Source organism: Streptomyces colonosanans (assembly GCF_001866645.1).
GTDB lineage: Bacteria > Actinomycetota > Actinomycetes > Streptomycetales > Streptomycetaceae > Streptomyces > Streptomyces colonosanans.
On sequence record NZ_MLYP01000058.1, the window covers coordinates 229,142 to 286,812 of the forward strand.

The 57,671-nt window shown below is 69.1% G+C and carries 42 protein-coding genes and 2 pseudogenes (2 of these 44 running past the window's edge); 30 read left to right on the forward strand and 14 right to left on the reverse strand.

The window, feature by feature from the left end:
* From BIV24_RS22555 to BIV24_RS22595, 9 genes are all read left to right on the forward strand, one after another.
* Positions 1 to 560: the 3' portion of a helix-turn-helix domain-containing protein gene (locus BIV24_RS22555; RefSeq protein WP_071368216.1), read on the forward strand. It extends 469 nt beyond the left edge of the window; the window shows 560 of its 1,029 coding nt (coding positions 470–1,029); its start codon lies off the left edge, out of view; the stop codon is at positions 558 to 560.
* A gap of 537 nt (positions 561 to 1,097) precedes the next feature.
* On the forward strand, positions 1,098 to 4,487 hold the full coding sequence (locus BIV24_RS22560; protein WP_071368217.1) for a S8 family peptidase: 3,390 nt from the start codon (positions 1,098 to 1,100) through the stop codon (positions 4,485 to 4,487).
* A gap of 799 nt (positions 4,488 to 5,286) precedes the next feature.
* Entirely contained in the window at positions 5,287 to 6,717 is a 1,431-nt protein-coding gene (locus tag BIV24_RS22565) for an MFS transporter (protein ID WP_071368218.1), read from the forward strand.
* A gap of 108 nt (positions 6,718 to 6,825) precedes the next feature.
* Entirely contained in the window at positions 6,826 to 8,403 is a 1,578-nt protein-coding gene (locus BIV24_RS22570; RefSeq protein ID WP_071368219.1) for an FGGY family carbohydrate kinase, read from the forward strand.
* 75 nt (positions 8,404 to 8,478) lie between these two features.
* Positions 8,479 to 10,152, forward strand: coding sequence for a glycerol-3-phosphate dehydrogenase/oxidase (locus BIV24_RS22575; protein ID WP_071368220.1), 1,674 nt, complete (start codon positions 8,479 to 8,481; stop codon positions 10,150 to 10,152).
* Positions 10,149 to 11,702 carry an FAD-binding oxidoreductase gene (locus tag BIV24_RS22580; protein WP_071368221.1) on the forward strand — a complete coding sequence of 518 codons (1,554 nt, stop codon included), beginning with the start codon at positions 10,149 to 10,151 and terminating at the stop codon, positions 11,700 to 11,702. Before BIV24_RS22575 ends, BIV24_RS22580 begins: the two co-directional genes overlap by 4 nt.
* 43 nt (positions 11,703 to 11,745) lie before the next feature.
* Complete coding sequence (locus BIV24_RS22585; protein ID WP_071368222.1) at positions 11,746 to 12,408, forward strand: glycerol-3-phosphate responsive antiterminator; 663 nt, start codon at positions 11,746 to 11,748, stop codon at positions 12,406 to 12,408.
* Positions 12,409 to 12,414: 6 nt separating this feature from the next.
* On the forward strand, positions 12,415 to 12,717 hold the full coding sequence (locus tag BIV24_RS22590; protein ID WP_071368223.1) for a putative quinol monooxygenase: 303 nt from the start codon (positions 12,415 to 12,417) through the stop codon (positions 12,715 to 12,717).
* Positions 12,714 to 13,853 (forward strand): zinc-binding dehydrogenase, encoded by a 1,140-nt coding sequence (locus BIV24_RS22595; RefSeq protein WP_071368224.1) that lies wholly within the window; start codon positions 12,714 to 12,716, stop codon positions 13,851 to 13,853. Before BIV24_RS22590 ends, BIV24_RS22595 begins: the two co-directional genes overlap by 4 nt.
* Positions 13,854 to 13,941: 88 nt before the next feature.
* Here BIV24_RS22595 and BIV24_RS22600 read toward each other — a convergent pair whose 3' ends face one another.
* The 3 genes from BIV24_RS22600 to BIV24_RS22610 all read right to left on the reverse strand — a co-directional run bounded on the left by BIV24_RS22600 (position 13,942) and on the right by BIV24_RS22610 (position 17,384).
* Positions 13,942 to 14,130 carry a hypothetical protein gene (locus BIV24_RS22600; protein WP_143064645.1) on the reverse strand — a complete coding sequence of 63 codons (189 nt, stop codon included), beginning with the start codon at positions 14,128 to 14,130 and terminating at the stop codon, positions 13,942 to 13,944.
* 85 nt (positions 14,131 to 14,215) lie between these two features.
* Positions 14,216 to 15,469, reverse strand: a complete 1,254-nt coding sequence (locus BIV24_RS22605; protein ID WP_071368226.1) for a cytochrome P450 family protein — start codon at positions 15,467 to 15,469, stop codon at positions 14,216 to 14,218.
* A gap of 562 nt (positions 15,470 to 16,031) precedes the next feature.
* Positions 16,032 to 17,384: a S28 family serine protease gene (locus BIV24_RS22610; protein ID WP_071368227.1), complete on the reverse strand. Its 1,353-nt coding sequence runs from the start codon at positions 17,382 to 17,384 to the stop codon at positions 16,032 to 16,034.
* 121 nt (positions 17,385 to 17,505) lie between these two features.
* Here BIV24_RS22610 and BIV24_RS22615 point away from each other — a divergent pair, with 121 nt between their 5' ends.
* Together BIV24_RS22615 and BIV24_RS22620 are read left to right on the forward strand one after the other, a co-directional pair.
* Positions 17,506 to 18,429: a LysR family transcriptional regulator gene (locus BIV24_RS22615; protein ID WP_071368228.1), complete on the forward strand. Its 924-nt coding sequence runs from the start codon at positions 17,506 to 17,508 to the stop codon at positions 18,427 to 18,429.
* 457 nt (positions 18,430 to 18,886) lie between these two features.
* Entirely contained in the window at positions 18,887 to 20,431 is a 1,545-nt protein-coding gene (locus BIV24_RS22620) for an FMN-binding glutamate synthase family protein (RefSeq protein ID WP_071368229.1), read from the forward strand.
* A 231-nt stretch (positions 20,432 to 20,662) separates the two neighbouring features.
* On the opposite strand, the gene BIV24_RS22625 is transcribed toward BIV24_RS22620, so the two are convergent.
* Positions 20,663 to 21,874, reverse strand: coding sequence for an MFS transporter (locus BIV24_RS22625; RefSeq protein ID WP_071368230.1), 1,212 nt, complete (start codon positions 21,872 to 21,874; stop codon positions 20,663 to 20,665).
* A gap of 152 nt (positions 21,875 to 22,026) precedes the next feature.
* Positions 22,027 to 22,338: an ArsR/SmtB family transcription factor gene (locus BIV24_RS22630; RefSeq protein WP_071368231.1), complete on the reverse strand. Its 312-nt coding sequence runs from the start codon at positions 22,336 to 22,338 to the stop codon at positions 22,027 to 22,029.
* Between the two features lie 998 nt (positions 22,339 to 23,336).
* On the opposite strand from BIV24_RS22630, the gene BIV24_RS36535 reads away from it, so the two are divergent.
* The 13 genes from BIV24_RS36535 (at position 23,337) to BIV24_RS22695 (ending at position 37,494) form a co-directional block, all read left to right on the forward strand.
* Positions 23,337 to 24,032 carry a PucR family transcriptional regulator gene (locus BIV24_RS36535; protein ID WP_425442585.1) on the forward strand — a complete coding sequence of 232 codons (696 nt, stop codon included), beginning with the start codon at positions 23,337 to 23,339 and terminating at the stop codon, positions 24,030 to 24,032.
* 942 nt (positions 24,033 to 24,974) lie between these two features.
* A complete protein-coding gene (locus BIV24_RS22640) occupies positions 24,975 to 26,006 on the forward strand; it encodes a 2,5-dihydroxypyridine 5,6-dioxygenase NicX family protein (RefSeq protein ID WP_071368233.1) in 1,032 nt (343 codons plus the stop codon).
* Positions 26,007 to 26,039: 33 nt separating this feature from the next.
* Positions 26,040 to 27,311: an FAD-dependent oxidoreductase gene (locus BIV24_RS22645; protein ID WP_071368234.1), complete on the forward strand. Its 1,272-nt coding sequence runs from the start codon at positions 26,040 to 26,042 to the stop codon at positions 27,309 to 27,311.
* Positions 27,312 to 27,411: 100 nt separating this feature from the next.
* Positions 27,412 to 28,815 carry an MFS transporter gene (locus BIV24_RS22650; protein WP_071368307.1) on the forward strand — a complete coding sequence of 468 codons (1,404 nt, stop codon included), beginning with the start codon at positions 27,412 to 27,414 and terminating at the stop codon, positions 28,813 to 28,815.
* 59 nt (positions 28,816 to 28,874) lie between these two features.
* Entirely contained in the window at positions 28,875 to 29,723 is an 849-nt protein-coding gene (locus BIV24_RS22655) for an FAD binding domain-containing protein (RefSeq protein WP_071368235.1), read from the forward strand.
* Positions 29,720 to 32,092, forward strand: coding sequence for a xanthine dehydrogenase family protein molybdopterin-binding subunit (locus BIV24_RS22660; RefSeq protein WP_071368236.1), 2,373 nt, complete (start codon positions 29,720 to 29,722; stop codon positions 32,090 to 32,092). Before BIV24_RS22655 ends, BIV24_RS22660 begins: the two co-directional genes overlap by 4 nt.
* The gene (locus BIV24_RS22665) at positions 32,089 to 32,628 is read left to right on the forward strand and encodes a (2Fe-2S)-binding protein (protein WP_071368237.1); all 540 of its coding nucleotides are present in this window, start codon (positions 32,089 to 32,091) and stop codon (positions 32,626 to 32,628) included. Before BIV24_RS22660 ends, BIV24_RS22665 begins: the two co-directional genes overlap by 4 nt.
* Positions 32,619 to 33,287 carry an SRPBCC family protein gene (locus tag BIV24_RS22670; protein ID WP_071368238.1) on the forward strand — a complete coding sequence of 223 codons (669 nt, stop codon included), beginning with the start codon at positions 32,619 to 32,621 and terminating at the stop codon, positions 33,285 to 33,287. Before BIV24_RS22665 ends, BIV24_RS22670 begins: the two co-directional genes overlap by 10 nt.
* On the forward strand, positions 33,284 to 33,976 hold the full coding sequence (locus BIV24_RS22675) for an isochorismatase family protein (protein ID WP_071368239.1): 693 nt from the start codon (positions 33,284 to 33,286) through the stop codon (positions 33,974 to 33,976). The genes BIV24_RS22670 and BIV24_RS22675 overlap by 4 nt, the downstream gene beginning before the upstream one ends.
* 11 nt (positions 33,977 to 33,987) lie before the next feature.
* Positions 33,988 to 34,848, forward strand: coding sequence for an alpha/beta fold hydrolase (locus BIV24_RS22680; protein ID WP_071368240.1), 861 nt, complete (start codon positions 33,988 to 33,990; stop codon positions 34,846 to 34,848).
* Positions 34,849 to 34,963: 115 nt separating this feature from the next.
* Positions 34,964 to 35,734 carry a maleate cis-trans isomerase family protein gene (locus tag BIV24_RS22685; RefSeq protein WP_071368241.1) on the forward strand — a complete coding sequence of 257 codons (771 nt, stop codon included), beginning with the start codon at positions 34,964 to 34,966 and terminating at the stop codon, positions 35,732 to 35,734.
* A 48-nt stretch (positions 35,735 to 35,782) separates the two neighbouring features.
* The gene (locus BIV24_RS22690) at positions 35,783 to 36,937 is read left to right on the forward strand and encodes an XdhC family protein (RefSeq protein ID WP_071368242.1); all 1,155 of its coding nucleotides are present in this window, start codon (positions 35,783 to 35,785) and stop codon (positions 36,935 to 36,937) included.
* 77 nt (positions 36,938 to 37,014) lie between these two features.
* Complete coding sequence (locus BIV24_RS22695; RefSeq protein ID WP_071368243.1) at positions 37,015 to 37,494, forward strand: MarR family winged helix-turn-helix transcriptional regulator; 480 nt, start codon at positions 37,015 to 37,017, stop codon at positions 37,492 to 37,494.
* 340 nt (positions 37,495 to 37,834) lie between these two features.
* Here BIV24_RS22695 and BIV24_RS22700 read toward each other — a convergent pair whose 3' ends face one another.
* Entirely contained in the window at positions 37,835 to 38,791 is a 957-nt protein-coding gene (locus BIV24_RS22700) for an NADP-dependent oxidoreductase (RefSeq protein WP_079168445.1), read from the reverse strand.
* Positions 38,792 to 38,929: 138 nt separating this feature from the next.
* On the opposite strand from BIV24_RS22700, the gene BIV24_RS22705 reads away from it, so the two are divergent.
* From BIV24_RS22705 to BIV24_RS22720, 4 genes and pseudogenes are all read left to right on the forward strand, one after another.
* The gene (locus tag BIV24_RS22705) at positions 38,930 to 41,251 is read left to right on the forward strand and encodes a discoidin domain-containing protein (RefSeq protein ID WP_245766897.1); all 2,322 of its coding nucleotides are present in this window, start codon (positions 38,930 to 38,932) and stop codon (positions 41,249 to 41,251) included.
* Between the two features lie 437 nt (positions 41,252 to 41,688).
* Entirely contained in the window at positions 41,689 to 44,088 is a 2,400-nt protein-coding gene (locus tag BIV24_RS22710; protein ID WP_071368309.1) for a glycoside hydrolase family 84 protein, read from the forward strand.
* A 483-nt stretch (positions 44,089 to 44,571) separates the two neighbouring features.
* Positions 44,572 to 45,117: pseudogene (locus BIV24_RS22715) on the forward strand (integrase core domain-containing protein); the annotation flags it as partial.
* A gap of 499 nt (positions 45,118 to 45,616) precedes the next feature.
* Entirely contained in the window at positions 45,617 to 47,704 is a 2,088-nt protein-coding gene (locus tag BIV24_RS22720) for a family 20 glycosylhydrolase (RefSeq protein WP_483883276.1), read from the forward strand.
* Positions 47,705 to 48,055: 351 nt separating this feature from the next.
* On the opposite strand, the gene BIV24_RS22730 is transcribed toward BIV24_RS22720, so the two are convergent.
* Both BIV24_RS22730 and BIV24_RS22735 read right to left on the reverse strand, forming a co-directional pair.
* Positions 48,056 to 49,036, reverse strand: a complete 981-nt coding sequence (locus BIV24_RS22730; RefSeq protein WP_143064647.1) for a DUF4190 domain-containing protein — start codon at positions 49,034 to 49,036, stop codon at positions 48,056 to 48,058.
* Positions 49,037 to 49,608: 572 nt separating this feature from the next.
* Complete coding sequence (locus BIV24_RS22735) at positions 49,609 to 49,980, reverse strand: hypothetical protein (RefSeq protein WP_143064648.1); 372 nt, start codon at positions 49,978 to 49,980, stop codon at positions 49,609 to 49,611.
* Between the two features lie 272 nt (positions 49,981 to 50,252).
* Here BIV24_RS22735 and BIV24_RS22740 point away from each other — a divergent pair, with 272 nt between their 5' ends.
* Positions 50,253 to 50,819, forward strand: a complete 567-nt coding sequence (locus BIV24_RS22740) for a hypothetical protein (protein WP_143064649.1) — start codon at positions 50,253 to 50,255, stop codon at positions 50,817 to 50,819.
* A 619-nt stretch (positions 50,820 to 51,438) separates the two neighbouring features.
* Positions 51,439 to 52,791: a VanZ family protein gene (locus BIV24_RS22745; protein WP_245766899.1), complete on the forward strand. Its 1,353-nt coding sequence runs from the start codon at positions 51,439 to 51,441 to the stop codon at positions 52,789 to 52,791.
* Between the two features lie 128 nt (positions 52,792 to 52,919).
* Here the strand turns inward: BIV24_RS22745 and BIV24_RS32325 are convergent, their stop codons facing one another.
* From BIV24_RS32325 to BIV24_RS22770, 6 genes and pseudogenes are all read right to left on the reverse strand, one after another.
* The gene (locus BIV24_RS32325) at positions 52,920 to 53,783 is read right to left on the reverse strand and encodes a hypothetical protein (RefSeq protein ID WP_079168448.1); all 864 of its coding nucleotides are present in this window, start codon (positions 53,781 to 53,783) and stop codon (positions 52,920 to 52,922) included.
* Between the two features lie 107 nt (positions 53,784 to 53,890).
* A complete protein-coding gene (locus BIV24_RS22755) occupies positions 53,891 to 54,415 on the reverse strand; it encodes a hypothetical protein (RefSeq protein WP_071368250.1) in 525 nt (174 codons plus the stop codon).
* Between the two features lie 348 nt (positions 54,416 to 54,763).
* Positions 54,764 to 54,967 carry a hypothetical protein gene (locus BIV24_RS22760; protein ID WP_071368251.1) on the reverse strand — a complete coding sequence of 68 codons (204 nt, stop codon included), beginning with the start codon at positions 54,965 to 54,967 and terminating at the stop codon, positions 54,764 to 54,766.
* Between the two features lie 126 nt (positions 54,968 to 55,093).
* Complete coding sequence (locus tag BIV24_RS22765; RefSeq protein ID WP_071368252.1) at positions 55,094 to 55,798, reverse strand: hypothetical protein; 705 nt, start codon at positions 55,796 to 55,798, stop codon at positions 55,094 to 55,096.
* Positions 55,799 to 56,064: 266 nt separating this feature from the next.
* Positions 56,065 to 56,193: pseudogene (locus BIV24_RS36125) on the reverse strand (amino acid--tRNA ligase-related protein); the annotation flags it as partial.
* Between the two features lie 590 nt (positions 56,194 to 56,783).
* Positions 56,784 to 57,671: the 3' portion of a GMC oxidoreductase gene (locus BIV24_RS22770; protein ID WP_071368253.1), read on the reverse strand. 735 nt of this gene lie beyond the right edge of the window; only the last 888 of its 1,623 coding nucleotides appear in the window; its start codon lies off the right edge, out of view; its stop codon occupies positions 56,784 to 56,786.

Genomic DNA, 57,671 nt, shown 5'->3' on the forward strand with positions numbered 1-57,671 from the left:
TCGCGGTGCCGCGCGAGGACGCCGACATGTCGGAGAGTCTCGCGCTGGATCGCGGAGTCGACTTCCGGGTCGTGGCGGCCAAGGACTACCTCGACGGCCGCGACATACAGCGGGATGTGTGGGCGTCCATCACGGCAGGCGTCGAGATTCGCCTGGTCGACTCGCTGCCGCTGAAGATGGTCGTCTCGGACCGGGAACGCGCCATGGTGCCACTGGACATGGCGGACTCCGGCGGTGAACCGAGCGCGCTCGTGGTGCACCGCAGCGGCCTGCTGACGGCCCTGGTCCATCTCTTCGAGAGGGAATGGGACCAGGCCCGGCCGCTGTACACCACCACAGCGGGTGTGCACGCGGAACCGACAGGTGATCAGCAGCCAACCGAGGGCGAACTGGAAGTCCTCGCCTTGCTGCTGGCAGGATTCTCCGACCGCCGGGCGGCCTCCCAACTCGGTCTCTCCATACGCACCGTGGAGCGCAGGACACGCCGTCTGATGGACCTTGCCGGAGCGGATTCGCGCCTCCAACTCGGGTGGCACGCCGCACGTGCGGGCTGGCTTTGACCTCCTCGGCTTGAGGGCCGAGGAGCCTTCGTCCCTGGTGGTCGCCCTGCGAGGGTCGCCGCCAACTCCTGCCGGTTCCTGCTGCGCCGCGCGCGGGCCCGTGATCCGAGATGGAGGCATCCCCTTGCCCGCAACCTCAGCCTCCCAGCGGGCCGCGGCCGATGTGCGATCCGACCGCAACTCGCTCATGAGCCCCGGGCCTGACCCGCGGCGGCGGCTGGGAGCCCGCCCGGATCCGGCGAAATCGGCGTGACCGCAGGGGGTTGAGGAAGGCTGGGCCTGCTGCTGGCCAAGAAGTGGGCAATGCGCCCACGCCCCCTCCGGCGCGATCACCTGGGCAGACGTCGGGCCGACGGAGTATACCCCCACCGGCCAGGTCCGAAGCCTCACCGAGTCGACGTACCAACTGATGTGACCGCGTGACGGAAAACCGTCATGCGGGAAACCCGCCACGCGCGGCGTCCCCACGCCATGCGCATGTCTGCCAGGCTGCGGCCCCGGAATGGCATGTTCACAGCGTCGTTAACTAGGAGATTCATGCGCTCCATATCCCGTATGGCCTTGGGTGCGGCGACCGCCGCCGTCCTGGCCGTCACCGCAGTCGCACCTTCAGGGGCGGCGGAAACGCCGCCTGACGGGGCCTCGGGGAAGAGACCCGTCATCGGCAGCGGGACCCCGGCAACGGGCGGCAAGCAGGTGACGGTCACGCTCGTCACCGGCGACAAGGTGCTGGTGACCACGGACAGGTCGGGCCGCAGTTCGGCGGCGGTGCTGCCCCGCGTGGACGGTACGCAACCGATGGCCCAGACCTATCAGGTGGGCAAGGACCTCTACGTCTACCCGGAGGATGCGGCCCAGGCGATCGCCGAGGGCAAGGTCGACGAGCAGCTGTTCAACGTCACTGGGCTCATCCGCCAGGGATACGACGACACACACACCGACACGCTGCCGCTCATCGCCACCTACCGGAACAGTGTGAACGTTGCCGAAAGCGCGCCGGCGGCCCCTCGCGGGTCCGAGCGGGGCCTGAGCCTCCCCGCTGTGGACGGCGTCGCGCTCACGGCGGGCAAGGACACCGCCGCCGCCTTCTGGCAGGACATCACCAACACCCGCTCACGTTCTGGCTCCACGCTGAAGAAGCTGTGGCTGGACGGCAAGGTCAAGGCCACGCTGGACCGGTCCACCGCGCAGGTGCACGCGCCGGAGGCCTGGGCGGCCGGCTACGACGGCAAGGGCACCAAGGTCGCCGTGCTGGACACGGGCGTGGATGCCGAGCACCCGGACCTGGCGGGCCGGGTCACCGCGTCGCAGAACTTCACGGACTCCAAGACCACCGACGACCGGGTGGGCCACGGCACTCACACCGCCTCCACGGTCGGTGGGTCCGGAGCGGCCAGTGACGGCCGGAAGAAGGGCGTCGCCCCCGGTTCCTCCCTGCTCATCGGCAAGGTCCTCAACGACGCAGGCTACGGCCAGGACTCCTGGATCATCGCGGGTATGCAGTGGGCCGTCGACCAGCAGGCCGACGTCGTCTCCATGAGCCTGGGCAACCCCACCATCCGCGACTGCACCGACCCGATGGCCCAGGCCACGAAGCAGCTCTCGCAGAACACCCACACCCTGTTCGTCGTCGCCGCCGGCAACGCCGGCCCGGGCATCGAGACCGTTTCCTCGCCCGGCTGCGTGCCCAGCGTGCTGACCGTCGGTGCCGTCGACCGCGACGACACCACCGCGCAGTTCTCCAGCCGCGGTCCGGTGGCCGTCACCCACACCCTCAAGCCCGAGATCGCCGCCCCCGGCGTCGACATCTCGGCGGCCAGTGCGGGCGGCCGCGGCGTCTATGCCTACCGGACGATGTCGGGTACCTCCATGGCCACCCCGCATGTCGCGGGCGCCGCGGCCGTCGTGCGTCAGGCCCACCCGGACTGGACCGCGCAGCAGATCAAGGCCGCCCTGGTCTCCTCAGCCCGCACCGGCGGCAAGGTCGCCGGCGCCGACCAGACCGGCGGTGGGGTGCTCGACGTGTTCGGCGCGGTGAACCAGAAGGCGCTCTCCGCGCCGGCTGTCCAGGCCGGCAGCTACAACTGGCCGCAGGACCCGTCGGACCGCACCACCGTGCAGGTGCCCTTCACCAACACCGGCGACAGTGACCTGACGCTCCATCTGAAGGTCAGCGGTGTGCACGGCAACGACGGCAGCGACGTCACCGCCGGAATCATCAAGCCGGCGGAGAACAAGGTGACGGTCCCGGCGGGGGCCACCGCTCAGGTGCCGCTGCAGATCGACCCCACCGCCCGTCTGAAGGACGCCCAGTACGGTGCGGTCACCGGCCGGATCCTGGCCACCGACGGCGATGTGCACGTCTCCGTGCCCGTCACCCTCTACGTCCAGCCGGAGACGGTCACCCTGCGGGTCAAGGTCGTCGACCGCAACGGCAAGCCCGCGACCGGCCCCTCCTCCCTGGACCTCGCCAGCCTCGACACCGACAAGGGCGAGCGCCGCACCAACGCGGGTGCGCCCGAGCAGACCTACCGTGTGCGCCCGGGCGACTACGCCCTCAGCAGCTTCGTGACGACGCCCGACGCGAGCAACACGCCCGAATCGGTCAGCTACCTCGCCCATCCGCAGCTGCGGATCACCAAGGACACCACCGTTGTCCTCGACGCCCGCAAGGCCCACCAGCTGAGCCTGCACACCGACCGCCCCTCGACGCTGCAGGGCACCACGTTGAGCTACGCCCGCACGTGGGACGACACCTGGAAGCTCAGCGGAACACTCGCGGCCGGCGGCGCCGTGCAGAAGTTCTACGCAGACATCGACGGGCGCGCTCAGAAGGGCACCTTCGAGTTCCGGCCCACCTGGCGCGCGACCGGCTCCGAGGACGGCTCGTCCTACGTCTACAACCTGTCGTTCCCGACCGAGGGCCCGCTGCACTCCGACCAGGCCTACCAGCCGAATGACTCCCGGCTGGCCCAGGTCACCGAGACGTGGCATGCCCTGGGCAAGGAGGCCGACTACATCGACGCGCTGTTCCTCCGTCCCTCCGGGAGCAGCGACACCCAGATCCCCGTGAGCCTGTACCAGACGGTCCACGTGCCTGGTACCCGCACCGCCTACTACACGACCGGCGACGACGCCTGGTACCACGGCGCGATGACCAGCTTCCCGTTTGCCGCGTTCATGTCGGACCACGATCGCACCTACCGGGCTGGACAGCGGAGCGCCGAGGAGTGGTACCGCGGCCCCCTGCGGCCCGCCGCGGCGCGCGACGCCGACGGCAACCTGATGCTGGCCGCCGAGCGGCAGGGCAACCTGATCGGCATCCAGAACGCGCTCTGGGTCGACGGCTCCGGCGACCACTGGACCTACGGCGGTTCCTTCGGCGACATCGGCAAGCTGACGCTGAAGCGCAATGGTGAGGAGATCGGCCGGCTCATCTACCCCTACGGCGTGTTCAAGGTACCGGACGAGGACTCCGCGTACGAGCTCACCCAGCACCTGGAGAAGATCTACTCCGGTGACCGCAACTGGCTGCGTTCCACCGCTGTCGACACCACCTGGAGCTTCCGCTCCCACCTGGAGTCCGACGTCTACTCCCGCGGCCTGCCGCTCCTCTCCCCGGCGTACGACCTGCCGGTGGACGGCCTGAACACCCTGCCCGCGCAGAGCGGCATCAGGGTCGGCCTGTCGGTCGAGGGCCACGCGGGGTACACCCCGGGCGCCATCAAGGAAGCCTCGCTGTCCTACTCCTACGACGACGGCGCCACCTGGACCCAGGCGCCGACCGAGCAGCAGGACGGCAACTGGACGGCCGTCCTCGACCACACCGGCGCCTCCGGCAAGCAGGTAACGATGAAGGTCACCTTCACCGACGCCAACGGCAACGCGGTCTCCCAGACCATCAAGCGCGCCTACGACGTGCGGTAACCACACAGCCCGGCCGGGCGCGCCTCCCACAACAGGCGGTCCGCTCGGCCGGTCGGTGTGCCCTTGGGGTGTGTCCGGGACTTGTGCAAGTGCTCCGGCTTCACGTGGTGTTGAGCCGGCCGGATTCGCGGCGGGACCGGAGCGAGGAGTAGCCGAACACAGCGGAACCGGGCTGGTTCCCACGAGAGTTGGGGACTCGAGCGCGCGGGTCTCCCACACCAAGTGGACAACGGCGGGGAGGACGCGGGCTTCTGTGTCGGACTGGCTGCGTGCGCGTGGGCGCGGTGTCGGTGACCACCGCTATGTGACGGGTGGCTGAGGGAATCCCGCCCCGGGCTCCTACAGATCCCGGCGTAACAACCTCCCGCCACCGGGCTCTTGTCAGTCGGTTCCGCCCAGGCCCGGTGAGCGAAGTGCCGGGGCCGACGAGCGACCGCGGCACGCACCGCCGGCTGAGCCTTCTTCCAGGCCCTCGGCCTCTTGTGCCTGTTCGTGATCCATCCCTCGCCCATCGTCACATCCGCGCCGGCGGCGTCCGCGAACTCGTTGCCGCCACCCACCTGCGTCCCCCGCTGGACACCCGTCACGTTTCGGTAACCTGGCTGAAACCCTTGACGTTTCTCCCGGCTCGTTCATAACCTCACTGCACCGCGTAATCAGCAGTTCCAGCAGTTCACGTGCTGCGGCGCTTTCCGCAGTGTTTTGACAGGCACAGACACAGACCACCTGTCGGTGGCTTTGTCGTGCCTTTTTTCTGTGCTCCCCATGCCGCCGGTAGGTCTTCCTCGAAGGCGGATTCATGGCACAACGTCCGAGCGTCAGAGGCGTCGCAGACGTCGTTGCGCTCATCGATGGGCTGGGAAAGATCACCGGCCGGGCTCAGACCATCTGGTTCCTCGTGTTCGGCGGGCTGTTCCTCGACGCCTACTCGAACGCCGCACTGAGCGCCGGTCTTGGGCCGATGACGACCCAGATGGAGCTCACCAGCACCCAAGTCTCGATCCTCACGGCCACTGCTCCGGCCTTGGCGATCATCTTCAACCCCTTCGGTGGCTGGCTCGCCACCCGCATCGGCCGCGTTCCCCCGCTGCTCATCGCGAAGGTGTTCGCGATCGCGGGTGCCCTGCTCGCCGCGTTCGCCGGTGACTTCACCGTCGTGTGGCTCGGCCGGGTTCTGGTGGGTGTCGCGTACGGCATCGACTTTGCGGTCGCCATGGCGCTGCTCGCCGAGTACACGCCCGCGAAGCTGGGCGGCCGGCTCAACCTGTGGCAAGCCGTCTGGTACGTCGCCACCACCAGCAACCTGGCCCTGGCTCTGGTCTTCTTCAACCTGGACGTCGGCGCCGACATCTGGCGCTGGTCGGTCGGCTCGGCCGCGGTCGTCGCCATCGCGCTGCTGCTGAGCCAGGCGCTGATGCTCAAGGAGAGCCCCACCTGGCTGGCCAGCAAGGGCCGGCTGGAGGAGTCCGTCGCCAACCTGGACCGGATCTACGGGATCAAGGCCGTCGCCGGTACGCCCGACGCGGTGACCCGCACCGCAGCCGAGGCACCCGTCATCGGTTTCCGCCAGGCCGGGCTCCTGTTCAAGGGCGAGTACCTGCCGCGCACGATCCTCTCCTCGGCGATCTCGCTCGGGCAGTCGATGCAGTACTTCGCGGTCGGCTGGTACCTCCCGTTGATCAGTCTGACGATCTTCGGCGAGAGCTTCGAGAAGGCCACCATCGGCTCGATGGTGTTCAATGCCTTCGGTATTGCGGGCGGGCTGCTGTCCGCGTACTTCGGTCGCCGCCTCGGGCTGCGGCTCAGCTCCGCCGCCGGTTTTGCCGGGGTCTTCGTGGCCCTGGTGGCGATGGGGCTGACCTTCGAGAAGGTGCCCACGGCCGTGGCATTCCTGCTGCCGGTGCTGTTCATCCTCTGCCACTCGGCGGGCCCCGGCGCCAACGGCAAGTCCATCGCCGCGCTTTCCTACAGCAGTGACGTCCGAGCCCTGGGCACTGGTGTCACCGGGATGGTCGGTAGTTTCGGCAGTGTCGCCGGCCTGTACGTGTTTCCGCAGATCAAGGACTCACTCGGACTCGCCGACACCTTCCTGGTGCTGTCTGTCGTGCCGCTGATCGGACTGATCATCTGCCTGATGATCAAGTGGGACCCGACGAAGGCCGCCTCGCCCGACGAGGTCGCCGGACAGGACCGCGACACCGCTGCGGCGCCCTCCGTGACTGCGCCCTGACCCGCCGCCGGACCTGGCGCACCACGCTTTGGTCCCTTCCCCTCCACATCCGTCCTCTCCGTATCCCTCCGCACGGCTCGCGCGCGATGCTCGATTGAAAGGGCTGCCATGACGCAGACGTTCCCCGGCGCCTCCCCACGGCGCGGTGTGCTGTCCATCGACGAGGGCACCACGGGCACCCGGGCCGGAGTCGTGCTCGACTCGGGCGCCACCCACGAGGTGTTCTACCGGTCGATCAAGGTCAGCCATCCGAACGACCTCTCGGTCGAGCAGGACCCGATGGAGATCTGGACCGCCACCGTCGAAGTGGCACGCCGAGCCGTCGGCCGGGCACGCGAAGAGGGCATCGAGATCACCTCGGTCGCGCTGTCGACACAGCGGGCCACGGCGATGCTGTGGGACCGGGTCACCGGGCGACCGCTGCTGCCCGCGGTGGTGTGGCAGGACCGGCGGTATGCGCACGAGCTCACCGCCCACGAGGCGGACTGGGACGCTGTCCTGCTGGCCCGGCAGGGCCGGCCGGTCGGCGCCCGCTCCCCGTTCCTCTGGGCCGCCCGCCAGATCGCCGCGCACCCGGAGACGGCCGAGGCGCACCGGACGGGACGGCTGCTCTTCGGCACCGTCGACACCTGGCTGATCTGGCGCCTCACCGGTGGCGCTGTGCACGCCACCACCCCGACCAACGCCGCGTCCACCGGTGGCTACCTGCTGGAGCGGCACGCCTGGGACGAGGAATGGATCGGCCACCTCGGCTTCCCACTCGACCTGCTGCCCGAGCTCCGCTCCGACGACACCGGTTTCGGCACGACCGACCCGGCCGCTCTCGGCATCGCCGTCCCGCTGACCGCCTCCATGGGCGACCAGCACGCCGCACTCGTCGCGCTCGGCGGTCTCGCCGCCGGGCAGGGCATGTGCATGTACGGGACGGGCGCGTTCGTCGACGCGGCGACCGGCACCACGCCCGCCCTGCCCCGGCCGGACATCTCCGGGGTGCTCGCCCAGCCCGGCCGACGGCAGGGCGACATCAGCCACTACAGCCTGGAGGCGTACACCTCTACCGCGGGTTCGGCGCTGCGCTGGCTCTGTGACGATCTGGGGCTGTTCGCGTCGCCGAAGGAGCTCGGTGAGGAAGCGGGCCGGGTCACCAACCGGCCTGGCCGCACCCCGCGTTTCGTCCCGGCGCTCGCCGGTGTCCGTACGCCGGTCTGGCACCCGGAGGCCACCGCGTCCCTCACCGGGCTCACACTGGCCACCACTCGCGCCGACCTCGCCCGCGCCGTGCTCGACGGGATCGCGCACTCGGTGTGCGACTTGATCGACGGGGTCGCCGACACCATGGGCACCCCGTTCACCCGGCTACGCGTCGGCGGTGGCGTCTCCGGTAGCGACCCGCTGATGCAGATCCAGGCCGACCTGACCGGCCTGCCGCTGGAACGGGTCTCCGACTCCGCCACCGCGAGCCTGCGCGGCACCGCGTATCTGGCCGGGGTCGCCCAAGGCCTGTGGTCCTCGCTCGAAGAGGTCGTCGAAGCACAGCCGCAGGGCCAGGTCTTTGAGCCGTCGATCACGGCAGCCGAGCGCACCGAGCTGCGAGCCGCCTGGCGCGACGTGCTGATCGCCCATCTGAACGACCCCGAGCTGCTCCCCCTGCGGGAGGACACGCCCGAACCTCACACCCCCCACTGACGGCCCCCGGCCGTCGCACCGGCAGCCCGCACACGATGACAGGGCCGCCGAACCGAAACACCAGGAGTTGATGTTGTGATCACCATGCCCGCCCGGAAACCACGGCGCAACGCCGCGGCGACCCGCCGGACGCCTCTGCTGCTCGACCGGGCGGCCCTCAAGCGCCGACTGGCCGACGACATGTACGACGTGCTCGTCATCGGTGGTGGCATCACCGGGGCGTACGCCGTGCTCGACGCCGCCTCGCGCGGTCTGCGCGCAGCCCTGGTCGAGAAGGACGACTTCGCCTCCGGCACCTCGTCGAAGTCGTCGAAGATGGTGCACGGCGGTCTGCGCTACATCGAGCAGGGCAACGTCAATCTGGTCCGCCACTCGCTCCTGGAGCGTCACCGCTTCCGGAAGAACGCCCCACACCTGGTGCACCGGCTGCCGTTCCTCTTCCCGATCCTGGAGAAAGAGGGTGTCTTCGACGCCCGCCTCGCCAAGGGCTTCGAGGGCCTGCTGTGGACATACGACCTGGTCGGCGGATGGCGGATCGGCAAGCTCCACCAGCGGCTCACCGTTCCCGAGGTGCTCGCCCAGGCGCCGACGCTGCGCGCCGAGAACCTCAAGGGCGGGCTGATGTACTTCGACGCCCGTACCGACGACGCCCGCCTCGTCCTCACCATCGTCCGCACCGCCGCCGCGCTCGGAGCGACGGTCCTCAACGGGGCCAAGGCAGAAAGCCTGCTGATGCAGCTGGGGAAGGTGTCCGGCGCCCGGGTCACGGCTGACGGCGACACCATCGACATCCGCGCGCGGGCCGTCGTCAACGCCACCGGGGTGTGGACCGACGAGCTGGACGCAAAGGCGGACGAAGGTCACAAGCCTCAGGTCCGGCCCGCCAAGGGCGTCCACATCGTGGTGCCGTGGGACAAGGTGCGCATCAACTGCACGGTCACCGTGCCGATCCCCGGCCGGGCCCGCCGCGCGACCTGCACCCGCTGGGGCAACAACGTCGTGCTGGGCACCACAGACGAGGACTACCAGGGCTCCCCTGACGACGTGCACTGCACCCGCGAGGAGATGGACTTCCTGCTGGAGGGCGCCAACACCGCCTTCGAGGGGAAGCTCACCCCGGACGACGTGGTCGGCTCCATCGGCGGTCTGCGCCCGCTGGTCGGCGGCAAGGAGGGCGCCACCCTCGACATGCGCCGCGACCACCGCGTCACCGTCGGCCGCACCGGCATGGTGACGGTGACCGGCGGGAAGCTCACCACCAGCCGGCACATGGGCGAGCTCGTCATCGACAAGGTGATGACGGTCCTCGGCCGCAGGGGGAAGAGCCGCACCACCGACCTCCCGCTCCTCGGCGGCGCCGGTTACGACTCCGAGGCCGTCGCCGCGTCCGGCGGCATCGCCGCACACCTGGGCGAGCGCTTCGGCACCGAGGCCCGCTTCGTCGGCGACCTCATCCAGGACGACCCGTCCCTGGCCGAACCGATCGTCTCGGGCCTCCCGTACACGAAGGCGGAGGTCGTGTACGCGGCCCGCGCCGAGTTGGCCCGGTCGGTCGACGACGTCCTCTCCCGTCGCACGCGCGCCCGGCTGTTCGCCCGGGACGCCTCCGTCGACGCCGCCGAGGCCGTCGGCGCGATCCTCGGCCGGGAACTGAACCTCCCGGAGGCGGAGGTCGAGCGCTCGGTCGCCGAGTACGTCGCAGCCGTCCACCACGAAAAGTCCGTACTCCTCGAAGGGGCCGCAGCATGATCAGCCGTCAGACCATCACCCACCCGTTCAACCGGGGCAACTACACCATCGGCGCCCCCAGCTTCTCCAAGTGGGCGCAGAACACCCCGATCGGCGACGGCGAGGCCGCGCTCCAGGTGAACCCGGTCGAGGTCCCCGAGTCCGTGGTCGCGGCGCTGCGCGAGGCCGCGCACGCGGTGCACACCTCCCGCGAGGAGGTCGTCACCCGGACTCGTGACTGGTGGGCCGGTTCGATGATCGGCGAGACCGAGGGCCGTCCCGCGACCCCGAATGCCGTGATCGTCGAGGCCGCCGACGCCGACCAGGTCGCGGCCGTGCTGCGGATCTGCCACGAGGCCGGCATCCCGGTAACCCCGTCCGCGGGCCGCTCCAATGTCACCGGCGCTGCGCTCCCCGTCTTCGGCGGCGTCGTCCTGGACGTGTGCGGGCTGAACAGCATCGTCGGCTTCGACGCCGAGTCGAACATCGTGGACGTCCAGGCCGGCATGTTCGGCGACCTCTTCGAGAAGCAGCTCCAGGAGGAGTACGGCGTCACCACCGGCCACTGGCCGTCCGCGTTCGCCGTCTCCACCGTCGGCGGCTGGATCGCCTGCCGCGGCGCCGGTCAGCTCTCCACCCGGTACGGCAAGATCGAGGACATGGTCGTCGGCGTCGACGTCGTGCATGCGGACGGCACCCGAGTCACGTACGGCGACTACGCCCGCGCCGCGGTCGGCCCGGACCTGCGCCAGCTGTTCGTCGGCTCCGAGGGCACCCTCGGCGTCATCGTCTCGGCCCGGCTGCGGGTCCACCCGCTGCCGGAGTACGCGAGTGCCGCCGCGTACGGCTTCAAGACGTTCGCGGAGGGCCTGCATGCCTGCCGCAGGATCATGCAGCGTGGTGCCACCCCGGCCGTCCTGCGCCTGTACGACACCCTGGAGTCGGGCACCCACTTCGGCCACCCGGAGACCAACCTCCTGCTCATCGCCGACGAGGGCGACCCGGCCATCGTCGACACCTCGATCAAGGTGGCGAAGGAGGTCTGCGAGGAGTACGGCCCCGAGCTGGACAGCCAGGCCGTCTTCGAGCGCTGGCTGGACGAGCGGATGTTGGTCGGCAAGTCCGCCGACGGCTTCAAGCCGGGTCCGGGCTTCGTCGCCGACACCCTGGAGATGGCCGCGTCCTGGACCGACCTCCCGGTGATCTACGACGAGGTCGTCGCCGCGATCCAGGCGGTGGACGGCACCCTGGCCGCCTCGGCCCACCAGTCCCACGCGTACACCGACGGCGCCTGCGTCTACTTCTCGCTCCGCGGAAACGTGGCGCCCGAGTCGCGCCGCGACTGGTACCGCGCGGTGTGGGACGCGGCCAACGCCGTGCTCATCAAGCACGCCGCGGCGCTCAGCCACCACCATGGCTGCGGGCTGCTGCGCGGCCCCTACCTGGAGGAATCCCTCGGGGCGGGCTTCGCGACGTTCGTCGCGGTGAAGCAGGCCCTGGACCCGGCCGGCATCCTCAACCCTGGCAAGCTGGGCCTTCCCAGCCGCTTCGGTACGTCTCCGCTGAGCTGACCTCAGCAGCCACGGACCCTTGATCCCCAGGTAGGCCCTTGCCATGACTCCTTTCCCGTCCCGGTCCAGTGCCGCACTCGACGCCCGGCTGGTCTCCGCGCTGGCCGAGGTCCCGGTCATCGCGTCGGTCGTCGGCACCCAGCCGCTACGGCAGTTCCTGACCGCACCGGCCAAGGCGTGCATCGCCGCGTCGCTCACGGTGGGGCAGCTGCCCCAGGTCGTGCCGACGCTGGTCCGGGCGGGGAAGACCGTGTTCGTGAACGTGGACAGCAGCCCCGGTCTGGCCCAGGACCGGGGCGCGCTGGAGTTCATCAAGAACATGGGCGCGCACGGCGTGGTCAGTACCCGGCTCTCGCTGATAGAGAAGGGCCGGCCGCTCGGCCTGCTGACGATGATGAAGGTGTTCGTCACCGACCGGTCCAACCTGCGCCGCTCCACGGACGCGATCTCGCGCGGGGCGCCGGACCTGGTCGAGATCATGCCCGCCCCGATCGTCGCCCGGATGAGCGAGCAGGCACTGCGCGCGATGTCCCCGTCGGTCGCCGCGGGCTTCGTGGAGACCCCCGCGGACGTGGCGCTCGCACTGGCCCTCGGGTCCGTTGCTGCCGCCACGTCCGACCCCCGCCTCTGGCACCTGCACCGGGACCAACTGCCGCCGGTTCCGTCCGCCGCTCTGAAGAGGCCTGCCGCACCATCCCAGGAGTAAGCCCCCATGTCATACGTAGTCGTCGCCCGCTACCACACCAAGGAGGGGAAGGAGAACACCGTCCTCCCCTTGCTCGACACGATGGCCGCCGCGTCCCGCCAGGAGCCGGGCAACCTCGCCTACCGCGTCCACCAGGGCACCGAGGACCCGCGGGCGATCGTGCTGTACGAGGAGTACGGCTCCGAAGCCGACTTCACCGCGCACTGTGCCACCGCGCACTTCCAGGAGATCGTGCTCGGCAAGGTCGTCCCACTGCTGGAGAGCCGTGACGTGCTGCGCTGCGCCCCGCGCCCGGAGGTGCGGGCATGAAGACCCGTGCGGTGGTGCTGCGCGGCGTGTCGACTGCCCGCCCCTACTGCGAGAGCCGCCCGGTCGAGGTGGAGGAGCTGGAGCTGGGCGCCCCGCGAGAGGGCGAGGTGCTGGTCCGGATCGCGGCCGCCTCGCTCTGCCACTCGGACCTGTCGGTGGTCAACGGCGACCGGGTCCGCCCGCTGCCCATGGCGCTGGGGCACGAGGCGGTGGGCGTCGTGCAGGAGACCGGACCGGGCGTCAGCCGGGTCCGTCCCGGTGACCACGTGGCCCTGGTCTTCGTGCCGAGCTGCGGCTTCTGCGCCGACTGCGCGGCCGGCCGGCCCGCCCTGTGCGCACAGGCTGCCGCGGCGAACGGGTCAGGGGCGCTGCTGCACGGCCCGTCGCTGTTGACCGACGCCTCCGGCGCCCCGGTCCACCACCAGCTGGGCGTCTCCGCGTTCTCCGAACACGCGGTGCTGGCCCAGGAGTCGGTGGTGCCGATCCCGGAGGACATCCCGTTCACGGTGGCCTCGATGTTCGGCTGCGCGGTTCTGACCGGTGCCGGAGCCGTCATCAACACGGCTGCCCTGCGCCCCGGCCAGTCGACGGTGGTCTATGGCCTGGGCGGCGTGGGCCTGTCCGCAGTGCTGGGTGCCCGCGCGGCGGGGGCGTACCCGGTCATCGCGGTCGACCCGGTGCCGGAGAAGCGCGAGCTGGCCCTCCAGCTGGGCGCGACCCACATGTACGCCCCCGGCGAGGCGGTCGAGGCGATTCGTGAACTCACCTTTGGTGGTGTCGAGCTGGCGGTCGAGGCAGTGGGCAGCCCGAAGGTGATGGCCGAGTGCCTGACGGCCGTGGCCCGCGGCGGCACGGTCGTCTCGGTGGGCTTGCCCGCCCCCGACAGGGTGCTGGAAGTCCCGGCACTGGCGTTCGCCGGCGAGGGCAAGTCCCTGTTGGGTTCGTACATGGGCGACGCGGTACCGCGCCGCGACATTCCCCGGTTCCTGGACCTGTGGCGGGCAGGCCTGATGCCGGTGGAGCGGATGCACACCGGCACCCTGCCTCTGACCGGCATCAACACCGCGATCGAGGAGCTGGCCTCGGGCCGGGCGATCCGTCAGATCATCGACACCTCGGGGATGCTGAACGTCTGACCCAGCCCGGCGCACCGTCAGGGCGTCCGACGGTGCCCCTTCCAGTTGCGGAAGGGGCACCGTTGCCGGCCCGGGGGATCCACCGACGTCACTCGGGCCGCCGGTCCGCACCGGAAAGGCGCCGTGCGGTGACCTCGCTGCGGCCGATGCACCACCCTTGCTCGCCGCGCACGACCATGTCTCCATACGTCACGCTGCCACAGCTGCCGTCCGCCCCGAACCCGATCTTCTTGGACCGGGCCCGCACCTGGCCGCCGCTCACCTGCTGTACGAGCAAGAAGCGTCCGGGAAGGCTCGCCTTCACGCCGTCTCGGTGATGGGACCGGCGACGATGCCACGAGGGGCGCTCTCGGGTGTCCACATCAGGCCGGAGCGGCCGGGCCCGTAACGTCGGGCATGGAACTGGGGGTGAACACGACGGGCAGGTGTTCGGGACCGCGCAGGACGCTTGGCCTCCAGCGCAGTTCGCCCGGCGGCACGGCCAAGGCGAGATCGGGAAGGCGGCGCAGGGCGGTCCCGATGGCGACCTGACCCTCCAGCCGGGCCAGCGGCGCGCCCAGGCAGTAATGGATGCCATGGCCGAACGCGAGGTGAGGGTTGTTCCGACGGGTGATGTCCAGACGATCGGGGTCCGGGAACCGTGCCGGATCGCGGTCGGCGATGGCGGAGGCCACCAGCACGGTGGCGCCGCGCGGGATCGTCACGCCCGCGATCTCGAGAGTCTCCCGCGCGAAGCGGGCGATGCCGGGGTTTACCGGTCCGTCGTAGCGCAGGAACTCCTCGACCGCGTCCGGCAGCAGCGCCGGATCGTCCCGCAGCAGCTCGAGCTGGTCGGGGTGGGCGAGCAGTGCTGCGATGCCGCCGCTGATCAGGTTGACCGTGGTGATGTATCCGGCCACCAGCAGCAGGAACGCCATGGCGATCAATTCGTCCTCGTCCAGACGCTGCTCCTCGTCACGAGCGGTGATCAGAGCGCTGAGCAGGTCGTCTGCGGTGTTGGCTCGTTTGGCTTCCAGAAGTTTGGTCAGGTACGCGCGCATCTGTTGCCAGGCAGCGTCGGCCACGGCCGGGTCCGGCGGCTCGGGTCCCCGGAGGATCATGTCGTCGGTCCACCGCTGGAATTCGTATCGGTCGGTCGTGGGCACTCCGAGCAGCTCGCTGATCACGGTGACTGGAAGCGGCAGCGCGAAGTCCGCGACGAGGTCCGCGCGGCCGGCCTGCACGATCGCGTCGAGCAGCCCGTCGGTGATGGCCTGGACGCGGGGCCGCAGCTCGGCCACCCGGCGCGCGGTGAACGCCTTCGAGACCAGGCGGCGCAGGCGGGTGTGGTCGGGCGGGTCCGCCCGGAGCATGTTGCGCAGCATGGACTCGCGTTCCGTCGCGGCCAGTTGTTGCAAGAGCCGGGGGTCCGACGAGTCGCGGATGTCGCTGCTCAGCCGCGGGTCGGAGAGCGCGGCGAGTCCGTCCTCGTACCGCGTGACCAGCCAGGCATCCAGGCCGCCGGCGATGACCACGCGCCGCATCGGGCCCTTCTCGCGCAGCTGTCGGTACAACGGGAACGGGTTTGCCACGAAGGCCGGGTCGGCATAGGGGAGAAGGACCGGCTGCTCGCTCATCGTGGTCTCCTGAAGTGCTCGACGTGCGTCGCAGTGCATCTGGGTACGCACCGGACCGTGCGGCGGACTTAACAGGTCTTGATGGTATATGTCACCGTATGGCCAATTCCGCGATTTACGCTGAGGGGAAGGCCTGCCGTGCACCGAATCAGTCAAGCAGTGCGGTCGCGCCGAGCCCCGCGCCGACATGAAAGGAGCGCTGCGGCCGACGCCCGCCGGCCGCAGCACGCGCGGGTCTTCCGCGAGCCGCGGCTGCTGAGCGACGGACCGGGGCGGCGGGCGCAGGGGGCGCCCGCCGCCCCGGTCCGTGCAGGACCGCAGCACCGGCCGGTGGGTGTCGGGGCACACCCCGGGCAGCCTCGGCGCGGAACCGGTCGGCCCCGCCCCGCCGGAGGCCACCCAGGAGCGCCCCGTGTCGTGCACCGGCGGCTGGACTGGCGGCTTCGACCGGCCGCACCTACCGGGCCGCGGCCCGGCGGATGCGCGCCGTCCGCAACGAACTCACCGCCCGTCAGGCCTGCGGGCCGCGGGAACGCATGTCAGCCGCCCATCGGGAGAACTCTCACTCTCCGGCCCAGCGCTTGATCGTGGCGATGGCCGCGTCCCGCTGGTCGGCGGGCAGAGCGGAGATACGGGCGCCGTGGTTGGAGCCGGGGACGATGTACTTGTACGAGTCGTGGGAGCTCGGCTCGAACTGCTCGGCGCTCCAAGGGTCGTTCTGCCCGTAGACGAACATCATGCGCTCGGAGTCGCTCCGCACCCACTTGTCGACGTCGGAGATAGCCTTGCCGTTGTAGTCGGTGCGCATGTCGGCAGGCAGCACCGAGTTGGGCTGGTAGATGTCCGGGAAGTGGCGGACGCCTTTGAGGTGCTTGAACTTCAGGTCGGCCCAACCCAGTTGAGCGGCGGCCTGCCGGTAGTACGGGCCGGAGCCGTTGGCGCCGAGTGAGCTGTCCTCGTAGACGGACAGGCCGTGGCCGAGCGACCAGGTGTAGAGGTCGTCGTCGGACACGGTCTGGGCGTCGGGCACGGTCGGGCAGTCGGCGGCGGTGCCGGTCTGCCAGAAGTTCCAGACCTGGTCCAGCACGGCGAACTCATAGGCGCGATCGGTGGTGCCGAGGGTGTTGGTGAAGGTGTAGCCCTTCTCCTTCGCCGTCGCCTCGAACTTGGGCAGCAGGGTGTCGCGGCGTTCGAGCATCGCACGCTGGACCGCGTTCAGCGCATCACGGCACTCCTTGGTGCCGACGGTCTCGAAGAACCGCTCGTAGCCCTTGTCGTCATGGTTGTTGGCGTCGTTGGGAGCGACGTAGGCGATGACCGCGTCAACGTCCTCGGGGTAGTAGCGGCGGTGGTACGTCTGCGTCATGCCGCCCTTGCTGCCGCCGGTGCTGAGCCACTTGGAACTCTTGTCGTACAGCGGGCGGATCGCCTCGACGATGGCGTGCTCGTCGCTCGCCTCCTGCCAGACGGTCATCTTCGACCAGTCGACGTCGGCCGGGCGGGAGGGACCGAAGAAGCGGTGCTCGACGCTGAGCTGGTTGGCGTCGAGGATGGTGGTGGGCTCACGGGTGGCGCTGGAGAGGCCGTAGCCACCGGTGTAGAAGACGACCGGCTTGGTCACCGACTTGTGCCAGAGGGTGAAGCGCTGCCCGAAGGTGCCGAGTTCGGGCTTGCTGTGGTCGATCGGCTGCGTGATGGTGAGCGAGTAGAGCGGGTAGCCGTCCTTGTCGGTGACGCCGGTGACGGTCACGCCGGGTATCGCGCGCAGTTGGTCCGCGAAGGACGCCTCGGCGGTGGCGGCCGTGTCCGCGGTGGCGGCCGTGACCACGGCGGCGGCGGGCGCCGCGGTCGTGGCGAGGACGCCCGCGGTGAGGGCGGCGGACAGCAGCAGGGTCGGAATGGTGCGGGTATGCACTCTGGCCTCCGGTTTTTCTGGGCAGCGCGGGGGGTCCGGCTGACCTTGCCTCACCACGTGGCCCCTGAGTAATCCCAAACCGTCATAACACCAAGCGGTTATGGGAAGTTAGGGTTCATCCGTGCAACTCGAAATACGACACCTTCGGGCACTCAGCACCATCGCCGAACACGGCAGCGTCACCCGGGCTGCAGCGGCGCTGGGCGTCTCACAACCTGCCCTCAGCGCCCAACTCCGGCGTATCGAGAAACTCTTGGGCGGAGAGGTGTTCACGCGGGGACGGCACGGGGTGAGGCCGACGCCGTTCGGCGAGTTCGTGATGTCGCGCACGCGTGCGGCTCTCGGCAACATCGACGACCTGCTGGACCGCGCCCTGGGGCGGGCCGTGCCGCAGTCGGTGGTGCGCTTCGGCGCCTACGAGAGCCCGCTGGCGCTGGAGGTCGTGGAGCGAGTGGCGACGCTGCTGCCCGGGGCCCGCACCGAGCTCCAGGTCGCCTACTACACCGGGCTGCTGCTCGACTGTATCGCCACCGGCCGGCTCGACGGCGCGCTGCTCGCCGACTACCCGGGCTTCGAGGTGCGCCCGCAGCCGGCCGTACGGTACGCCGAGGTGGCCACGGAGCCCGTCCATGTGGCGCTGCCCGCCGGGCATGCGGCGGCCGCCCGGGAGGAGGTGCGGCTGGCGGATCTCGCCGACGAGGACTGGGCGCTGTCGCCTTCGGACGGCACCGGCTGGCCCGAGCACCTGCTGGACGAGTGCGAACGCGCGGGCTTCCGTCCGCGCGTGCGCTACCGGCTGGAGCAGACCGGCATGCGGACGGAGCTGGTTGCGGCCGGCCGCGCGGTCTCCGCCTGCCAGGCCTCGTACAGGGGCGGCGAGGGCATAGCGGTGCGGCCCATCGCCGGCGGGTCCGTGCGGATGCGGTTGCTGCTGGCATGGCACCGCGACAGCGCGCTCGCACCGCGCGCCCCAGTGCTGGTGGAGGCCGTACGGGAAGTGCACCGGCGGGCGACGCAGCCGCCGGGAACGGCCGCGCGGGGCTGAGGCGGTCGGCCGTGATCGTCACCGGGGCGGTGAGGCCGCTTTGAGCGAAATCGCCCGTAATGCCACAAAACGGCCTCGCCGTCGACGCGCTCGCCGCTGCTGAGCGCACCCGCGCGGGCCTCGCCAGGTCGATCACACCCACCGATTACGTGGCGCAATCAACCTCGCGGGCCGAGCGGGACCGGGCCGTGGGGGCGCGGGTCCCTCCCCGTTGAGCGGCGGTTCGCCCCCGCTCAGATGCCTCACGGACGTATCCGTGAGGCTCTTCGATCTGCTGGGACGAACGCCGGAACCGCAGACCCTGACCATACGCTTATCCGCGCGGCCTCTAATATCGTCTGACATTCTTCGGCGGACGCTGACGCCCGCTTGGCCATGCCCGCCGCCCAACGCCCAACACGATACGACGACGTCCACCGCATGGCGATGGAGTCGAGCATCGAGGAGAGGAACGTTTATGCGTGCCCGGAGCATCGGCGCGGCCGCCGCAACAGCATTGGCGCTGGTGGCCGCCCGCGACCTCATACAGAAGAAGCACGCGCTGCTCCGGAACTTCCCGGTGATCGGGCACGCCCGGTACCTGCTGGAGATGATCGGGCCGGAGCTGCGGCAGTATGTCGTGACCTCCAACGAGGAGGAGCGCCCGTTCAGTCGTGACCAGCGCACCTGGATCTATGCGTCGGCGAAGGAGGAGAACAACTACTTCGGGTTCGGAACAGACGTCGACGTCGAGCACGTGCAGGGGCACGCATACCTGAAGCAGCGCACGTTCGCCGACACGCTGCCCGACGCGCAGGACCCGCAGGCCCCGCTGCCCTCGGCCAAGGTGCTGGGCGGGCCGCGCGGGCGCGCCAAGGCGTTCCGACCGGCGAGCGTGGTGAACATCTCGGCGATGAGCTTCGGATCACTCTCCGGCGCGGCGATCACGGCGCTCAACAAAGGGGCGGCGCTGGCGGGCACGATGCACAATACGGGCGAGGGTGGCCTCTCGCCGTACCACCGCAACGGCGGCGACCTCGTCCTTCAGATCGGTACGGCGTACTTCGGCTGCCGCAACGAGGACGGCAGCTTCAACCTCGACAAGCTCAAGGATGTGGTCGCCAGCGCCCCGGTCAAGGCGCTGGAGATCAAGCTCTCCCAGGGCGCCAAGCCAGGGCTGGGCGGGATGCTGCCGGGCGCGAAGGTGACCCCGGAGATCGCCAAGATCCGCGGCATCCCGCCGGGCAAGGACTGCGCCTCCCCGTCGAGGCACACCGCGTTCAGCGACGTCGACTCGATGCTCGACTTCGTCGAGCTGCTCGCCACCGAGACCGGTCTGCCGGTGGGGGTCAAGAGCGCGGTGGGAGAGATGGATTTCTGGCAGGAGCTGGCCACGCTGATGGCGCGTGGTGACCGTGGTGTCGACTTCGTGACCATCGACGGCGGCGAGGGCGGTACCGGGGCGGCGCCGCTGATCTTCAGCGACTCGGTGTCGCTGCCGTTCCGGATGGGCTTCTCCCGGGTCTACGGCACCTTCGCCGAGCGGGGGCTGACCGACGACCTGACCTTCATCGGCTCCGGCAAGCTCGGCCTGCCCGAGAACGCCGCGGTCGCCTTCGCTCTGGGGGCTGACATGGTCAACGTGGCCCGTGAGGCGATGCTGTCGATCGGCTGCATCCAGTCGCAGAAGTGCCACACCGACAAGTGCCCCACCGGCGTCGCCACCCAGAACCCGTGGCTGGCCCGCGGCCTCGACCCGACCTCGAAGGCCACCCGGGCCGCTGTCTACCTGCGCACCCTGCGCAAGGAGCTGATGAAGGTCTCGGCGGCCGTCGGCGTCGCCCACCCGGCACTCATCACAGCCACCGACATCGAGATCATGAACGGCGACTACGACGCCCGCACTTTGGCCGGCGTCTACGGCTACAAGGACGGCTGGGGCGAACTCGGCCCGCATCTTGCCGATGAGATCACTGCACTGCTCGCCACCAAGCCGACCTCCTTCCAGAAGCCAGCCGTCTGACGCACCGACAGCGGCAAGCGCCGCGCTCGCTGCTCTCCCGCTCGGAGCACGCGCGCGGCACCAGCCGGTGGTGCGTTCAACACCCGCCACCGCTGCTGGGCGGACTCGGCGAGTTTGAAGACCATGGCCAGGGCGGCGGTGCGGGAGCCAGCACCACGGGCGCCCTTGGTCCGCAGCCGACCTCCCGCACGATCCGCACCTGCGGCTCGACCGAGGCTGCGGCAGCCGTCGTCAGCTGGCTTCACTCCGCTCCTGAAGCGGGGCCGTCACCGAAGCCCGTGCTCCGTCCTGCTGTGGGCGCCTGTCCAGCGTCAGCCGCAGCAGCACGGTTGCCAGGGCGGCGAGGGCGAAGCCGATTCCGGTCCAGGGCAGCGAGCGGGTACTCAAGGAGGTCAGCGCCCAGCCGGCGGCCGTCGTGCCCAGGGTGATGCCCAAGTTGGAGAAGGAGACGAACAGGCTGTTGCCGAACTCGGGCGCCTGCTGGGTGTCGCGGCCCAGCCAGTGCTGGCACACGATGAGACCGCCCGAATGCACGGCCGCCCAGAGCGGGACGACGGCCACCATCGGCGCGACGCGCCTGCCAAAGGCGAACACCAGCACGTAGACGAGACAGCACAGGACGGGAAAGAGGACCACGGTGCGCGTGGCACCGGTGCGCAGCAACGTGGCGAAGGCGAAGTTACCGAAGATCATCACGACGCCGAAAGCCATCAGCATGGCGCTGATCCACGACCCGTTCATCCCGGTGACGGTCCCGAGGTACTCGGCGAAGTAGCCGTACACGGAGAACAACGCCGCGAAGACGAGGACGACGGACAGCAGCGTCAGCCATGTGCGGCCGCTGCGCAGCACGCCCAACTGGCTGCTGTAGGAGAGCCGTTCGTCCACGGGCATCGCGGGCAGGAAGCGCAGGACGCTGATGAGGCCGAGGAGGTTGACGGCCGCACCGAACCAGAAGGCGGCCTGGAGTGAGAAGTGATCCGAAAGGTAGGACGTGAGCGGCACGCCGAAGGCGAAGCCCACGGTGACGCCTGCGAAGACTCGTGCGGTCGCGCGGGCAGCATCGGCGCCCTTCCCGAGCCGTACGGCGGTGGCCAGGGCGACGGAGAAGAAGACCGGATGTGCGAGGGCAGGGATGAGCCGGAAGGCGAGCATTACGGCGAAATGGGTGGTGAGCGCGTAGACGGCGTTCGAGAGAGCGAAGACGCCCATGGCCGCCGCCAGGACGGTCCGGCGGTCAAGGCGTGAGGCCGCGAGGGTCATGAATGGGCCGGAGGCGGCCACGACGAGGGCGAAGGAGCCCACGAGCAGACCCGCGGTGGAGGTGCTGACGTCCAGTCTGTCCGCGACCTGCGGCAGGACTCCGACGATGCCCATCTCGGTCGTGATGATGCTGAACACGCCCAGGGCGAGCGATGCAACGGCAAACGGACTTCTTCTCATGAACGTCTTTCTTGTGCGGCGACCGCAGCCCCATGAATAGCTACATATCGCGGTTTCTAGATATATGGAGGTGCTCGTGTGCCGCTGCGATGGGCGCGCCTCGGCCGTGCGCGGCGGTGCGGCGTGCTGCCTGTCGGGGCGAGTGGGGAAGGTCAGAGCTCGTTGCGGACGTACTCGGCGAACGCCTCGATCGTGCGCTCGTTGCGCCGGTAGTACGTCCACTTGCCGATCCGTTCGGACTCCAGCAGTCCGGCGTCCTTCAGTGTCTGCAGGTAGCTGGACACCACGGACTGGGAAAGGCCGGAGCGGGCCTGGATGTCGCCGACGCAGACACCGATGTGGAATCCGAGGCCCTGCTGGCGGTAGGCACTCTCGTCGAAGTGCTTCGCCGGGTCCTTCAGCCACTGCATGAACTGCAGGCGAGCCGGATTGGCCAATGCCTTGTGTGCGGCCAGGGGATCCATGGTGCTGCGCTCCTTCCAGCCTGCATCGCCGCTGTTGTATCTACTTTTTCAGATGTTTAGGTTTACGTCAATCGGGGCGACTGTCGTGATCGGCACGGCCGCCGGCTCCACCGCATCACGGGGGTGGTGTTGACCGGCTCCTGACCGCGGCCCGCCGCCCTGAGTGCCCGGGTGCGGGCCGCCCCATTCCGGCGCTCAACAGCGCTCACAGGAGCCCGATTACGGGTCGGGGGTTGAGATGGGCAGGCGTCGTTGATCGTGTGGTCTGAGTTCAGCGCATGAGCCACCACCCCAGCAAAGGAGCATTCCTGTGACGGACAAGTCCCACCCAACGGCCGGTTTCAGTGGCGGGTTTGCGGCATGGAAGAAATACGACGCCGCCATCCGTTGCTACGCCCGTGGCTCGAGTGTCAGAGTGCTCGACGGCCAGCACAGGCTGCACCGCCCCGGAGGTGTTCATCATGTACCCGGAGCTCCAGCATCTCGTTGACTCGCTGGCGACCGCACTGTCGCGCCCGGCGACCGTCGAGGACCGTCGACAGCGGCTGGTGGTCTACAGCCGGCACAGCGAGCTGCCCGACGCGGTGCGCCGTGCTTCGATTCTGCAGCGCCACGTATCTGCCGAGGTGCTGGCATGGCTGGGACGGTTCGAGCTGGCCAAGGCGCGACACCCGGTCCGCATTCCCGGCAATGTCTCGCTCGGCATGCTGCCGCGGGTATGCGTACCGATCCGGCACCACGACCTTCTGCTGGGATATGTGTGGCTCATCGAATCCGACAAGTCGATGAGCTCGGAGGAGATGACGCTGGCCGAAACCGCCACCCAGGACTTCGCTCTCGCGCTTTATCGTGAGGTGCTGTTCGGCGAACTCGCGTCACATCGAGAGACAGAGGCGATCAGAAACCTGCTGCTGTGTGGCAGCGATGTCCAGGCAGATGCGGCGCGCGCCCTCATCGACGGCGGGCACTTCGACCCCTCCCTCGGCGTTGTCGTGCTGGTGGCCCGGCCGGTTCTCACCCCCGACACCGAGCCGGATGACCGGGTGTGGCTCGCCCTCGAACGTGCGCTCGTTAACACCCGTCATCGGCTGCCCGCACGACACGCCGTCCATCTTGTCTCTCACAGCGACGGGGTGCTCCTCTTCGGTACGGAAGGGGAGGCCGACGAGCTGACGGTGAACCGCTGGGCCTCCCAGTTCGACCACGCCCTGCAGACCGCGTTGGCCGGACTCGAACAGGTGTCGTCGTCTTTGATTGGCGTCGGACAGCCACGGCCGGAGCTGGCGCAGGCACGTGGCTCCTATCTCGAGGCCGACCAAGCTGCTCGTATCGCTGCTTCCATGCCCGACGTCACCCGGATTGCCCGATGGTCCCAGCTCGGCATCTACCGGGTACTCGCGCAGCTGCTCAGCCAGGACCCCGGCGAGCTTGTGCTTCATCCCGGGCTCGAGCGGCTCTTCACCAATCCGGAGGCGCTGCCTCTGCTGCAGACGCTGGAGACCTACCTTGATCTCTCCGGGAACGCACGCGCGACCTCCGAACGCCTGAAGCTGCATCGCACGTCGTTGTACTACCGCATTCAGCGCTTTGAGCACTTGGCGGACGCCAACCTCAAAGACGGCAACGAACGTCTCTGCCTGCACCTCGGACTGAAAATCGCGCGGTTCACCGGCCGCTACCGGCCTGTCGGCTGAACCCTACGGCCTCGACATAGCCATGGGGCTCCGCCATCGGATCGATGGCGGAGCCGCAGCCTGTGTGCGGGGCCGGGCCGGCAAGAGTTGAGTGGCCATCACGAGCAGTGGTTCCAGTTCTTCTGAGGACGTGCGAGTAGCGCGCCATGCGCGGGACGGTTGAGGTTAGCCCGACAGGCCAAAATGGGTTTTGGTAACTCACGTTGGCTCAAGTTCCCTGGATAGCTTGTTACTTGTCGACAAGTGATTAAACGCGACGCTATGGCTGCGGGGGAGGAGAAGGCACTTCGGGTAACCCCCCGCCGGGGCCGGAGAGGGGCCCATGGACGGAGATGTTGTTGCCGCGCCCCGAAGCCTCCCCAAAGCCCGGAGGAGTCCTACCGGGCCTTCGTCCGGGCGCTGTACGCCTGTTCGATGAAGCCGATGATCTTGTCGACGTCGCCTCGGTGTCCATGAACATGGGGGCGGTACCGCGGCGACAGTTCGCTTCGTGGAAGCGGGAGATGACATCGGGGCCCTCCTCAGAGGCGGCATGCACGGCGGGAACCAGCCATCGAAAGACACCCCGGGCACATAGTCCGGGTGCGGATGAATGAGATCCGAGCATGTGTGACTCCCTGCACGCAAGGTTCCGTGCCCGTTGCATTCAATGCCCGGTCACATGTGACACCCGAGGGGGCGGGATGGGTGCACGAGAAACTCCAGGTCAGGCAAGTGTGGCACCGTGATGTGACGCAGATCACCGTGAGGGGCGGTGTCAATGTCGACGCCGCCCTCTTGTCGAGTCGAGATCGTACGTGCTCGGATTAATTCCGTCAGCGGCGTTCCAGAGCACTGCAACCAAGGCGTCGACATCTGTCCGCATGGCTGGATCCAGGCCCCCTCACTCGCACGCCCGGGCCGTTCGATCACCGTTTCCCGTCCATCGCTTAGGAGCGAGACATGCTCGACCTCACCTCCGTTGATCTGCTCGACGCGTTCACCCGCGAGCTGAAGCTGTGCAAGCTCCGGCCCGACGAGCACGTCGTCGTCCTGTCCGAGCCGACCAGCCGCGGTGACTACGTGGCGGCCGCGTTCGGCGCGGCGAAAGCCTGCGGCGCGCACGTCATCGCCGCCACCGTCCCCGGCGGCAACCCGTCCCCCGCGGACAGCACCCGCACCGGCGCCGGGCCCGGCCTGACTGCGGTGCTGAACGACTCGACAGCGCAGGAGCTGCTCAAGGCGGCCGACCTGGTCGTGGATCTCACGCGGGAGGGCTTCATCCATGCCCCCCTGCAGCAGGAGATCCTGCGGGCGGGCACCCGCATCCTCTTCGTCTGTGACGCCCCGGACGTCCTCATCCGGAACCTGCCCAAGGAGGAGGACAAGGCGGAGGTCCTCAAGGGTGTGGAGCTGTTGAAGAGTGCATCCGTCATGCGGGTGACATCCGAGGGCGGCACTGACCTTGTCGTCGAACTTCCGGGCTCCAAGCCTGAGTTCCAAGTGGGCTTCGCCGACGACCCGGGTCGCTGGGACCACTGGCCGAGCACCATGGTGCTGTGCTGGCCGCGGCTCTCCGACGGCAGGATTGTGCTGGCAGAGGGCGACATCCTGCTGCCGTTCAAGGAGTACGTGCGTCAGCCGGTCACCTTGGAGATCGCGGGCGGACACATCGAGAAGGTTTCCGGGGGAGCCGAGGCCCAGCTGCTGAACACGTTCTTCGAGGACGCGAACGACCAGTGGGCGCGGAGCCTGTCCCACATGGGCTGGGGCCTGATGCGGACCGCCGACTGGTTCGCCACCGCCCTGTACGGCAAGGAAGAGCTGATGGGCATGGACGCGCGGGCGTTCGCCGGGAACTTCCTGTGGTCCACCGGCCCGCACCCCGTGCTCGGCCGTGAGTCGTACGCGCATCTCGACATCGCCATGCGTGGCTGCACCGTCTCCGTCGACGGCCAGGAGGTCGTCACCGCGGGCCGACTCGTCGACTTCTGACACCTCCTGCCCGCACCTGCATCTGGAGAACACATGCGATCTACTCAATCGTTCGAAGTCGTCATTGTCGGAGGTGGGCTCGGTGGGATGACTGCCGCGCTATCGCTACGGCAACGAGGCCTGAAGGTAACCGTGTTGGAGCAGGCGCCGCAGTTCGGCGAGATCGGCGCAGGCATCCAGACGGCACCCAACGCAAGTCGGATCCTGCTCGGACTGGGGCTGCGCAAGCAACTGGAGGCCATCCGCACCGAGCCCCAGGACCAGGTGCGGCGGAGGTGGAAGGACGGCAGCATCGTCGGGTTGACCGAGCTCGGTGACTTCTGCAAGAAGCGTTACAACGCGCCGTACTGGCACTACCACCGCGCCGATCTGCACCAAGTCCTCACGGACGCCTGCATCGATCCGGCCGGACCCGGACCCGTCGTCGAACTGCGCACGGCCTGCCGGGTCGTCGAACTGGACCGCAGCGATCCCCGCCGCCCGATCGCGGTGACCGAGGACGGCCGGCGCTTCGCAGCCGACGTAGTGATCGGCGCCGACGGCATCCGTTCCCGCGTCCGCGACCTCATGGGCCTGCCGGACACCCTGGAGTTCTCAGGGGAGATGGCCTTCCGAGCCCTGATCCCCGGCGACCTCATCGCCGCGGACCCGGCGACCCGTTTCCTGATGGACCGGTTTCAGAGCACCATCTGGTACGGCCCCGGCCGGCACCTGGTCCACTACATGATCCGCGGCGGTGAGTACCTCAACGTCGTCGGCTGCGTCCCGTGCACGGACGAGGTCGCCGAGAAGTGGACCGTCACCGTCGATGCCGACGCGCTCGTGAACGCGTACTCCGACTGGGACGACCGCGTCGCGGCGATGCTGTCCAAGGCCAAGGACGACGTCCTGGCCTTCGCCCTCTACCACCGCCGCCGCGATCCGGTCTGGGTGGACGGCCGTGTGGCCCTCCTGGGCGACGCCTGCCACGCCATGCTGCCCTACCAGGCCCAGGGCGCCTCCCAGGCCATGGAGGACGCCGCCGTCCTCGCCGAGGAACTGGGCCGCGTCACCGCCGACGGCATCGAGGTCGCGCTGCGCCGCTACGTCGACCGGCGCGCCAAGCACGCAGGCATGGTTCAGGACGCGTCTTTGCAGAACAAGACCTTCTACCACTACCCGGACGGCACCCAGCAGGAGGTCCGGGACGACCTGCTCAGGCGTGGCTTCGACGGCGAGTCCGACGTCTCCTACCACTGGCTGTGGAGCGGCACACCGCTCAGCGACCCGGACCTGGGTGCATACGACTACCGCTTCGCCCGCTGACGGAACCAGCCCGCGCTTCCGCTTCCCCGCTCCCCAGCCTTGGCACCCCCGGTGTCCGCTCCGTGCGGGCGCGTCCCCCTCGAACACCCGTGGAGTGAACGTGAAAACAGGCGACCAGATTGTTCAGGACCTCCCCTGGAGATGGGGAGTTCAAGGCAAGATCTTCATCATCGGCGGCCTCGGCTACCTGTTCGACGCCTACGACATCGCCCTCAACGGCTTCCTCATGCCGCTGCTGGGTGGGCACTTCGACCTCACGCTCTCCGAGCGCGGCCTCGTCGCCACCTCCAACCTGGTCGGTATGGCCGTGGGCGCGGTGGCCTGGGGCGCCGTCGCGGACCGCATCGGCCGCAAGAAGGCGTTCAGTATCACGCTGCTGATCTTCGCGCTCTTCTCGGTGGTCAGCGCCCTCGCCCCGAGCTACTCGGTCTTCCTGGCCCTGCGCTTCGTCGCCGGCATCGGACTCGGCGGATGTATCCCCGTCGACTACGCGCTGGTGGCGGAGTTCTCCCCGAAGAAGTACCGCGGGCGTGTCCTTACCGCGCTGGACGCGTGGTGGCCGGTCGGTGTGACGCTGTGCGGTCTGGTGTCGACGGCCATGCTGACACTCGACAACAACTGGCGATGGATGCTCACCACCATGACCGTCCCGGCACTGCTGCTGTTCTGGGTACGCCGAGGCGTCCCCGAGTCGCCGGTCTACCTCAGCAAGAAGGGCAGGGAGACCGAGGCGCGCGCCGTCATCGATGACCTGGTGGCCCGCACCGGAGCGCCGGTCGAGCCGTATGCCATACCTGCCCCGGTCGAGGACGCCGGGGCCACTGGACCCAGAGCGGCCCTCGAACAGCTCCGAGACGTCTGGAAGTTCAGCCCACACATCACCTCCGCCGCCTGGCTGCTGTTCGCAACCGTCATGCTGGTGTACTACGCGGCGCTGAGCTGGATGCCGTCGATCCTCAAGGCGGAAGGCCTGGGCGACACGGCCGCCTTCATGAGCACCACGCTGATGAGCGGCGTCGGCATCATCGGCGTCCTGACGTCCACCGTGCTGGTGGACCTGGTCGGCCGGAAGTGGCTCATCGGTGTCACGGCCCCGTTGGCCTCCCTGGCGCTGGTCACGTTCGCGCTCCTGTTGGACATGCCGACAGGATCCGTGGTGGCCATAGCGGTCTTCGGCTTCCTGATGCAGCTGGCCATCCCGGCCATGTACGCCTACGTGTCCGAGTTGTACCCGACGCTGCTGCGGGCCAGCGGTTTCGGCTGGGCGTCGTCCTTCAGCCGGGTGCTCACCGGCTTCGCACCGCTGCTGTTCGGCTCGGTGATGTGGCCGCTGCTGGGGCTGCCGCTGACCTTCGCGGTGCTGGCTCTGACTGTGGTGGGGGCCGTCGTCTGGATGGCGGTCGCAGCTCCCGAGACGAAGGGACGGGCACTGGACGGCGGCACCGAGGACGCTCCGAGAGCCCGACCGGCACCGGTACCGGCATCCGATCAAGCGGTGCTCTGAGGGCGCGCACCGCCTGACCGGGCACACTCTGCCCGCCGACTCCGTACGACAGGAGAGACATGAAGCCCGCTCCCTTCCGCTACCACCGGGCGCGCGACGTCGAGGACACCACAGCGCTCCTCGCCGAACTGGGCGACGACGCCAAGGTCATCGCCGGCGGCCAGAGCCTGGTCGCGATGATGAACTTCCGGCTGGCCCGCCCGGCGCACCTGGTCGACATCGGCTGCCTACGTGAGCTCGACCATCTCGGGGTCGGCGCCGAAGGCGAGCTGCGCATCGGGGCGCTCACCACTCATCACACGGTGGAGATCTCCCCGCCGCACAAGCTGGGAGCGGGTTTCGACATCATCCGCGACGCCATGGCGTGGATCGGTCATGTGCCGATCCGTACCCGCGGCACGGTCGGCGGCAGTATGGCCCACGGCGACTCGACCGCCGAGTGGTGTCTGCTCGCCGTACTGCTGGACGCCGAATTCGTGGCCCAGAGTTTGCGCGGCCAACGCCGCATTCGGGCCCGGGAGTTCTTCTTCGGCTACTACACGACCGCTTTGGACGCCGACGAGATCCTTGTCGAGATCGTCTTCCCGCGTCCCGCGCCCCACGCGGCGCTCACCGAGTTCGCCGAGCGCCGCGGGGACTTCGCCATCGTCTCGGCCGCCGTCGACCTGGACTCCGACGGCCGGGCCGTCCACGGCGGTCGAGTTGCCCTCGGCGGTGTGGCCGCGATGCCGGTACGGGTCCAGGAGGCGGAGGCGGTGCTGGCCGCCGGCGGCACCTTCCGTGACTGCGCGAAGGCGGCAGCGGCAGCCGTGGACCCTCCGGGAGACGCGAATGGCAGCACCCAGTACCGCAAGCACCTGATCCGCACTTTGGTCGAGCGCGCCTGTGAGGAGGCGATGTCCCGATGAGATCCGCCAAGGACGACCGGCTGGTCGGCAGGGCGGTGGCCCGCCGCGAGGATCCCCGACTGCTGACCGGGCACGGCCGTTTCGTCGACGACGTCGAACTGCCCGGCATGCTGCACGCGCAGTTCGTCCGCAGCACGGTCGCCCACGCGGCGCTCGCCGAGGTCGACCTCACTCAGGTGCGCCAAGTGCCCGGTGTCGTCGCCGCGTTCACCGCCATGGACCTGGACCTGGGCGACATCACAGCCCAACTCGGCCGCCCGCTCACCGAGTTTGTGCCCACTGCGATGCCCGTCCTCGCCCGCGACCGGGTCCGCTACGTCGGCGAGCCCATCGCCATCGTCGTCGCCATTGACGCCTACGCCGCCGAGGACGGCCTGGAGGCGGCCAAGGTGACGTACGAGACCCTCGCACCCGTCACCTGTGAGGATCAGGCCCTCGCCCCCGGCGCCCCGCTGGTGCACGAGGAGGCCACGCACAACACCCTGGTCGATGTCTCCCTGTTCGCCACCGAGGGCATCGATGAGATCTTCGACAACGCCCCCTGCGTCGTCCGCGTGGAGGCGAGGACCGGCCGGCAGAACGCGCTGCCGCTCGAGACCCGCGGTGCGGTCGCGCACTGGGACGGCCGCGAGGAACAACTCGTCCTGCACACCTGTACCCAGGTCCCGCACCAGGTGCGCACCGTCGCCTCGCGCTGTCTGCGGCTCGACGAGCGCGCGGTGCGCGTGATCGTGCCCGACATGGGCGGCGGATTCGGCCTCAAGTGCGTGGTCGGCCGCGAGGAGATCGCCACCGCGGCGGCTGCTCTACGACTGCGCCGACCCGTCAAGTGGATCGAGGACCGCAAGGACGCCCTGTCCGCGTCCTTCCTCGCCCGCGAACAGCACTACACCGCACGCGCCGCCTTCGACGTCGACGGTCGGATCCTCGGCCTCGACGCGGACGTGGTGTGTGACATGGGCGCCTACTCCTGCTACCCGTTCACAGCCGGCATCGAGCCGTTGATGGCCTCCGCCGAGATGTCCGGCGTCTACAAGGTCCCCGCCTACCGGGTACGCGGCCGGGCCATCACCACCAACAAGGCGCCCACCGCCCCCTATCGGGGTGTGAGCCGACCGCAGTACGTGATGGTGGTCGAGCGGCTCATGGAACGCGCCGCCCGCGCACTGGGACTGGACCCGGTCGAGATCCGACGCCGCAACATCATCACCGAGTTCCCGTACACCGGCGTCAACAACATCACCTACGACCCCGGTTCCTACCTCGAATCCCTCAACCTGTGCGAGCAGGCACTGAAGGAGGCGGGCTGGTACGGCCGGCAGGCCGCCGCCCGAGCCGAAGGACGACACATCGGCATCGGCTACAGCTGCTTCAGCGAACGCACCGGCTACGGCTCCACCGCCTTCGCGGCGCGCAAGATGGAGGTCGTCCCCGGGTTCGACCTCGCCGAGGCCCGCATGGACACCAGCGGCGCGGTCACCGTCACCAGCGGAACGATCAGCCACGGGCAGAGCCACGAGACGACCATGGCGCAGATCGTCGCCGACGCGCTCCACGTCGACATCGCCAAGGTCAAACTCCACCAGGGCGACACCGATCGCATCACCTACGGCTGGGGCACTTTCGCCAGCCGTTCGATCACGGTCGGCGGCAGTGCCGTGCGCCTGGCCGCGGCCAAGCTGGGCGACAAGCTCCGCGCGATTGCCGCCGCCGAGTGGGGCATCCCCCCGGAAGAGACCGAACTGGACCGGGGCCGGGTGCGCCGCCGCGATGACCCGGACGCAGTACTGACCCACGAGCACCTGGCCGAAACCGCGTACCTCAAATCCCACCTGCTGCCCAAGGACATCGACCCCGGCCTCACCGCCACCGCCGCCTTCGACGTCTTCAACGACGGCACCTTCTCCAACGCCACCCACGGCGTCGTCGTCGAACTGCACGAGGGCACCGGCCAGGTTGAGATCCTCGCGTACGTCTGCGTCGAGGACTGCGGTGTGGCGATCAACCCGCAGGTCGTGGAAGGCCAGTGCCGGGGCGGCATCGCCCAGGGCATCGCAGGGGCGCTCTTCGAGCAGGTGACCTACGACGGGCAGGGCGAGCCGTCGGCCACCAGCTTCATGGACTACAAGGTCCCCACCGCCCACGAGATCCCCGAGGTCACCATCCACCACCTGGAGACCCCGTGCGCCTTCACCGAGACCGGGGCCAAGGGAGCCGGGGAGGGCGGCACCATCGGGGCCCCGGCCGCCGTACTCAACGCCGTCAACGACGCGCTGCGCGCCACGCGCGTCGAACTGGACAACACACCCATCACGCCGGAGACGGTCCACCGCGCCCTGACCTCGCCCGCACTGGAGCAGACACCATGAACGACACCGGCAGCCTGGGCGACGACGTCCAGCTCCTCACCCTCGACGTGAACGGCACGTCGTGCGAAGTGATCACCTCGCCGCGCCGCACCCTGGTGGACGTGCTCCGCCACAACCTGCGGCTGACCGGTACCCACGTCGGCTGCGAGCACGGCATCTGCGGAGCATGCACCGTGCTCGTCGACGGGCTCCCGGTGAGGGCCTGCCTGATGTTCGCCGCACAGGCGGAGGGAAAGCAGCTCACCACCGTGGAGTCCCTTGCCGACCCCGGCACCGGCGAACTCAACGATCTGCAGCGGGCTTTCACCGAACACCACGGCCTGCAGTGCGGCTTCTGCACCCCCGGCTTCCTGATGCTCGCCCAGGGTTTCCTCACGGAGCGGCCCGAGGCAACCAAGGAGGAGATCCGGGAGGTCGTCGCCGCGAACCTGTGCCGGTGCACCGGCTACCAGACCATCGTCGAGGCGATCGACGCCTGCGCGACCGCCCGGCGCGCCCAGCGGGCCGCGGGCACCGAGGAGACATCATGCAACTGATCAACACCGTCCCCGTCAAAGCCGCGCCCGACGCGGTGTTCGCCCTGATCAGCGACGTGCAACGAGTGGCGTCCTGCATGCCGGGCGCCACTCTCGCGGGCCGTGACGGCGACGCCTGGCGTGGTGCCGTGAAGGTCAAGGTGGGTCCGATCACGGCCGCCTACGCCGGCAGCGTGCGCTTCCTGGAGGTCGACGCCGAGAAGCGGTACCTGCGTGTCCACGCCAGTGGCGCGGACACGCACGGCAGCGGCGACGCCGAGGCCGAGGTCCGTGTGGAGGTGCTCCCGGCCTCGGACGGCGCGCAACTGAACCTCACCACCGACCTGGTGATCCGTGGCAAGATCGCCCAGTTCGGCAAGGGCGCCATCGCCACAGTGTCGGACCGGATCCTCCAGCAGTTCGCCCAGAACCTCGGAAACCTCCTCCTCGCCCAGGGCGATGCGGCCGTTCTCCCGGCCACCGCCGCCGCACCTCCCGGCCCGTCCGCACCCGTGGCCGGCACGGCTCCCGGTACATCCGCCGCCGTGGCCGCCACGCCCTCCGCCGAGCTGAACGGGCTGTCGCTGATCGCCGGCCCGCTGCTGAAGAAGTACGGGCCGGTCGCCGCCGCCTTCCTCTTCGGGTTCTTCCAGGGCCGACTCCTGGGCAGGGGCCGATGAGCAGGGGAATCTACGGTGCCAGCACCCTTCACACCTACACGAAGGCCGGTTTCGGCGCCCCGGTCCGGCGCGGCAGCCGTCCGGCGATCGTCGTGGTGGACCTGACCCGGGGCTTCACCGAGGACTCGTATCCCTCGGGCGCCGACCTGACCGGGGTCGTGGCCGCGACCACCCGCCTGATCGAGGCGGGACGCCCGGCCGACGTTCCGGTGATCTTCACTGCCATCGCCTACACCGAGGCCGAGTCGACCGGCGATTCGATCGCCTGGCTACGCAAGGCACCGGGTCTGCGCGAACTGGTCGAGGGCAGCGACGCGGTGGCCATCGACCCCCGACTGCCCATGCGGCCCGGACACGACCTGCTGGTGGTGAAAAAGGGAGCCTCCGCGTTCTTCGGCACCCACCTCGGCGCCACCCTGACCGCACTCGGCTGTGACACCGTCGTGGTGTGTGGTGCCACGACCAGCGGCTGCGTACGGGCCACCGCTGTAGATGCCGTCCAGTCAGGCTTCCCGGTGCTGGTACCCCAGGCCTGCGTCGGCGACCGGGCCGACGGCCCAGCCGAGGCGGCGCTCTTCGACATCCAGGCCAAGTACGGCGACGTCATCAGTCTCGACGACGCCATCGGCTACGTCAGCTCCCCGTCCGGGCCGACCGCCCCCCGTACCACCCGACGCGCACACTCTTGAGGAGGAATCCCGTGTCCCAGCGATCGGTCCTGCAGTCCGGGCTCGCCGACCTCGCAGCCACGCCCGCCACCAGCAGATGGGTCCGCTCCGGCGGCCTCCGGCTGCATGCCCTCGACTACGGCGGCGACCTGCCCCCGCTGGTCGTCCTTCCCGGCATCACCAGCCCCGCCATCACCATGGACTTCGTCGCCCGTGAACTGACCGATCTGGTCAGACCCGTGGTGCTGGACGTACGCGGCCGCGGACTGTCGGACGACGGCGAGGGCTACGGGCTGGAGGACTACGCCAAGGACACCGAAGCTCTCATCACCGGACTGGAACTCGAACGGCCGTTGCTGCTCGGCCACTCCATGGGCGCGCGGATCGCAGCCGTCGTCGCGGTGCGGGCCAAGGTGGTCCTACGGGGGACGGTCCTGGCCGAACCGCCGATGAGCGGCCCGAGCCGCGGACCGTACCCCACCCGTCTGGACGCTTTCCGGCGGCAGCTGTCCGAGGCCCGGCGTGGCACAGATGCCGACGAGGTAGCCCTCTCCTGGCCCGACTGGCCGAGGCGCGAGCAGGAACTGCGGGCGCGCTGGCTGTCCAGCTGCGCCGAGGAGGCCATCGTGGCCACGCACCACGGATTCGAGCACGAGGACTTCTTCGACTGGTGGCCGCGTGTACCCGAGCCCGCGCACCTGATGTACGGCGCCGACAGCCCGGTCGTGACCGACGCGGGGGCGCAGGAGGCCACCGTGAGCAACCCGTCGGCCTCGCTGCACCAGGTCCCCGGAGCCGGGCACATGATCTTCTGGGACGCCCCGGCGACCGCTCTCACGGCCCTGCGTACGGCTCTGAGCACCATCCTTTCCCGGCCTCGCACTGGCGCCTAGTGCCGCGGCAGGCAACGGGGCGAACGTTGCCTGCCGCGGCACAAGCCCCACCCACGCCGTGACGGCGGGCCACGTCCATTGACGACGCCGCACACTCAACCGGAGGACCCCACCCATGACGGACCATCACATCGGCCTGATCGTGCCCAGCTCCAACCTGACGATGGAAACCGAACTGCCGCGCATGCTGAACGCCCGCGAGGCCGTCGAACCCGATGACCGCTTCGTGTTCCACAGCAGCAGAATGCGGATGAAGCATGTCACCCCCGAGGAGCTGCGCGGAATGAACGCGCAGACCGAGCGGGCCGCACTCGAACTGGCCGACGCCCGACCCGACGTCGTCGCCACCGCCTGTCTGGTCGCCATCATGGCCCAGGGACCGGGCCACCACTGCGTGGCGGAGGCCGAGATCACCTCCGCGCTGCGCGCCGAAGGCGCCAAGGCTCCAGTGGTCTCCAGCGCCGGTGCCCTGCTCAGCGGCATCAGTGCTCTCGGCGCCAGGCGGGTCGCCGTCATCACGCCGTACATGAAGGAACTGACCACCCGGGTCGTTGCCTACATCGAGGACGCCGGCGTCGAGGTGGTCGACGCGCTCAGCCTCGAAGTGCCCGACAACCTGGCGGTCGCCCGCCTCGACCCCGCCGATCTGCGCGAGCACTGGCGGCGCCTCGACCTGCGCCGGGCAGACGCCCTGGTGCTGTCGGCGTGCGTGCAGATGCCGTCCCTCGCGTCGATCCAGCCGGTGGAGGACGAAGCCGGATTGCCCGTGCTGTCGGCGGCCACGTCGACGGCGTTCAGCATCCTGACGGAGCTCGGCCTGCCCCCCGTCGTGCCGGGCGCCGGAAGCCTGCTCAGCGGGCGGGTGACCGGCTCGACCGCGGGCTGAGGCACAAGCAAAGTCCGGAGAGCGCTCGGGTGCCAAAGGGAGTGACTCATGCGTGACGTGCTGGACCCGCTGGTGTCCTGGTGGGCCGAAGGCAAGGCGTCGGCGTTGGCCACCGTGGTGGCCACGCATCGCTCCGCTCCCCGTCGGCCGGGTGCTTCGATGCTGGTGGGCCCGGCCGCGGAAGCGGTCGGCAGCGTCTCGGGCGGCTGCGTCGAAAGCGCCGTCTACGACCTGGGCCAGGAGGTCCTCGCCGGAGATCGTCCAGTGCTCCAGCGGTACGGGGTGTCCGACACCGATGCCTTCGCGGTCGGGCTGACCTGCGGCGGCACGCTCGACGTGTTCGTGGAGAAGGTCGATCCGGAGACGTTCCCCCAACTGGGGGAGGTGGCCGCGGCGGTGCGGGCCAGGCGGCCGGTCGCCGTTGCCACCGTGATTGTCGGGCCACGGGAACGCCTCGGTCGCCGACTGATCGTCTGGCCGGACCGGGTGGCGGGCGGGACCGGCTCGGACCGGCTGGACGGCATCCTGTGCCAGGACGCCCGTGGCCTGCTCGACGCCGGTCGGACCGGTGTACTGCGCTACGGTACAGACGGGCCGTGCCGTAGCGAGGACAGCGAGGACCCGGACGTGTCCGGCGACGGGCTGGAGGTGTTCGTCGAGTCCTTCGCACCGCCACCCCGGATGATCGTCTTCGGTGCCATCGACTTCGCGGCCGCCCTGGCCCGCACGGGCTCGTTCCTCGGCTATCGAGTCACGGTGTGCGACGCGCGCCCGGTGTTCGCCACCGCCGACCGGCTGTCCGGCGCCGACGAGGTCGTGGTCGAGTGGCCGCACCGATACCTCCAGGCCGAGGCGGAAGCCGGGCGGATCGAGGGGCGCACCGTGATCTGCGTGCTGACCCACGACCACAAGTTCGACATCCCCCTGCTGCAGGTTGCGCTGCGCCTGCCGGACGTCGGCTTCATCGGCGCGCTGGGTTCCCGACGCACTCACCGGGACCGGTGGAACCGGCTCATGGAGGCAGGGTTGACCGAGACCGAGCTGAAACGGCTGTCCAGCCCGATCGGCCTCGACCTGGGCGCCCGGACCCCGGAGGAGACCGCCGTGTCCATCGCGGCCGAGATCATCGCCCTCAAGAGCGGCGGCAGCGGACTCCGGCTGACCGACCTGACGGGGTCGATCCACCCCGGTTTCGGCCGTTGACCGAGGGGCCACTCCCGCCGCATTCCGACCACTGCCGCTGTCGCTCGGTCCAGCCCGTGCGTGCTTAAGTAGGCCCCATGACCGACCAGATCCCAACAGCCGAGACCACGCCGGAGATACCGGCTGCTCTGACCGCCGCGCCCGGCTATCAAGTCCGCCGTCTCTACCAGGCATATCTCGCGGTATGGGCGCGCGACGTGGATCCGGTGCTGACCGGCCCGCAGTTCGCGGTACTGCAGGCGGTCGAAGCCAACCCGGGGCGCGACCAGCGCTCCATGGCCGCTGCCGTGTCCCTGGACACATCCACCATGGCCGATGTGGCCCGTCGACTGGAGAACCGCTGCCTGCTTGCCCGCCGCCCCGATGCCGCCGACGGCCGCCGCAAGCTGCTCTACCTCACCGACGCGGGCAGCGAGGCCCTCCGCGGGGCCCATGACCGGGCACGGGCGCTCGACAAGGTCCTCCTGGAGTCCTTCGACGAGACGGAGCGTGCACCGTTCATGGCCACGCTGCACGAGCTCGCCGACCACTGGGAGAGGCTGGCGGAGAACTCGTAGCACAACTGCCATGCTTTTGGGGCGAGTTCTACTCCTGCCCACCAGGACGCTGACCACCGCGAGCACCATGCCGACCACCGCGACACCCAACGCCACCACCATGGGTACGCGACTGCCCGCACGGCGCGTCGTTGGCGGCTGCGGCCACGCGTACGGCGCGGATGCTGATTGCCGGGATTCGTACGACGGCGGCCCACATGTCGTCCATCTGAGTAAGTTCCCTCCTCTCCGTCACCGGCTGTTCAGGCAGGCTCGAAGAACGGCTCGGCCACGGCATCGGCCACGGTGCAGGGCCGGAATCCTGGATCGGTGAGAATTCGGTACAGGAACGACGTGGCGGTCAGGAAGCCGGGTCGGTCACGCGGAGCACGAGTTTGGTTCCGCCGGTGAGGCCCCTCGAGGACCGGTCGAAGGCGCCGGGGCCCTCATCAAGGGGAAGTACCTCCGTGGGCAGGTCGAGTGCGCCGTCGCAGAGCTGGCTGGCGAGGACAGCGAGAGTCTCTGCGTCCGGACGAACGTAGAGATCGGCCGAAGCGAGTTCAGCGCTCGCGGCCGGGGCGTCCGAGGTGATGGAGCACAGCCGACCACCTGGGCGGACAAGTTCCCCGGCGGTGGCGGCCGTTCCGGGAGCTGCGGCGAGCGCCGCATCGAAGACACGCCCGACCTCGCGCGGCCAGGCGGGGCGCTGGTAGTCGATGACCTCTGTCGCGCCCAGGCGGCGCAGCCGGTCAAAGGAGCGGGGGGACGCCGTCGCCGTCACATGGACTCCGGCCGCGAGCGCGAGTTGCAGGACGAGGGCCCCGGTCACTCCCGCTCCGTTCGTCACCAGCAGGTGCATGCCGCTGGACAGGTCCAGCCAGTCCAAAGCCTGACAGGCGGTCAAGCCGTTGACGGGAAGGGCCGCCGCCCGCGCCGGGTCCAGGCCTTCGGGCAGAGGTGCCGCGTCCGCGGCTCGCAGCAGCACCTGCTCGGCCCACAAGCCGCTGTGACCGGGCAGCGGAGCACTGTGGGCCAGCACCAGGTCACCCACGGCAGGGGCCGTCACATTCGGCCCCATGGCGACGACACGACCTGCGCCCTCCACCCCGAGGGCCGCTGGAAAGCGCAGGCCCACGTCCCATCTACCGGAGGCAAGCAGCCGGTCCCAGGGGCCGACCCCAGCGGCCAGGACGTCGAGCAAGATCTCGCCTGGCCCGGGTGACTGGGGCCTGGGCAGCCGTAGCGACTGGACCGGACCGGACATTTCGGCGACCCCGCAGGCCCGCATCTGTGCATCAGCTGGCTCCGACTGCGGCATGACACCTCCGGGGAGGGCGCGAGTGGTCTATACCTCACGTCGGGGTTCGGGTATACGTTGTTCGATCCCGCCCAAAAGGAGGTCAGAGTGAGCATAAATCAACATGCGTCTCGACTGATCAGAGTGTTGGTGCTCGGGGTGTTCGTATCCTTCCTGGCAGTCCCATCAGCGGGTGCCGAACCCACCCCAGCGACAACCGACCGCAACGCCCGGCCCGCCGTGGTGCCCGCCCTTCAACAATGGCAAGGCGGAACGGGTCAGTTCCAGCTGCGCAAGAACAGCCGGATCGTGCTGGCCAAGAAGCAGGTCGGCCAACTCGACGACCAGGGCGCGCAACTCTCCACCGAGATCCAACAGGTGACAGGGCACAAGCTGGACGTCTCCCCCCGGGTCCCACAAGACGGCGACATCGTCCTGTCGATCGACCCCTCCCTCACCGACGCGGCGGGTGGCGCCCGATTCGCCGAGGAGGGGTACATATTCACGGCCAGCGACCGCAACGTGACAATCGCCGCGCCGACGGAGAAGGGTGTCTACTACGGAACCCGCAGCCTGCTGCAGATCCTGCTCCTCGCAGACGGTCGCGATTCCGTCCCCGTGGGCACGGCCGTGGACTGGCCCAACTACAAAGTCCGCGGGTTCATGCTGGACGTCGGGCGGCGGTTCTTCACCCCCGACTACATCCGCGACTACCTGCGGGTGATGGGCTGGTTCAAGCTCAACGAGCTGCAGCTTCACCTCAACGACAACGGCTTCCCGCGTGGCAGGCCCTGGAGCCAGGTCGAGGCCGGCTTCCGGCTCAAGACCGACAACCCCGAGCTGGCCGGGCTGGCTTCCAAGGACGGGGCGTACGACCGCGCCGACTGGGACTCCTTCGAGGACACCGCCGCCGCGAACGGCGTCACGATCATCCCCGAGTTCGACGCGCCCGCCCACTCGCTGGCGTTCACCCGGTTCCGCCCGTCGCTCGGCCTCAACAACGGCGATTCCGACCACCTCGATCTGTCCAAGCCCGAGACCACCGCGTTCATGAAGTCGGTGTTCGACGAGTTCGTGCCCTGGTTCCGTAGCCCCGACGTGCACTTCGGTGCCGACGAGTACACGGTGGACAAGCCCCGCTACAGGGACTACTTCAACGAGATGGCCGCCCACATCCGCTCGCTCGGCAAGCATCCACGGGCCTGGGGCAGCCTGTCGGTCATGGCGGCCAATGCCGACGGTTACGACCGCGACGTGACCATGAACAGCTGGAACAACGGCTGGTACGGGCCGCAGGCGCTCAAGCGGGACGGCTACTCCTTCATCAACACCAATGACGCCCTGCTCTACATCGTCCCCTTCGCGGACTACTACCACGGCCACGGGCTGGACGGGAAGTACCTCTACGACCAGTGGGAGCCGAATGTCTTCCCCGACGGGCAGAGCGTGCGCCCCGGCGACCCGCAGTTGCTCGGAGCCATGTCGGCGGTGTGGAACGACCTGACCCTGGACAACTACTCGGAACTCGACGTGCACAGGCTGGTCGAGCCCACGTTCGGCACGCTGGCGCAGAAGATGTGGAGCGGAGCCAAGGCCGACGTGCCGTACAGCACCTTCCTCGACACGGTCCGCAAGCTCGGCGTGGGCACCGGACTGACGAAGGTCTCCACCACACTCGCCACGCCGGCGTCAGGAGAGGTGAGCCTGGGCAAGGAGTCGACCGCCTCCGCCGGTGAGGCGGCCGCGGCCTTCGACGGGGTGCGCACCACCACGTGGGCCAGCGGTCCGGGAGACGAGGCATGGCTGCGGGTCAACCTCGGCAAGCCGGTCGCGATCAGCAAGGTCGAGCTGGACTGGGCGCCCGCCTACGGGCGCGACTACGAGGTCCAGGTGTCACGGGACGGCGAGAACTGGACGACCGTCGCGAGCCGTACCGGCCGCGACGCCGCGGGAGTCGACACTCTGACGTTCGAGCCGGTCACGGCACGGCACGTACGGCTCGTCGGCACGCAGGCGGACAAGAAGCAGAACGGGTACGCGCTGTGGAGCATGCGTGTCTTCGAGGTGCCGGACCTGGCACTGCACCGGCCGACCATCGCGTCCTCGTCCGAAGTGGCAAGTCTGGGACCGGAGAACGCCACCGACGGCGACGGGAGGACCCGGTGGGCCAGTGCCTACCGCGACGGCGAATGGATCCAGGTCGACCTCGGTTCCCCGCAGACCGTCCAGCGTGTCCTGCTCGACTGGGAGACGGCCTCCGGCCGCGACTACGACATTCAGGTCTCCAACGACGCCGCTGACTGGACGACGGTCGCTTCGGTTCGCGACAAGCCGGCCGGCGCCCGCGTCGACGAGCTCACCTTCGCCCCGGCGACCGCCCGGTACGTGCGGATGCAGGGCATCAAGCGGGCGACCGGCTTCGGCTACTCGCTGTGGCGCCTGGAGGTTCACTCCATGAGCCCGGAGCCCGACCCCGCGTAGCGCGTGAGGACGCGCCGATAGTCCTTGTTCATCGGGCCTTTCTCTGGATTCGGACCGTATCTGTCCGACACCAGAGGTGGCTTCCTGTCCCCCGGAAGCTGTGTGTGAGACGACGTCGCCGACACCTGCTACGAATCACCGGGCCCGCCGTAACGGGCGCCCTGGCACTGCTCCTTAGGGCAAGCCCATCGACCGCCTCCGCATCCGACAACGCCTGAACCGACCGCTGCACCGGCGACTACGCCTCGCTGGAGAAGCACCCCACGCCGAAGTGGCTCGATGACGCGAAGTCGACGAGCTGAGCTGAACCCGCGCCGCCCGCATGTGGCGCACCGGTTCGCTTCGGCCCCTTCCGATCCCTCCGTTTCGACCCTCTTGACAGGTACACCACCGGCGGTGACGTGCTGATCGCCGCCGGTCCGGACCACGGAGATCCCATGAGAAATCGCAAGATCACTTCCAGAGCCTGCCTCGCGCTGGCCACGACCCTCGGCGTCGGTGCGCTTCTGCCCGTGCCCGCGGCCCATCCCGCGTCCGCATCCTCTGTTCAAGCGCCTGTCCCCGTGGTGTCACCGACCCCGCAGTCACTCGTCGGCAGCGGTGACGCCGCCGTCGTCACCGGTCGCGTGCTCGTGGTCGCCGACGACCGGACCGACCCCGCGGCTCGCAACCGGCTCGTCAGGGAGCTCAAGGCGCACGGCGCGGACCGGGTGGACATCGTCGGTCCCGACGGGATTCCCGCGGCCGCGGCCGGTCTGCTCAAGGTGCGACTCGGCCCGGCCGAACGCCCGGACATCTCGCAAGCGCTCGGCGACACGGCCGTACCCGACAAGGCCGAGGGATACGCGCTGCGGGTCTCGGGCCGCAATCCGCACACGGAGATCACTCTCGGCGGCAGCGACGCCGCAGGCCAGTTCTACGCGGTGCAGACACTGCGCCAGTTGTTCGTCCGGTCCGACGACGGCTGGAAGGTGGCGGGCGCCCAGATCAGCGACTTCCCGTCCATGCCACTGCGCGGCACCATCGAAGGCTTCTACGGCGCGCCGTGGACGCACGCCGACCGGCTCGACCAGATGGACTTCTATGGTGACGTCAAGGCCAACACCTATGTGTACGCTCCCAAGGACGATCCGTACCACCGCGACAAGTGGCGCGACCCCTACCCGGCGGACAAGCTGACCGAATTGGGCAAGCTGGTAGCACGGGCCGGAACCAACCATGTGCACTTCACATTCGCCGTCTCACCGGGCGGTTCGATCTGCTATTCCAACGCCGCGGACCGCAAGGCCCTCAAGGAGAAGCTCCAGGCGCTGTACGACCTGGGCACCCGGTCCTTCTCCATCCCGCTTGACGACATCAGCTACACCCGGTGGAACTGCGCTGCAGACCAGGCGGCGTTCGGCGCGCCCGGACGTGCCGCGGCAGCGAAGGCCCAGGTCGACCTGCTCAACGACCTGCAGCGGAACTTCATCGCCACCCACGAGGGCGCCCAGCCACTGCAGACGGTGCCCACGGAGTACGGAGACCTGACCGACACCGCCTACAAGCAGACCATGCGGGCCACCCTCGACCCCGCGGTCGTGGTGATGTGGACCGGCACCGACGTCGTCCCCCCGGAGATCACCAACGCGCAGGCCGACAAGGTGTCGACGCTGTTCGGACGCAAGGTCTTCGTCTGGGACAACTACCCGGTCAACGACTTCGGCAACACCAGCGGGCGACTGCTGCTCGCGCCGTACGACAAGCGTGAGGCCGGTCTCTCGGCGCACCTGTCCGGCATCGTGGCCAACCCGATGAATGAGCCGTATGCGAGCAAGGTCGCGGTCTTCGGCACCGCGGACTTCACCTGGAACGACAAGGCGTACGACGCGAAGACCAGCTGGCCGCGCGCGATGGCCTATCTCGCGGGCGGCGACCGCGCGGCCACCAAGGCACTGCTCGTCTTCAGTGACCTCGAGCATCTGGCGCCGACCTTCGGCAGTACCCCCTGGCAGCCCCAAGCACCCGCGCTCGCTGCCCGCGTGGCCGAGTTCTGGCGGGCGTGGGACGACGGGCGACGCGCCGACGCGCTCACCGCGTTGCGTACCTACGCGAACGCCATCGCCGCGGCCCCGGCCACCCTGCGCGGCGGAGCGGTGGAGAAGGGATTCACCGATGACGCCGCGCCCTGGTTGGACGCCACCGAGCTGTGGGGCAAGGCGATGGTCGCCATGCTTGACGCGCTCGAGGCCCGGCAGGCCGGGGACGAGACCAAGGCCGCCGCGCTGCTGGCCGATTCGCAGGATCTGCAGCAGCAAGCGCGCGCCGTCCGGGTCAGTCCGCCGCGCAACACCTGGGGCTCGGTCCAGCCCAAGGTCGGCGACGGGGTCCTCGACGTCTTCCTGGTCCAGGCCGACGTCCGGCTCCAACTGTGGGACGCCGCGGGCGGCGGCAAGAACCTCGCCCTGGACGGCACGGCGACTGCGTCAAGCGTGGAGCAGGGTCTCGACCGGCTCGCCGCCCGGTATGTCAACGACAGCGATATGGGCACCCGTTGGGCCTCCGGCTACTCCGACAACGAATGGGTGCAGGTCAAGCTCGCGGCGCCGGCGAAGGTCGCGGCAGTGACCCTTGCCTGGGAGAACGCCTGCGCGACGGAGTACCGGATCCAGACCTCCACCGACGGCACCAACTGGACCACCGTCTCAACCCAGCGCCCGGACACGTGCGGCAACGACGTGGTCCGGCTCACCGCGGACGAGCCGGTGCAGTACGTTCGCATGCAGGGTGTAGGGCGAAAGACGACGTGGGGCTACTCCATCTACGAAATGGGTGTCTACGGATCCCCCGTGTCCTGACCTGGGTCGGATCGCGGGAGAGGAGGGCCGGGGCATCCGGCATCCGGCCCTCCGCTGTGGTCACCGGGCCGCAGTGCGGCCCGGTGTGCGCTGCAACACCGGGGCGGCCAGGTGGACGGCGTCAACACGCTGCCGGACCGTCCAACACCAAACGGTCTCACGCACAACGAGGCGCCGAAGGCGTCGGTCGCTCTTCACAGGAGCACCCCGAGCCGGGGGTCATCCATGAGGCATCGGGGATCGGCAGGCCGCGGCTCAGCGCCCGGGGCACGCTGCCTTCGTTTCCTGGAACCGATCGCCTGCGCAACCCAGCACACAAGTGCGGGGTGCCCTGGGGAAGTTCGACCATCACGCGTCGGCAGGCCGGCTCCGCACCCTGGGCAGGGATGTCAGCGGAGGCAGTTCGCTGGTCACTCCCTTGTGCCGCTCCAGCGGGGTGGGTCCCTTGGCGAGGATCAGCAGGACCGTACCGACGTCGGCGCCGTTTTCGAGCCCCGTATCCTGACCGGAGCCCGCCTGTACGCCTTCGCCGTCATCGAGCACGCGACCTGCAGGATCCGGATCCTCGGCGCCACCGCACACCCCACCGCAGAGTGGATCGTGCAACTCGGACGCAACCTCCTCATGGACCTCGAAGACGCCGGCAGCACGGCCAGGTTCCTGATCCGCGACCGCGACGCCAAGTTCACCGCCGCCTTCGACGCCCTCATGGCCGGCGCCGGCCTGAAGGCCGTCACCACCGGCATCCGGATGCCACGGATGAACTCCCTGATGGAGCGCTGGATACAGACCTGCCGCAGAGAGCTCCTGGACCGCACTCTGATCTGGAACCAGCGCCACCTCCTGCACGCGCTCCGCGAGTTCGAGACCCACTACGACCAGCACCGGCCACACCGAGCCCTCGGACAAGCCGCACCGCTACGCCCTTTCCCCGAACCGATCAACCCGCCAGCCCACATCACCCACCTGGACGTCCGACGACGAGACCGACTCGCCGGAACCCTCCACGAGTACAGACATCCCGCTTGACCAGCCTGGATGATGTATCGGCACCCGCAGTGTCAGCCCTGCACGCTGGGCCCCTCTTGTCAGTCCTGCACATTGGCCCCCGCTTGTCAGTCCTGCACGCTTCCCCCTCTTGACCGTGGCGCTCGCACGGGCCACACTCCCATCAACTCTCAACCGGTCTAGACCACTTGATGGAGGCATCATGTCAAGATTTGGGCGCCGTGGCGTCCCTCGTCACCAGGGGGCGGTGAAGTTGCGCGTATCGGGACTCGCTGGCTGGCTCGCAGCCCTGACGGCATGCTCGGTGCTGGTGTCGCCCGCAATGGCGAGTGAGGCAGGCGCGAACCCTGCTGTTCGGACAACGCCCGCGGGGGCCCAAAGCGATGTCGCCGACCCACGCACGACCCTGCTGCCGGTTCCGCAGAACTGGGAGCCCGCCGGGGGAGAGCTCACCCTGGCGAACACGACCAGGGTCGTGATCGATCCGGCCACTGCCGGCCGCTGGACCGTTGTCCCGGGCATGACGACAGAATCCGACCCCATTGTGTCGACCCGGCCGCTGCGTGAGGTCGCACGGTATGCCGCCCGGGACATCGAGGCCCGCACGGGTGTCCGCTTGCCCCTCACCCAAGCGAACAGTGCGAACGACAATGGCATCCAGGTGGCCCTCGATGCGGCTCTCGCACCCGAGGTCGGCCCCGAGGGGTACCGGCTGGAGATCGGTCGGACGGTGCGGCTCACCGCGCCCACGGCCAGCGGCATCTATTACGGGTCGCGCAGCCTGATCCAGCTGCTGGTCGGGAGCGCCGACCAGCGCACCCTGCCCACTGGTGTCCTCACTGACCGCGCCGACACCACCGTGCGCATGAACACGATCGACGTGTCCCGTGAGTACTGGAAGCCTCGCGCCGTGGCCGACGTCATCCGGCAGATGGGGTACCTCAAGCAGAACTACCTGGTGCTTCACTTCGATGACGCCGAGGGTTTCCGACTCAACAGCCCCAAGTACCCCGGGCTGGCCGAGCCAGGCTTCAGCTACAACCGGGCTGACATCGAGAGTCTCGACCGGATCGCCCGGGAGAACAACGTGACCCTCGTTCCAGGTTTCGAGCTGCCGGCCCACGTCTCACCCAAGTCGGCCTACTTCCACATCGGCATGGCAGACGGCCCGCGTGAGGTCGAACCGGGGTTCGGTGAGCGCGACACGGGCGCGACTCCGCAGAACACCTGCCAGGGCTACAGCTACAGCCACCTGACCGACGACTTCACGTTCAACCTCATGAACCCGAAGGCCCTCAAGGTCTCCCAGGAGATGCTCGACGAGTTCCTCCCCTGGTTCTCCTCGCCATGGGTCCACCTCGGTGGTGACGAGACGCCCCCGAACATGAACCGCTGCCCCGCCCTGCGGGACTACGTGGCCAACTCGAACGGCAAGTACGCCACGACGGCCGATGTCGAGATGGAGTTCATCAATGAGGTGAATGACCAGGTGCGAGCCAAGGGCCGCACCTCAGTGGTCTACAACGGCTCCGAGGGGTCAGCGCACAACATCCCGCTCGACACCAACGTCATCGTCATGGACTGGACCGGCAGTGGAACCGCCGCCCACCTGAAGCCCTACGACAAGATCGTCGCTGACAGCAGCTTTCTCTACCTGGTGCCGGCCCGTTCAGGCCGCCCCAACCAGCAGCGCATCGCCCAGACGTGGACCACACCCACTGACCCGAAGATCCTCGGGTGGGGCATGCACGTCTGGGGTGACGACTTGGGCTGGGCTGAAGGCCAGTGGCTCGAGTCGCTGTCGATCATGCCGAGAGGTCGGGTCGCAGACCGGCAGTGGAACACCCGCCCGCGCACCCAGACGGAGTACGCGGCATACGAGGCCACCATGCAGACCATCGGTACCGCACCGGGATACACGGGCGTTCAGCAGCCCAACACCACCACGAACGCTCGACCGATCCACCAATACGTCATGGATCCGGAGTTCCCCCGTGGCACCTATGACGCGCACACGTCGAACAACCGACGCGGAATCATCGACCGCTGCGACCTCAGCGGGATGACCCCGCTGTTCGTCTCGACGCGCTCAGCCACCGACCCGGACAAGGGCCAGGTGAAGGTCATCGACTCCGGCGGCTACTGGCTCGGGGCCTCCAACCTGACCGGACCCTGGTCGGTCACCGGCACCGCCAAGGTGAGCGGAACGGTGACTCTGCTCGGCCAGGTCGACTCCACGAACCGGGTCACCCTGAGCCCGACCGACGTCACCGTGCGCTGGAACGGTGTGACCCAGAGCTTTGGTCGTGGCCTCGGGTCAGAGCAATGGGCCGACTTCGCTCTCACCAGCGACGGTTCGACCGTCACGCTGTATCTCGACGGCGAGCGCGTCGGCAGCGTCACCAGTGAGCTGACGCTGCCCCGCTCGCGGATGCTCTACGGCGCGACCGGCACGACTCTCGCCGCCCTGGACATCTACGCACAGCGCCTCACAGCCGACCAGGCGTCCTCCGTGCGGACGCAGCGCCCCGAGGCTGTTTGCGCGACCTACCCCGAGGCGCCGACACTGCCCGCGCCCCGGCCTGCCGGACCACCGACACGTAGCTGAGGAGGGCCCTACTGCTCATCGCTCAGGATTTCGCCCGCCCCCGACAGTCCCGCAACGAAGATCGCGACGACGAGCCACGAGCGTGAACATCTCCTGAGCCCGCATCGGTGTGCCGAAATCGAAACACGGTGGCTAGCCAGCCTCCGTGTTTCGGCTCGCGTTGGCTGATCTGGGGGTGATCCCTGTGTCGGAGGTCGCGGGGCTGCCGTCGGGCAGTGGATATGCCAAGGGCCCGGCGCGACTGCCGGGGGCGTGGAGGTTGCGCAGGGACTCCTTGGTGATCCACGCGGTCAGCAGGGTCTGTCCGATCTTCCCCTGGCCGAGCACGTTCTCCGGTCCTGGGGCCCTGCTCTACGCCGGCAGGCCGAGCAGCTTACGAGCCTGGGCGACCTGGCCGACCGCGGACCGGTCCTGGACCTCGGTGAGGGCGGCACGCAGGGTGGCCACGTCCTTGGCGCGGGCGGCCTTGTCCCACGAGAGGCCGGTGACCTGAAGCTGCCGCACCACGGCGTCCACGGCGGAGCGGTCAGCGGCGGGCAGGTCGGTCCGCCTCAGGTTGCTCACGGTGTCCTGGACGGCCCCGACATTGAGCCGGGCCCACGCCGTGTACTCCGTGAGGTTGCCGTCGGTGGGCTCTTCGACCGGCATGTACAGGCTCGCGGCGTTGAGCGGGTGGAGGGCCTCGACGAAGGCGCGCTGGTCGGGGTTCAGGTCAGTGGCGGACTGGCGGACCGACTCGCGCAGTGTACCGGAGGGGGCGCCGATCCAGCACAGGACGCCTCGTCTGCCTGCCGTCCAGCCGGCCTGGTCCGGCTGGTAGAAGTACATACGGACCCGCGGCATGGCGTACAGGTCGGCGACGTAGGAGAAGAGGGGGTCCACGCAGGCCTCGCGGGACAGCCGGGTGACGGCAGCGTTGCCGGGGTAACGGTCCGGGCCGTGGACCGTGGCGACGCCGTAGGCCTCACCCTGGTGCGGCTGGTCACAGGGGACGATGTCCACCTTGAGGACACCCGGATTCCGTTTGGTGCCGTCGGGCAGTCCGCTCTGCGGGGTGAAGCAGTCACCCTTGCGTAGGTCGATGACGGTGGCGCTGGTCTTCTGCCCGACGGACCCGTCGTTATCGCGCTGTACACCGCTGGAGAAGGTCCACACCCGGATCACGCCGGTCAGGATCAGGACGGCGACGAGAGCCACCGCCCCCGAGACGGAGACCGCGGCCACCGCGAGGCCCTTGCCCCGCAGCGGCCGGCCCTCCCGGGCCCGGCGGGCGAGACGGACGAGGGCCACGATGCCGAGAACCAGGCCCACCGGGCTGAGGACGAGAGTCACGGCCAGGACGAAGGCGGTGACCGCGAGTCCGCTGGTTCCGGAAGGCTCCGGAGACTGGAACGCGGGCGGGTACGGATAGGCGTACGGGTACGGGTACGAAGACTGGGGCTGGGGCTGGGGCTGGAACCAAGACTCGGACTCACGCGGCGCTGGGACCGGCGAGGGCTCCTGCCATCCGTACGCCTCAGCAGAATCCGGACCGTGCGGCGGCGGGGGATCCAACTGCCCGTCAGATCTCGGGGGTTCGGCTTCGTACGGCATCCTGCGGCCTCGTTCGTCGCTGTGCTGTGGCGGGAGAAATCTCACACATCCTGGCCGGACAGGACAGTCAAGTCTATGAGCAGCGTCATACCGGGTCTTCGAACTTGAGCGGTGCATCTCGTTAGGCGCGCTGACTGTTCGTCACTGCGTGTGATGTGCATGGCGGGACTGGCCCCTGGACGCAGGACGCCCGTGGTCCTGCGTGATCATTTCTGTTCTCTACGCAGAAGGATCATTGGGGAGCCACGGGCTTGGTCAGCGATACGACGTTGCTGCTCGGTCTCGACGGTGTGTCCGTCGTGCGGGTGGAGTCACCGGCCGACGGGACGCGTCGGGTGCACCTGATCACGGCGGACGAGGCAGCGCGGGCCTGCCCGTCCTGTGCGGTCTTCGCCACCCGCGTGAAGGGGGCGGCGGTGACCCGGCCGCGTGATCTGCCCTACGGGGAACGGGGGCTGGAGTAAGCGGTTGATGTCGGGCCGGTAGTCGCGGAATCCCATGTCGTACGTCTGAGAGTCCACGTCCCAGCGCTTGCCGTAGAACCGGCAGGCGTTGTACGGCTCCCGCGTCGGGTCGGTCGCCACCGGCTTGTCGATTCCCGTGTACTCGGAATCGTCGTCGTTGCCGTAGGCGGTGTAGCCATAGGTGGCCACGGCTTTCGCAGGCGCTGGGAGCTCAGGCATGGCAGGAGTCAGGGCTCGGGGATCCAGCCGATATCGACGAACTTCAGCGCAAGATCACCAGGCTGGAACAGCAGAACGTCGAGCTGACCGCCGCGTTGGAAGAAACGCGCTCCGACCTCCTTGCCGCACGGGCAGCCAACCGGGACCTGACCAGAGCTCTGAACCAACGCGGGTGAGCCAGGCCGTTACGTTTGGGTATGCGAGGCACCGCGATCCAGAAGAGACGCGCTGAGTCGCTGGCGGAGGCGTGCCTTGTGGGTCACACTGCCCTCATGGATCAGGGGGTCGCCGCACTGATCGGCGCGATCATCGGAGCGGCGGGGGCCGCCGCGGCAGCCCTCATTACGGTGCGTTTGAGCGCACGCGGCGCGTTGGCTCAACTGCAGCAACAGCGAATGCAGTTCGAACAACAAGGACTTGCCAACCACGTGCGAGTCCGCCGCGACGCCCGAAGAGGCGCGTACGCAGCGTTCGCCGAGTGTTTCTACACCTTCATGGACAACGTCAAGCGAACGCATGAGATCGCGGAGACGGGTGACACACGAGGGGCGCTCGCACTCATTCAGGTTGAGGCCGCCACCGCACATGGCCAGCTACTGCGCGCGTTCTCGGTCATATCGATTGAAGGCCCCGATTATGTCACCGCGGCGGCCGAGGCTGTCGGTGACCGCGTCCACATCTGGATGGAGATGCGCTTACGGATGGCAGGCATCTCCCGGCAATCGCTCGGGGCTTCGGACTACGCGTCGATCGAATCCGGATTTCAAACCGCCTTCCGTGCATTCTTGGAAGCCTCGAACCGAGCGCTCGACGATGAGGGCGTCTGGTCTGACTCCTGAACGTCTGTGACGGGCTAGAGGTCAGCTGAGCTTTAGCAGTAGCGCCAAACGTGTTGCACTCGATACTGTCGAACGCACCGGCGCTGAGCTGCGCAAAGTGGCCTCCACTCGCCTCGCGCCACGCGGTTACCCTCAGAGAAGGCGGCTGGCCGCGGTCAAGCAGCAGTACCTTGCCGAACGACCAGCGGGGCGATGTCCACGTTCACGGCCAGCCGAAAACAGATGGCCGAGCACGCGCCGGCATGGCAGCCGCAGAGCAGGTGAGCGACCTGCCGCGTACCTATCGGCTGGCAACCCAGCAGGCTGGCGCGTTGCCGACGGCGCACGGCGGACTCGGCTCGGTTCCACGGGTTCTGGGAACCAGCCAGGCTGCTGTGTGAGTCTTCCACGCCAAGCTGATGGCGGCACAGAAGGGCGGGGTTCGGTGGCGGAGTAGCTGAGCGCATTCGTGGCCGTGGTGTCGGCAGCCCATCGCCGTGTATGCGGCGTACTGGGCCGGGCGCTCGGCACGCGGCACCTTTGCGCACACGGCGTACGAGCTGGCGCGCACCCTGCACACGGACCTGGTTCGAGGCTCTGACCAGGCCGTCGGACATGACATCGGAGGGATGGGCAAGACGTGTTCGACGCCGTCTTCGGGGACGACATATGGTTCCTGGCCGGGCTCACAGCCGTGGCCGCCGTCCTGGGGCTCCTCGCGTGGGACATGGCGCGCCGGCGCCGTATCGCCCACGCGGGCTGGTGGGCGCCGCTGGTGTTCTGTCTCACCGGAGTCCTCGGGGTCACGCTGGCGCTGCGCGGCGGCACGAGCGGACGTGCCGAGTGCGTGGCCAACCACGACCTCACCGAGCCGCTGTACACCACGCAGGGCCTGTGGAACCTGGCGATGTTCGTGCCGCTCGGCCTCTTCGGCGTGCTCGCCCTGCGCCGACCGCTGCCCGCGCTGGCCGGCGTCCTGGCACTGCCGGTCTTCATCGAACTCACCCAGGCACTGGCCCCGTTCGTGAGCGGCATCTGCGACAGCGCCGACGTGGAGATGAACGCCGGCGGCGGTGCGCTGGGCGTGGCCGCGGGGCTCGTGCTGCTGCGTGGGCGCGTCGCCTGGCGGGCCTGGGCCGCGCCCACCGTGGCCGTGACCGCCGTCCTCGCCGTGCTCGGGGTGGTCGTCTGCCGGACCGCCGTCACCCTGAACCACATGGATGGCTCCAGCGTGCGGGAAGCCCGCGGTGACGAGCGCGTGGCCGCCGAGCGGGCCGTACACCAGGCCTTCGGCGACCGCTACCGGGTCGGCGCCGTCAGGATCAGCCCCGGCCTCGACGGCTACAACGGCTGGATGAACATCCAGTTTGCGGGCGGGTTCCCCGCGGAGCTGATGTGGCCCGGAGGACGCCGGCTGAACGTGGACTTCGGGAACACCGCGGGTATGGGAAGCATGGAGAAGGTCGGTTACACGGTACCGGGCGCCGGCACGCCCCACGGCACCGCCGACGCCTACCGCATCGCCCGCACCTACATGCGCGCCCACTACGCCTGGGCCGAGTCGGCGTCCTGGCACGCTACCCGAGCGGTCCACGACAGCGCCGGCTCCGGCTGGGTGACCTCCTGGCGGTTCAAGGACCGGGGCGTGGAGATGCCCCGCAGCCTCGACGTACGGATCAACCCCGCCGGACGCGTGTACGGGATGCAGGTCGACCTCGGCCCCACGCGTGTGCCCCTCCCCGCCAAGCTGATCTCGGCACGGCGGGCCGAGGAGATCGTCCGCGAGAAGCGGAGGAAGGGTGCCGACACGACCGGGCTGCGGATCGAGGCCGGTCCGCTCACCACCGAGCGGACCATGGGCCATACAGGTCCGTGGCGCGCGGTGTGGTCGGTGGTCGTCACCGACACTCGGTGCACACCCGACGCGGACGGAGACGGCTGCGAACCGATGACGGAGTCGTTGGACGCGGCCACGGGCGAAAGCACGGGCTGAGGGGGAGCGCAAGCGCGCCAGTGCACTCTTGGTCCCTGGCGCGCTGTGTGGACGTCTGCCTCAGCCAGCCGGTAGGTCGTCACGCTCACGCGAGTGGGACGGGTCTCGGCGGCACCTCCTGGGGTAGGTCATGGTGGGGGAATCTCGCGTAGCGTGCCGAGTGCGCGGGCCACGCGTAGGGCGAGGCTGCGGCCCTGGTCCGGGCCGTCGGCGAAGCCTCGGTAGATCGCTGGGGAGTCGGTTTCCAGTGTTGCGTGGCACACCACATGGCCTTCGGCTTGCCGCGCCTGGCTGACCATGTCCGCGACTCTGCCCGGTTGCAGGTCCATGAGGTTGCCTGGGCGGAAGATGCACGTATCGCAGAGTCGGGCGCACAGTCGGACGGTGCCCGTTCGCGGGTCGGCGACCGCGTCGTACGGTTCGCTGTTCGCCGCCTCGACACCGTCATGGTCGTCGGCATACTCCATCGACGCCTCCACGTCGCGGTGCCGGCGGCCCCGGTTCATCGGCGTCCTCCGCAGCCCGCGTGTCCGCAACCCACCGCAGAAGCTGCGGCTGTTGCACGGGCAGGGGCAGCGTCCGGCCGTACGGCGCCGCGTGGCCGGGCTTGCGGCCGGGGCGGGCGCGCTGCGTGTGGGTGGCATTTGCGCTGTGGGGGTGGTGTGTCGCGCGGCTGCCGCGAGCAGGTCGACGCGGGCCGTACGGGACAACTGGTCGAGGGACTGGAGGGAGTTGGTCATGTCCTGGCCCCGCGGTGGGACGGTGGTGTGATCGCAGGCCAGCAGTTGGACGGCGGCCTCGGTAACGATCCAGGCCAGGGCAGTGGGGGCGAGAGTCGCGCGCTCCTCGGCCAGCATGCGGTCGGCAGCGATGGCGAGCACCGCTGACAGCGGCGGGGCTTCTTCGTCGGGGGCTGCTGCGAGGGTTGAGTGCGCGTGATGGAGGAGTTGGTCCACGAGCTGGTGGTACTGGGAGGCTTCGGGGGCTGGCATCGGGGAGACATCCTTTTTGATGAGGGGCGGGCCGGCGCTGTGGCTGCGGCCTGCTGTGCGGGTGTAGCGGTTGTGTAGGGGGGCCTGGTTGTCGGCCCCGCCACGGGTCAATTGCGGCCGGTCACGGTGGTGCTCTGGTAGCTCGCCGGCGCGAGGGTGAGCTGGTTGATGTGCTGGGCGAAGCAGCTGTGGCCTTCGTCGTGGGTGAAGGTGTCCGGCAGCCTGTCGGCATTCATGAGCTCTTCGGGTTTGAGTGGCGGGTGGGCGAGGTGGGTGCCGAGGTCGGCGAGGTGCCTGATCTCGGCGAGTGGCACGGTTCCGCGGCACTCGGGGCAGGGGCCGAGGAGTTCGAACGGGTCGTCGTGGTAGATCGGGGTTCGTGCGAGGAAGGTGTACGTTTCGCCGGTGTCGGGGCAGGTGGCGGTGGCCAGGACAGGCTCGCCAGGGCCGTTGCGACGGCGCCGCCAGTCCGGGTTGGTGGTGATCTGGTCCAGGTCGAGGCCGAGGGTGGCGGCGAGCCGTACGGCGGTGCGGGCGTGTTCCTCGCCCCGGTAGGGGCCGTGCAGGCTGACGACGTTGTGGTGGCGGATGAAGTCGGCGGCGGCGTGGGCGCGTTCGGCCAGCGATGTCATGGCACGTGTCTCCTTCGTTGCCAGGGGTGTGAGGTGGTGCTGGGTGCCGCCCCGGTGCTGCCCGGGGCGGCTGGGGCCGGTTTACGGTTCGCGGGCCGGGGCGGCAGGGGCGGTGTCCTTCGGCGGGGCGGTGGGGGAGGCAGGCTCGGTGTGGGCGCTGGTGCGGTGCAGGTGGGGGCGGAGGGTGAGGAGGCGTTCGCTGGTTTCGGCGATCCTCCAGAAGTCCCAGCCGCCGCGGATCGGGGTGACGTTCGGGCGCCACAGTGCGCAGGACTGCGGCGGAGGCGCCGCTGGGGGACGTGTAGCGGCCTTGGCCGGGGCCCTCGGTGATGGTGAGGCTTCCGGTCGTCAGGTCGAGCTGCCGTTGATGCGGACTCGGGCGTAGATGGCGTAGACGGCTACATGGTCGGCGTCCGTGCCCTGGGTGGGGGTGTTGAAGTGTTCGATGTGCCGGCGAATGGCCTGGGCGGGGGTGAGGGACCAGGCTCGGGCCAGGAGCGTGATCTTCTGGTAGGTGTCGGCGTCCAGGGAAACCGAGTGGGGCGACGTCATGGGAACCGTGTCTCCTTCAATGGGTGCGGCCGGGGCTGGGCCGGTGCCGCCCCGGGTGGGACCGGGGCGGCATGTCGTGGATGCGCAGGCGGGGGCGCCGGCCGTGGGCGGTGAGCAGGACGTCGGTCATGTCGCGTCCTGCTCGGGGGTGAGGTGGAACAGCCTGAGCGGGCTGGGGTCTTGGCCTGGCGTGCTGCCAGTTGTGGTGCCGTCAGCGGCGATGTGCCAGCGTGTGGCGCCAGGGGGCGTAGTGCTCAGGGTGAGGACGATCAGGGTTCCGGGGCGGCTGCGGGTGGCCAGCGCCTGCAGTTGTCCGGTATGGGCGGCGTCCGGTACGGCGAGCAGGAGCAGGGTGCCCGGTCCGGCCTCCGGGTCAGCGTCCGTGTGCGCCGGCCCGGTTGCTGGCGAGGCGGTGTTCTGTTCGTCCTGGGTGCGGGCGTGGGCGATGAGGTGCTGCTCGGTGGCTTGGATGGCGTGGGTGAGATCGGGACTCTGGGTCAGGGCGGTGAACTGGGCGGGGAGGCTGGGAAGCAGCGTGTCGGCCACGTCTTTGGGGACGATTGCCGTGACGTGTGGCGGCGCAGGGCGCTGGCGTTCGGCAGCGGTGAGGATGCCAGCCAGGAGGGCGCGAGCTGCGCCCTCAGGACCAGGGCCGGTCCAGGAGCAGCCTCCGGGCGTGGAGAGTTCGTCGAGCAGGACCTCGGCGCCTTCTCGGACGCCGATGGTGACGGTGCCTGAAGGGTAGGGCTGTTGCGGCGGCGTGCGGCGGGTGATCAGAGCGTCGGGATCCCGCGGTTGACGGGGCTGGGTGCGCCGCGCACGAACGCCCATGCTGCTTCTTGCTCACCCTCTCGCGCTCCTGCCTGTGGTCACGAGTGACGGGCCGACCACCGTAGGATTGACCAGGGCAAGAGCGGACCGGACATGGGCCTCGGCCGGGTGCTGATGGTGCTGCTCGGTCTGGAGTCGATCCGCGAGGCCACCTTCCTGTTCCGCGGACCGAACCGGCTCACCCCGTAGCCGGACCCCGGTTGCGCCCCACCACGGCACGGGCTTGAGCCTCGTGCCGTGGCACCGCCTCTCGCGAGGGTGCCCATCACACGAACGCCGGCCGCGCCCAGGCCGCCGTGCGGCGGGCAGCCGTACCGGAAGGCGTTCAGGTAGTCCTGCATCGGTTCGGGGCTCTGGCCCTTCTCGGCGGCCTGCTTCAGCAGCACGCGGCGCGGGCGGTGAGACGTACGGTTCTCCGGCTTTGAGGCGCATCACCGCCCCCCCACTGCCCGTGCTCGAGCCACCGCAACGCACGTTGTCGGTCCTCGGCATCGAAGCAGGAGAGCAGCAGCCGTATCCAAACCGGGGCGGCTTCCGCTCCGTCCGAGACGGCAGCAGACGCCGTCGACGACGATTCCGGCGAACAGCCACAGCGCCGCGAAGAACCGAACAGCGGCGACGGCAGACTCGATGACATACGCCGACAAGCGGAGCTCCACGAAAGCGCAGGCCTGGGGCTACTGGAGCCGTGACCCCCGCGTTCATAGCCGATCCGCTCCGCGATCACCGTCACGGGCATCGTCGCATTCTGCTTCAGCAACTCGCGGATCGCCGGCTTGACCGCGTCCACCACCGAGTCCTTCGGCGCCCGCCGGTAGGCCGGCGGCCACTCCGAGGCCAGCGCCCGCAGCACGGTACTCCTGGAAATCCCCAGCTGCCGGGCCACCGTCTGGGCAGAGAGCCCCCCACTCCGGTGCACCGAGAGTGGCCCGCTTTTGATCCGCTGTCCGTAGCCTTCGATTCACCCGTTGCCGAGACGTGGCGGTCAGGCGGGGGAGGAGGCACCGAGGCGCTCGGCGATGTGGTCGCCGACGCGCAGGGCGTTGGCGATGGCGGTCAAGGAGGGATTCACCGCGCCGATGCTCGGGAAGAAGCTGGTGTCCACGACGTAGAGGTTGTCCAGGTCGTGGGCCTTGCAGGTGGTGTCGAGCGCTGAGGTGCGCGGATCGTTGCCGAAGCGTATGGTGCCGGCCTGGTGGGCGGTGGCGCCGATGGGCATGTCCTTGTGCAGGTAGAGGGTGTGCGGCAGCAGATAATGCGTGTGCATGCCCAGGTGGCCGAGGATGCTTTGCAGCTTGCGGCGCAGGTGGGTGACTGCGGTGATGTTGTTGGTCTCGTCCAGAGCCAGGTGGATGTTGCCGGCGCTGTCAAGGGTGACGCGGTTCTCCGGGGCGGGCAGGTCCTCTCCGCACAGCCAGAAGTCAACCGCGTGCTGGGCAAGGACTTCGAAAGGCATGTCCGGGGAGGCGAGGCCGGCCCAGCGGGGTGCTTCGCCGCGGATCTGGTCGGCGTCGGACTTGCCGAGCATCTGGATACCGCCGAGCGGATAGTCGAAGTCATCCGCGCCGAGGTACCAGTCATTGACGGCGAGGGTCTTCTGGAAGCGGGTGTTGTTGGGCTCGTGGGAGACGGCCATCAACGCCAGGTTGTTGTGGCGCATGTAGTGGCGGCCGACGATGTCGGCGCTGTTGGCCAGGCCGCGCGGGTGACGGTCGTTGGCGGAGCGCAGCAGCAGGGCGGCGGAGTTCACCGCGCCGCAGGCGACGGCCACGATGTCGCCGTGGAAGCTGGCGGAGGAGCCGTCGGGGAGTTCGGCGACGACGTTGGTGACGTTGCGTCCGCCGGCGTCGGTCTCCAGGCGGCGCACGTTGGC

Coding starts and splice junctions, on each gene's coding strand:
- BIV24_RS22700 (WP_079168445.1), bottom strand. CDS start 38,791: ATGCCGCAGTCGGAGCCAGCTGATGCACAGATGCGGGCCTGCGGGGTC.
- BIV24_RS22590 (WP_071368223.1), top strand. CDS start 12,415: ATGTCATACGTAGTCGTCGCCCGCTACCACACCAAGGAGGGGAAGGAG.
- BIV24_RS22740 (WP_143064649.1), top strand. CDS start 50,253: ATGGATCAGGGGGTCGCCGCACTGATCGGCGCGATCATCGGAGCGGCG.
- BIV24_RS22665 (WP_071368237.1), top strand. CDS start 32,089: ATGAACGACACCGGCAGCCTGGGCGACGACGTCCAGCTCCTCACCCTC.
- BIV24_RS22690 (WP_071368242.1), top strand. CDS start 35,783: ATGCGTGACGTGCTGGACCCGCTGGTGTCCTGGTGGGCCGAAGGCAAG.
- BIV24_RS22710 (WP_071368309.1), top strand. CDS start 41,689: ATGAGAAATCGCAAGATCACTTCCAGAGCCTGCCTCGCGCTGGCCACG.
- BIV24_RS22560 (WP_071368217.1), top strand. CDS start 1,098: ATGCGCTCCATATCCCGTATGGCCTTGGGTGCGGCGACCGCCGCCGTC.
- BIV24_RS22645 (WP_071368234.1), top strand. CDS start 26,040: ATGCGATCTACTCAATCGTTCGAAGTCGTCATTGTCGGAGGTGGGCTC.
- BIV24_RS22695 (WP_071368243.1), top strand. CDS start 37,015: ATGACCGACCAGATCCCAACAGCCGAGACCACGCCGGAGATACCGGCT.
- BIV24_RS22625 (WP_071368230.1), bottom strand. CDS start 21,874: ATGAGAAGAAGTCCGTTTGCCGTTGCATCGCTCGCCCTGGGCGTGTTC.
- BIV24_RS22565 (WP_071368218.1), top strand. CDS start 5,287: ATGGCACAACGTCCGAGCGTCAGAGGCGTCGCAGACGTCGTTGCGCTC.
- BIV24_RS22720 (WP_483883276.1), top strand. CDS start 45,617: ATGACGACAGAATCCGACCCCATTGTGTCGACCCGGCCGCTGCGTGAG.
- BIV24_RS22670 (WP_071368238.1), top strand. CDS start 32,619: ATGCAACTGATCAACACCGTCCCCGTCAAAGCCGCGCCCGACGCGGTG.
- BIV24_RS22620 (WP_071368229.1), top strand. CDS start 18,887: ATGCGTGCCCGGAGCATCGGCGCGGCCGCCGCAACAGCATTGGCGCTG.
- BIV24_RS22765 (WP_071368252.1), bottom strand. CDS start 55,798: ATGGGCGTTCGTGCGCGGCGCACCCAGCCCCGTCAACCGCGGGATCCC.
- BIV24_RS22640 (WP_071368233.1), top strand. CDS start 24,975: ATGCTCGACCTCACCTCCGTTGATCTGCTCGACGCGTTCACCCGCGAG.
- BIV24_RS22735 (WP_143064648.1), bottom strand. CDS start 49,980: ATGCCTGAGCTCCCAGCGCCTGCGAAAGCCGTGGCCACCTATGGCTAC.
- BIV24_RS32325 (WP_079168448.1), bottom strand. CDS start 53,783: ATGCCAGCCCCCGAAGCCTCCCAGTACCACCAGCTCGTGGACCAACTC.
- BIV24_RS22630 (WP_071368231.1), bottom strand. CDS start 22,338: ATGGATCCCCTGGCCGCACACAAGGCATTGGCCAATCCGGCTCGCCTG.
- BIV24_RS22595 (WP_071368224.1), top strand. CDS start 12,714: ATGAAGACCCGTGCGGTGGTGCTGCGCGGCGTGTCGACTGCCCGCCCC.
- BIV24_RS22755 (WP_071368250.1), bottom strand. CDS start 54,415: ATGACATCGCTGGCCGAACGCGCCCACGCCGCCGCCGACTTCATCCGC.
- BIV24_RS22605 (WP_071368226.1), bottom strand. CDS start 15,469: ATGAGCGAGCAGCCGGTCCTTCTCCCCTATGCCGACCCGGCCTTCGTG.
- BIV24_RS22585 (WP_071368222.1), top strand. CDS start 11,746: ATGACTCCTTTCCCGTCCCGGTCCAGTGCCGCACTCGACGCCCGGCTG.
- BIV24_RS22685 (WP_071368241.1), top strand. CDS start 34,964: ATGACGGACCATCACATCGGCCTGATCGTGCCCAGCTCCAACCTGACG.
- BIV24_RS22580 (WP_071368221.1), top strand. CDS start 10,149: ATGATCAGCCGTCAGACCATCACCCACCCGTTCAACCGGGGCAACTAC.
- BIV24_RS22675 (WP_071368239.1), top strand. CDS start 33,284: ATGAGCAGGGGAATCTACGGTGCCAGCACCCTTCACACCTACACGAAG.
- BIV24_RS22570 (WP_071368219.1), top strand. CDS start 6,826: ATGACGCAGACGTTCCCCGGCGCCTCCCCACGGCGCGGTGTGCTGTCC.
- BIV24_RS22760 (WP_071368251.1), bottom strand. CDS start 54,967: ATGACGTCGCCCCACTCGGTTTCCCTGGACGCCGACACCTACCAGAAG.
- BIV24_RS22655 (WP_071368235.1), top strand. CDS start 28,875: ATGAAGCCCGCTCCCTTCCGCTACCACCGGGCGCGCGACGTCGAGGAC.
- BIV24_RS22660 (WP_071368236.1), top strand. CDS start 29,720: ATGAGATCCGCCAAGGACGACCGGCTGGTCGGCAGGGCGGTGGCCCGC.